This is a genomic window from Kribbella sp. NPDC050281, from assembly GCF_040655855.1.
Taxonomy (GTDB): Bacteria; Actinomycetota; Actinomycetes; order Propionibacteriales; family Kribbellaceae; genus Kribbella.
The window spans coordinates 425465-480773 of the sequence record NZ_JBFAKS010000001.1; the positions used below are offsets into that span (position 1 = coordinate 425465).

The window sequence follows — 55309 nt, forward strand, 5'->3', positions numbered from 1 at the left end:
CCTGCTGTACGTTTCCACCGAGCGGGCCGGCTGGCTGATCATCGGCGGCCTGCTGTTCGCGGCCGGTGCGTTCTTCGCCTACCAGATGTTCGGACACGTCCACAAACGAATCCAGGACTGGCTCGACCCGTTCTCGATCGACGGCGGTCAGGTCGCGACCGGGCTGATGGGCCAGGCCTGGGGTGGCGTCCTCGGCCGCGGCCTCGGTCAGGGCCGCCCGGAGATCACGCTGTACGGCCAGAGCGACATGATCATCTCCTCGTTCGCCGAGGAGCTCGGCCTGACCGGGCTGATCGCGATCATCCTGGTCTACACGCTGATCATCGAGCGGGGCCTGCGAACCGCGCTCGGCTGCCGCGACATCTTCGGCAAGCTGATCGCGACCGGTCTGGCGATGTCGTTCGCCCTGCAGATCTTCGTGATCGTCGGCGGCGTCACCGGGCTGATCCCGCTGACCGGTCTGGCCACGCCGTTCATGGCGCTGGGCGGTACGTCGCTGGTCGCGAACTGGGCCATCATCGCGCTGCTGCTGCGGATCAGTGACCAAGCACGCCGGCCGCAGACGCCGGCCGCTCCCGTGTCCGACGAAACGATCGCCATGGCGGTGCAGAAGCAGTGAATTCAGCGATCCGACGACTGGCCGTGGCAGCGATCATCCTGATGCTCGCGCTGATGGCGAACTCGACGTACCTGCAGGCGTTCCGGGCCGGTGAGCTCAACGGCCGCAACGACAACCGCCGGGTGCGCGACTCGCAGTTCTCGGTGAACCGCGGTCCGATCCTGATCGGCAGTACGCCGATCGCCAAGAGCGAGCAGTCGAACGACCGGTTCAAGTTCCAGCGCACCTATCCGGCCGGACCGACGTACGCACCGCTCACCGGGTTCTACTCCTACCTGTACGGCCGTGGCGGGATCGAGCTGACGATGAACTCCGAGCTGAACGGCTCGGACCCGTCGATGGCGTTCCGCCGGATCATCGACGTGATCAGCAACCGCCCGCAGCAGGGCGGCAGCGTGACACTGACCCTGAACGCCGCGGCCCAGCAGGCGGCGTACGCCGGACTGGCCGGCAAGACCGGCGCGGTCGTCGCGCTGGAGCCGAAGACGGGCAAGGTGCTGGCGATGGTGAGCCGGCCGTCGTACGACCCGAACCAGCTGGCCTCGCACGACCTGGACAAGGTCAGCGACGCGTGGAAGAGGCTGAACGCGGACCCGAACAAGCCGCTGTCGAACCGGGCGGCGAAGGAGCTCTACCCGCCGGGCTCGACGTTCAAGCTGGTGACCGCGGCGGCCGCGCTGTCGAGCGGGAAGTACACGCCGGAGACGAAGGTCAACTCGCCGGCAGAGCTGCCGTTGCCGCAGACCACGCAGCCGCTGGTGAACGAGGACCGCCGCAACTGCGGCGGCAGCGACAACGCGACCCTCACGGTGGCGCTGCGCTTGTCGTGCAACACCGCGTTCGGCAGTGTCGGCCTGGACCTCGGTCCGGACGTCCTCCGTGACCAGGCGGCGAAGTTCGGCTTCGGCGAGAAGCAGTTGCCGGAGCTCGGCGCCGTGGCCAGCCAGTTCCCCGGCGACCCGAACCCGCCGCAGACGGCGCAGTCGGCGATCGGCCAGTTCGACGTCCGGGCCACCCCGCTGCAGATGGCGATGGTGTCGGCCGGGATCGCGAACAAGGGCGAGGTGATGAAGCCCTACCTGGTCCAGAACGTGAAGACGGCGGACCTGAAGACGGTGTCGGAGACCAAGCCGGAGTCGCTGCACCAGGCGGTCACGCCGGAGGTCGCCTCCCAGCTGACCACGATGATGATCGATGTCGTGAACAACGGCACCGGCAAGCCGGGCCGGATCAGCGGGGTCCAGGTGGCCGGCAAGACCGGTACGGCGCAGACCTCGCCGGACCGGCCGCCGTTCGCCTGGTTCACCGCGTTCGCGCCGGCCGACGACCCGAAGGTCGCGGTCGCCGTGCTGATCGAGAAGGCGAACATCTCCCGTGACGACATCGCCGGCGGCAAGCTCGCCGCGCCGATCGCGAAGAGCGTCATGGAGGCGGTGCTGAACCAATGAGCACCATACGGAATGATGCCGTGACAGTGCGTCTTTCCCACGGGGATCCACGCGTGGCGGCCGCTACGGTGGGCAAGTCTAGTGAGTGTTTCCGGACGGGTTGGAAGGCTGAGTCATGACATCGCAGGCACGTCTCGTCGGCGGCCGGTACGAAGAGGGCGAACCGCTCGGCCGCGGCGGCATGGCCGATGTGCGCAGGGGCGTCGACAACCGGCTCGGCCGGGCGGTCGCGATCAAGCGGCTCCGGGTCGACCTGGCGAGTGACGCGACCTTCCAGGCCAGGTTCCGGCGTGAGGCGCAGTCGGCGGCCTCGCTGAACCACCCGACCATCGTGTCGGTGTACGACACCGGTGAGGAGCCCGACCCGAACGGCTCTGGCGTCACGATCCCGTACATCGTGATGGAACTGGTGACCGGCAAGACGCTGCGCGACCTGATCCGCGAGGGCCGCAAGATCATGCCGGAGCGGGCGCTGGAGATCACCTCCGGCGTCCTCGAGGCACTGGACTACAGCCACCGGGCCGGCATCGTGCACCGCGACATCAAGCCCGGGAACGTGATGCTGACCCCGCAGGGCCAGGTCAAGGTGATGGACTTCGGCATCGCCCGGGCGGTCGCGGACACCTCGTCCACGATGACCCAGACAGCGGCCGTGATCGGCACCGCGCAGTACCTGTCACCGGAGCAGGCGCGCGGCGAGACCGTGGACGCCCGGTCCGACCTGTACTCGACCGGCTGCCTGCTGTACGAACTGCTCACCGGCCGGCCGCCGTTCGTCGGTGAGTCGCCGGTGTCGGTGGCCTACCAGCATGTCCGGGAGCAGCCGCTGCCGCCTTCGTCGTTCGACCCGGACATCCCGCCGGAGGTCGACGCCGTCGTACTGAAGGCGCTGGCGAAGAGCCGCGAGGAGCGGTACCAGAGCGCGTCTGAGATGCGGCAGGACATCCACCGGGTGCTGGCCGGACAGCAGGTGACCGCGCCGATGGCGTCGGTCGCCGAGACCCGGGCGATCCCGGCGACCGTGGCCGCGACCGCGGCGACGCAGGCGTACCGGCAGGGTCCGGCCGACGACCTGCTGCCGCCCGGCGGCGACCCGGACGACCTCGAGGACTCCCGGTCGCGGCGCAACCGCGGCCTCGCCTACTTCCTCCTCGGCCTGGCCATCGTCGCGATCGCGGTCGGCGCCTACGCGCTGTTCACCAACCTCGGCAAGGACAACGGCGGTACGGCGAACACTCCGCCGGCGAAGGTCCAGGTGCCGGACGTGAGCGGCATGACGGCGACGCAGGCGACCGCGGCGCTGACCGAGAAGGGCCTGAAGTTCGCGCAGGGCCCGAACCAGACGAGTGACACGGTCGGCCGCGGCTTCGCGCTCAGCCAAACGCCGGAGCCGGCCACCCAGGCCGACCCGGGCTCGACCGTCACCGTGGTCTTCTCGTCCGGCCGGGCTGCGTTCCCGGTGCCGGACGTGATCGGCAAGTCCGAGTCGCAGGCCCGCAAGGCGCTGGAGGGCTCGCCCGGGAACTTCAAGGTCAAGGAAGACACGGTCAAGCAGGACAGCGGCGAGAAGGCCGGCACCGTTCTCGCGGTCAGCCCGGATCCGAACGGCACGTACCCGTCCGGCGCCGAGTTCACCCTGACCGTGTCCAGCGGCAAGGAGTTGGTCGAGGTCCCGAACGTCGTCAGCGTGCCGCAGGACGACGCGACCAAGCAGCTGAAGGATCTCGGCTTCCAGGTCGGCTACAAGAACGGCACCGACCCGAACTACGGTCCGGACGCCGTGATCGCGCAGAGCGAGAAGGCCGGCACCAAGATCGCGAAGGGCTCGACGATCACACTGACCGTCAACACGGAGCCCGAGCCGACGGACCCTCCGAGCACCACCCCGTCCACTCCGGAGAGCCCGGGCACGCCGGGGATCACGATCGGCGGCTGACCGCCGTACAACGCACAAAGGCCCCCGCCTCGGCGGGGGCCTTTCGCGTTGGTGTCAGCTGACGACGGGGGCCAAGCCGACCGAGCGGGCGACAGCGTCGGGGTCGCCGCAGATCGCGAGCCAGTTGGCCAGCATCCGGTGGCCGCCTTCGGTGAGCACGGACTCCGGGTGGAACTGGACGCCTTCGACCGGGAGGTCGCGGTGCCGGGCCGCCATGATCACACCGGCGTCGGTCCGGGCCGTCACCTGCAGCTCGTCCGGCACGGTGTCCTCGGCGATCGCGAGCGAGTGGTACCGGGTCGCGGTGAACGGCGACGGCAGTCCGGCGAGCACACCGGCGCCCTCGTGGAACACCTGGCTCGTCTTCCCGTGCAGCAACTCGTCCGCGCGTCCGACCACGCCGCCGTACGCGACTCCGATGGCCTGCAGGCCGAGGCAGACGCCGAAGATCGGCACCTCGCCACCCTTGTCCCGCACGATGTCCACGCAGGCGCCGGCTTCCTCCGGCGTACCGGGGCCGGGCGAGAGCAGGACTCCGTCGTACTCGGTGACCTGGTCAGGGGTGACCTCGTCGTTGCGCAGCACAATGGTCTCGGCCTGCAACTGCTGGAGGTACTGCACCAGGTTGTAGACGAAGGAGTCGTAGTTGTCGACGACAAGGATCCGCGGCATGCGGACCATTGTGACAGCTAGCGGCCGCTGGCCGTCGGGCTGACCGACGGGGTGTGCTCGAACCCGGGCACGGTCGCGCTCTGCAGGTCGAGGGTGCCCTCGTACGCCGGCATCGCGATCGACGACTCGTTCTTCACCTCGTAGCCGAGCTGGAACTTCACCACGTAGTCCTGCAGGTTCTCGATGTACTGCGAGTCGTCGAGCGCCTTCTGCAGCTTCCGCCGATCACCGATCGCCGTGATCTTGTACGGCGGCAGGTAGGGCACACCGTGCAGTACGACGGAGTTCCCGACGCACTTGATCCCGGTGGTGGAGATGACCCGGTGGTTCTGGATCGAGAGCGCGTCGGCACCACCGGCCCACAGCGCGTTCACCACCGCCTGGATGTCCTGCTGGTGGATCACCAACCAGTCAGCGTCGACGTCCGGGTTCTCCTTGACCACCTCGGACGGCGCGTCCTTCAGCGTCACCGTCAGACCTGGACCGGTGACCGGCGTGGTCCCGACCTCCTCGGACAGGTCCTGGAGCTTCGTGGCCAGCGCCGGATCGATCGAACCCTGCTGCTCCTGCAGCTTCTCGATGTCCTGGGTCAGCGCCGCGTGCTGGCGGACCAGACTCGCGCTGCGCCGGCTCTGTTCCTCCACGAGCCCGGCGAGCGTAGTGTTGCGGGAAGGACGCAGGTCGGTGCCTCGGGCGTTGGTGGCGCTGGTCGCGAACAGCAGACCGGCGCACAGCAGCGCCAGGGGTGCCCCCACGCGCCAAAGCGAAATCCGCTTGAACCTACGCACCTGTGATCTCCATGTTGCTGTCTGCACTACGCTAACCCCGGACCGGACCCGACAGGTCCGGGCCTCCTGGCCTCAGAGGTCAGCTTATGCGTCCTTACAAGGAGTTCAGCCGTGCCCGAGTCGAGCAGTCGCAACAAGAAGAAGACCGAGAAGGTCAAGGTCGAGAAGACGCCGAAGAAGCCGCGCACCACCAGCCGCGTGTGGGTCGCGCCGGTGATGCTCGCCTGCTGGCTGCTCGGGCTCGCCTGGCTGGTCGTCTTCTATGTGGCCGGCCAGAGCATTCCGCTGATGGACGACCTGGGCAACTGGAACCTGCTGATCGGCATGGGCCTGATCGCCGTCGGCTTCGTCGTCTCCACCCAGTGGGTCTGACGCACTGATCCCACCGGGTGAACCGGACTTGTCCGGAATCACAGCAGTGGAGTTATCCACATCCATATCCCCAGTTGTGCACACCGTTTTGGCAACGTTGTCCCCAGCTCACCGTCGACTTCTCCACCGAATCCGGCCGAAACTCGGCAAAATCTGTGGATAAGTCAGGTTTGAGTGGATGAGTTTCCACACCGTTCACGTCGGCAGCGGGCGGTTGTCCACCACCTTCTTCATCACGATCGTCGAGGTCAGCCGCTGGACTCCGGGCAGCCGGGCCAGCCGCTCGTCGCGCAGCCGCTGGAACGCGCCGATGTCGGCCGTCGCCACCCGGACGAAGTAGTCCGGCTCCCCGAACAGCCGCTCGGCATGCACCACCTCGGGGATCTCGGCCAGCCCGGACTCGAACCCGGCCACCGACTCCTCCCGGTCCATCGTGACCGCGAGCAGCACCTCGAACCCGCGCCCGACCGCACCCGGATCGATGACGGCCCGGTATCCACTGATCACTCCGGACCGCTCCAGCTCCCGCAGCCGCCGGTGACAGGGCGCCGCGCTCAGCCCGATCCGTTGGGCGAGCTCGGTGACGGTCAGCCGGCCCTCCGCCTGAAGCACCGCAAGGATCTTGCGATCGATCGCGTCCATGGCACAGATCCTAACCGCTGTCCCGCGATGCGAGCATGAATTCGCACGATATCGTCGCCGATTCAGCAGTAATCTTGCGCCATGCTGGATTTCCTGCCCATCCTCGCGGCCTGCTTCGGGATTCCGCAGTACCTGCCGCAACTCCTCAAGCTCCGCGGCACGGGTGACACGGCCGGCGTCTCCTGGTCCTGGGCGACGCTGACGAGTGTGAACAACGCGGCCTGGTTCGCGTACTTCATGGCCTCGGGCTACTGGACCGCGAGCCTGCCGTCCACAGGGGCGGCCATCCTGGCCGGCACCCTCTCGGTGATGCTGGTACGGCGTGGCGCGGTGAACCGCCGCGCGATCGTGTGGATCTGCGGCTGGGTGGGACTGCTCGTGCTCGCGGCGGCCGTCGGTGGACGGATCGGCCTGGGCACCTTGCTCGCCGCCGCCTCGATCGTCCAGGTCACGCCGTCAGTGTGGACGGCGTACCGGACCGCACGCCCGACCGGCATCTCCCAAGGCACGTGGGCCCTGGTGTTCGGCGAACTGTCCTGCTGGTTCGCCTTCGGCCTGTGGAAAACGGACCCTCGCCTGATCACCCTGGGCGCCACCGGCATCCTCGCCAGCCTCCTCATGCTGGCCCGCATTCGCCGCGCCACCCGCGTCCCCTCCGCACCCATCGACCGAATCAAGTCACCGGCGTAGCTTCGACAGTGCGACCTGGGGCGAGACAGGGGAGGTCGCACGATGTTCGTTCAGGTCATTCAGGGGCAGATCACCGATGCCGAGCAGGCGCACACAGCGTTCGACCGGTGGATGGAAGAGCTGGCGCCCGAGGCGACCGGCTGGCTGGGGAGCACCGCCGGGGTCACCGCGGACGGGCGGTTCATCGTGCTGGCCCGGTTCGACTCCGCCGATGCGGCACGGCGGAACAGCGAGTCGCCCGCGCAGGACAAGTGGTGGCACGAGTTCTCGACGCTGCTCACCGGCGGCGCCGTCTTCCACGAGTCCGAGGATGTGACGGTCGACCAGGCCGGCGATCCGAATGCGGCAGGTTTCGTCCAGGTGATCCAGGGACGAGCATCCAACCCCAAGCGAGCCCGGGCGCTGATGGCCGAGCATCCGGAGGAATGGGCTGCCTTCCGGCCGGACATCATCGGCAGTCTGCTCGCGATCCACGACGACGGTGCCTTCACGACCGCGCTGTACTTCACCTCCGAGGCGGAGGCCCGGGAGGGCGAGCGGAAGGAGCCGCCGGCCAGCCTGAAGGCGACGATGGACGAACTGAACTCGCTCGACGCGGAGCAGCCGGTGTTCTTCGATCTCGACCAGCCCTGGCTGTTCTCACCCCGCTGAGCCGGCCGGCTCCACCTCTACGTAGAGATATATGTAGACACGGTCCACCCTCGTACGTATAGTTCTACGTAGGAGGAGTGAGAAGCATGCCCAACAAGACGATCTACGTGTCGGACGACGACCTGCCGCTGTACAAGAAGGCGCAGGAGCTCGCCGGGAACCTGTCCTCGGCGATCTCGATCGCACTGCGCAAGTACGTCGAACTGGAGGAAGGCCGGCTCGAGGGGTACGACGAGATCACCGTGCGGGTCGGCCGGGGGACCGGCCGCAAGCAGCGGTTCTCCGGCGTCCTGCTCGCCGAAGGCGGCCGATCCAGCAAGCACGGCTACGAGGCCTTCAAGGTGTACCGGAGCCGGACCGGCAAGTACGTGCTGCACGCGGACCGCAGCAACCTCTTCACCGTGGGCGCCGACGACGAGCAGTACCTGAGCGGCTGGCGCTCCTGGATCGGCAACTGGAGTACCGACCAGTCCTGGAGCGTGGCCCAGGGCGAGGCCACCCTCGATGTCGTCGACACCATCGAGGAGCTCCGCGAGCTGATCCCCGAGGACCTCTACGAACTGGTCGAGGAAGCCTCGAACCACCCGACGGTGGAGGACCTCGACATCTAGTCCTCATCCCTCTGCGCTGATCCGGCGCCTTCGACGAAGGCCGGCCGGCTGGATCAGCACGCCCTGAATCTCCTCCCACAGACCCTTTCAGCCACTGGGTCAGGTTCACCCTGCCCACTTCACCCGAGGAAGACCCATGTCATCAGCCATCGACGTCCGCGGACTGCGCAAGTCCTACGGCGACAAGCTCGTGCTGGACGGCATCGACCTGAACGTTGCCGAAGGCACCATCTTTGCCCTGCTCGGCCCGAACGGCGCCGGCAAGACCACCGCGGTGCAGATCCTGTCCACCCTGATCGCGGCCGACGCCGGCGAGATCCGGGTCGCCGGGTTCGACCTGCACCAAAAGCCCGAGGACGTCCGGTCCGCGATCGGCGTCACCGGCCAGTTCTCCGCGGTCGACGGCCTGCTCACCGGCCGCGAGAACCTGATCATGATGGCCGACCTGCATCACCTCGGCCGAAGCGAGGGCCGCCTCCGGGCGGACGAACTACTGGAGCGGTTCGACCTCGTCGACGCCGGCTCGAAGATGGCCTCGACGTACTCCGGCGGGATGAAGCGCCGGCTCGACCTGGCGATGACGCTGGTCGGGGATCCACGGATCATCTTCCTGGACGAGCCGACCACCGGCCTTGACCCGCGCAGCCGGCACAGCATGTGGCAACTGATCCGCGAGCTGGTCGCCGGAGGTGTCACCGTCCTCCTCACCACGCAGTACCTGGACGAGGCCGATGAGCTCGCCGACCGGATCGCCGTACTCGATCATGGGCGGCTGGTCGCGCAGGGCACCCCCGAGCAGCTGAAGCGGCTGGTACCGGGCGGGCATGTCCGGCTCCGGTTCACCGCGCCCGACGTGTTCGCCCTTGCGTCCCAGGTCCTGCCGGAGGCGGCGCGGGACGAGGAGGCACTCGTCCTGCAGGTGCCGAACGACGGCAGCGTGCACTCGCTGCGCGCCCTGCTGGCCCGGATCGACGACGCCTCACTCGAGCTCGACGACCTGACCGTCCACACCCCCGACCTGGACGACGTGTTCTTCGCCGTCACCGGTCAGCCCACTGTTGAGACTTCGCACGAGAAGGTGACGACGAAATGAGTTACGCACTGCAGGACACCGCCACCATGCTGCGCCGCAACCTACGGCACGCCCAGCGCTACCCCGGTTTGTCCCTCGGCGCCCTCGCGATGCCGGTGATCATGATCCTGCTGTTCGGCCTCGTCTTCGGCGACACGTTCTCAGCAGGTCTCGGCGGCAGCGGCGGCTTCGACTACATCGACTTCCTCACCCCGGGCATCCTGCTGATGTCGATCGCGTCCGGGACGATGTCTCCCGCGGTGGCCGTCTGCATGGACATGACCGAGGGCATCGTCGCGCGGTTCCGGACGATGGCGATCTTCCGGCCCGCCGTACTGACCGGACATGTGCTGGGCAACGTGCTCGTGACGATCGTCAGCCTGGCGTTGGTGGTCGGCTTCGCCGTCCTGATCGGGTTCCGTCCGAACGCGTCGCCGGGTGACTGGCTACTGGCAGCCGGCCTGCTGATCGCGCTGACCGTCGCGCTGACCTGGTTCGCGATCGCGCTGGGCCTGACCAGCAAGACACCGGAGGCGGCGAGCAACGTCGTCCTGCCGATCTCCCTGCTGCTGCCGTTCCTGAGCAATACCTTCATCCCGCTGGAGTCGATGCCGAGCGGAATCCGCTGGTTCGCCGAGTACCAGCCGTTCACCCCGACCATCAACACCCTGCGGCACCTGCTGCTGGGTACGCCGATGGACAGCGGCGACGGCTGGCTCGCGCTGGCCTGGTGTGCCGCCATCGCCGTGGTCGGCTACTTCTGGGCCCAGAAGAACTACAACAAGGGGACGGTGGCCTAGGACGGTGCGCCGAGCAGGTTCGCCTTCGTGCGGACGTGGGCGGGCACCAGCAGGTCGCAGTCAGGGTTGTTCTCCGGTTCGCCGGCCACGACGTGGAGCGGGATCACGCCAGTCCAATAGGGCAGGTCGAGGTCCTGCTCCTCGTCGTTGGCAGGCCCGGAGCGGGTCTTCACCGAGGCTTCGGTCAGTGAGAGTGCGAGGACCGAGGTCTTCGCGAGTTCCTTGCGGTTCGGCGGGCGGACCGCGGTGGAGCGGCCGGGGACGAGGTGGTCGACAATGCGGTTGAGGGCGCGCAATTTCTCCTCCGGATCGGTCACCAGCCTCGGTACGCCGAAGATCACCGCCGACCGGTAGTTGACCGAGTGGTGGAACGCGGAGCGGGCAAGCACCAGGCCGTCCGCGTGCGTGATGGTCACGCAGATTGTCTGTTGCGGCGCGGCGACCACACTGCGGGCGGCGACCGACCCATGCAGGTACAGCGTCCCGTCGGGTCCCTCATCCAGATCCACGCCGTACGCCGTCGGCAGCACCAGCGGTGCACCGTCGACGACGACACCGAGGTGGCAGAACATGCCGTCGAGGAGTACGTCGTACAGCGCCTGCCGGTCGGTGGCCGCGCGCTCCTTCGAGCGGCGGAGGGCGGTCCGGTCGGTCGGCTGCATCGGCGTGGTGGTCATGTCACCAGAGTCCCGTCCGGAGTGGCATGCTGGCACGGTCCATTCCCGCGCGAATCAGGTAGTCCATTCGTGGAAAGCTCCCTGCCGCTGACCATCGATCGCCGTACCGGTCTGCCGCTGCACCTGCAGTTGGCCGAGCAGTTCCGGGCCGCGATCCTGGACGGCCGACTCCGGTCCGGCCACCGGCTCCCGTCCACCCGCGATCTCGCCCGCGACCTGTCCGTGTCCCGGTCGGTGACTCAGGCGGCGTACGACCAACTCCACGCTGAGGGGTGGATCGAGGGTCGCACGGGTGCCGGGACGTACGTGACGGACGTCGTACCGCTGCAGCCCGCCGTACGGCACCGGGCCGCACCCCAGCCGGATCCGGCGGCCGAGCTGCTCAGCCTGCGCCCCGGCATCCCGTACATCGCACCGACGCCGGACCCTGGCTGGCGACGTGCCTGGCGGGAGGTGTCGACGCAGTCGCCGCCACATGGGTACGACGATGCTGCCGGGCTACCGGAGCTCCGCGCTGCGCTGGCTGACCACGTCGGCCGGGTCCGCGGGATCGCCTGCGGGCCGGAGAACATCCTGATCACCAACGGCACCGTGCACGGCCTTCGGTTGCTGCTCACGGTGACCCGGCGGCCGGGCGACCGGATCGCGATCGAGGACCCCGGCTACCTGAACGCGGTCGTCGCGGCCCGGGACCACCACCTCGACATCGTCGACGTACCGGTGGACGCCGACGGGCTGCAGGTCTCCGCCCTGACCGAGGTGCCGGCCGTCTACGTCACCCCGTCGCACCAGTACCCACTCGGCGGCCGGCTACCCGTTGCCCGACGCAACGAGTTGGTCCGGTGGGCACGCCGCAACGATGCGATGCTGATCGAGGACGACTACGACAGCGAGTTCCGGTACGACGTCGCGCCACTGCCCGCGCTCGCCCAGCTGGACCTGGATCGGGTGGTCCATCTCGGCACGCTCTCCAAGACCATCAGTCCAGCGCTCCGGCTCGGCTGGCTGGTCGCGTCCGACACGATGGTCGATCGCCTGGCCGGCTTCCGCGCCGAGTCCGGCGACTGGCCCGGCTGGCCGATGCAGGCCGCCCTCCTCGCCATGCTCCGCGACGGCTACCTCGACCAGACCGTCCGCAAAGGCCGGCGCCTGTACGCCGAACGCCGCCTCCACACCTGCACAGTCCTCTCGCCGTACGGCGAAATCATCGGCCAGGAGGCGGGCCTCCACATCACCCTGCTCGTCCCCAACTCCCTCAACGACCACCAAATCACCGCCGAAGCCCGCCAAGCCGGCGTAGTAGTAGCCCCCTTGTCGGAGTACCGCCGCTCCACCCCCGGCCCACCCGGCCTAGTCATCGGCTACGCAACCCCCACAACCCCCGACCTCCACCGAGCCCTCGACATCCTGGTAGGCGTACTCGACGGAGCCGGCGTCAGTCCCCGTTGAGTTGGTCCCATTCACGCCCCAGCGGAAGTTGACGGGGGTCGGGGAAGGTGGCGTTGACCACGCTCCCCGCGTCGTCACCCGTAGCCGTCACGGCCTCAGTCATGAGACGGCACGCAGCGGCCGTTCCCTCCGCGGCCGCTACACCCGCCTGCGCCGGCAAGTACCTCCATACACTTGATGCGGGAACGGCTCGAAAGGTTGCGGCCGGTCTCAATCGCCGTTCAACGGGTCGCGAACGAGGGGCGGGCCTGCTACGGGGTGAGTGGGTTGAGTCGGAGTGGTGGTTGTACGACGGGGGTGTCCGCGGGCCACGTGAGTTCGGAGAGCCACATCGTGCGGCCTTTGGGGTCGGTGCCTACCTGGGTTCGGTTCCAGGCGTGGTAGACGAACCAGTCGCGGTTGTCCTTGTGGATGACCATGTTGTGACCTGGTCCGGCGGCGTCGGGGGAGGACGAGAGGATGGGGTCGTCGGACTTCGTGCAGGGGCCGATGGGGGATGAGCAGCGGGCATGGCCGACGGCGTACGCCGCCTTGTCGAAGGCGTTGGCCGAGTAGAAGAGATGGAAGACGCCAGATCGTTCGACCATGTACGGCGCTTCGACCAACGCACCCTCCCACGGGAGGTCCTGCTTGATCAGCCGGTGCACCGGACCGGTCAAACTCAGACCGTCGGCCGACAGCTCCGACGCGTAGATCCACGTGTCGACACCGATCGCGTTGCCGTCGTTCTTCCAGTACAGCCAGCGCCTCCCGGTCGAGTCCTGGAACGGCGACGCGTCGATCGAACCGCCCTCGTCTGCCTGACAGATCAACGGCTCAGACGATTTGTCGACATATGGACCTGTCGCCTCGGACGCGACTGCGACCCCGATGCACTGCCGGCCGGAGGCAGTCCCGCGCGTCGTGTAGTACATGACGTACCGATCGGGCCCGTGCACCGAAACCTCCGGCGCCCAGACCCGACCCGGCGACGACCAATCCGGCAACGACGGCAGAGCATCGCCGACCTGCTCCCACGCCACCAGGTCGGCAGACTTCAGCGTCTGCACGTTCCCCAACGGCCCATTGGTCGCGAAGGCGTAGAAGCCGTTGCCCACCGCAATGATGGCGGGGTCGGCGAAGCTGCCGTCGTAGACCGGATTGGTGAATCCCACGTGTCTCCTTACTTGCTCTCGTAGAAACGCAGGTAGTCGAACGTCGCCACCGGCGCCGGGTTCGCACCGGTGAACTCACCATGCGCATACAGCCCGAGCTTCGGCGTCTGCCCCGCGGGCAGTACCCACGACGCGCCCCACGTCCAGCTCTTCCCATCGACGGAAGTCCCGGCACGGTAGACGTTCTCACCCGCAGCGTTCTTGCTGTACGCGATCCGCAGCCACAGTGTCGACGCCGACCGCCCGATCGCCGCCGCACCGTACGTCGTCGCACCGTCCGACGGTCGCGCCACCAACTCGCGCCCGTACTCCGTCTGCCGTGTCTTCCAGATCGAGACGGAGCCCAGCCGCGCGAAGTCGTTGTCGTTCAGGTAGACGATCATCCCGGCCTGCTGATAGTTGCGTACGTCGTTCGCACCGAGATCGAGATGCAGCTTGGTCTCGGCGATCCAACTGTCCCCGGCCGGCGTCCTGTGGAACAGCAACCCGGCGTTGTTCCCACTGCCGACCATGTCCGCGTTCTCCAACGGCCACGACAGCTTGCCATCAGCAACAACCGCGTTGGCGTCCTCACGCAGCCACGACCAGTCGTCACCCAGGTCCGCGGAGAAGTCGTCTCCGGACAACAGCTTCCCGGTCCGCGGTACGTCGGCCATCCGTCGTACCGGCTCTGCCACCGGACGGACGGTCAGGTTGTCCACCTCGGCCGACCCGAGCCACCGCACCGGAGCAGCGCGAAGCTGCAGACCGGGTACGGCGAGTTGTGCCTCGGCGTACACGTCACCGAGGCCGGCGTCGTTCACGCGAGCGGTGACAGTCGTACCGGAGACCTGCACGCTCAGCTTGTTCCACTGCGACCGGTCGAAGTCGGCCGGCAGTGCGGCCGACGCGCTCTGGTGACCTGCCACAAGGGTCACCTTGCCACCCGACACAGTGGCGACGACCTCGTTGCCGAGCACGGTGGTGAACGAGTTCCCCAGCCGTACGTCGACCTCCACACGGAGCGAACCACCCGGCGCCGACTGGCGGGTCTGCGCGGCACCGGAGACCGACGCCGTCGGTCCGCCCAAAGCGTCACCGGGCTGTCGACTGGAACCGAGCACACCACCAGCCGGGTCGGTCGAGTCGATCCCGAGTCCGGACCCGGTCGTCGGCGCGGGCACCGGGCCCTCGGACGGCCCGAGCCCCGCGCGGGTCCGCGGCCAACCGTCGATCCAGTCGATCCGGTCGATGAGCATCGGCCGCCGGTTGACCCCGAGCGGGTTGGTCAGCCACGGCGTACCGCGGTCGATCGCGTGGTAGACGATGTGGTCCTGGCCGGCCGCGTCGGTGATGAACGCGTGGTGGCCGGGTCCGATCCACCGGTTCCCGTTCTGCGTGATGACCGTCGTACCGCCGACGTGTGAGTCGGTCAGTGCGACACCGTCCTTGTCGAGGAACGGGCCGCGCGGTGAGCGGGACCGGCCGGCGAAGACCGAGTAGCCCGTGGTCGGGCCGGCGCAGCAGTTCATCGACGAGCCCATGAAGTAGTACCAGCCGTCGCGGTAGACGACGTACGAACCCTCGTAGCGGTCGCCGATGGTCACCTGGGTCGGCGCACCGACCGAGTGCAGGCCGTCCGGCGACAGTTCGGTGACGGAGATGCCGCCGTTGAAGCCGCCGTAGTACAGGTATCGCTTGCCGTCTGCGGCGGTCAGCAGAGCCGGGTCGATCGTGCCGAGGAAGCCGCCGTTGCCATCCGGTCTCGGCGCGACGACCGGTCCGTCGGTAGCGGTCCACGGTCCGGCCGGGGTCGGGGCGGTGGCCACGCCGATCGCGGGATCGCCGCCGGCATTGGCCGTGGTGTCGGTGACGGTGAAGTACATGACGTACCGGCCGCCGAAGTAGCGGATGTCCGGCGCCCAGAAGAACGATCCGGGCGCGGCCCAGGCCGGCTTGGTCGCGTCGGTGAAGACGGTGCCCAGGTACTCCCAGGAACCGAAGTCCTTGGTGCGGGCCATGTGCATCAGGCCGAACGGGCCACCTCCGACCAGCGGGTCGGAGGTGGCGTAGGCGTACCAGTAGCCGTCCCGGCCCTGGATGATCGACGGATCGGCGAACGTGTCGGCGAAGCTGGACGTGATCGGGTTGGTCGTCTTCACCGCGGGGTCGGGTGCGGCGGTGGCGGCCGTCGTACCGGCGGCCAGGGCAGCCACAGCGCAGACTGCGGCGAGGAATCTTCTCGGAGGCACGGGCGGGTTCCTCTCTGTTTGGTGCATCAGCCTTCGTCGGTGCGGAGGCGGATCAGGTGCCACGACGCGGGCGGCAGCGTGGCGGTGCAGTTCCCGTCGACGACCTCGGTGCCGTCGACGGACCGGGGCACCACCCGGTCCGGGTCGTCCGCGGTGTTCGCCGCGGCCCGGTCGTCGTCGTACAGGGCCAGGTGCTCGACCACACGCAGACCGCGGCCGAACGGGATCTCCAGGTCGACCTTGTCGGTCTCACTCCGGTTCACCACGAAGATCGCGGTCTCGCCGGTGTTCTCGTCGTACGTCGCTGTGCTCCACAGTGCCGGGATGCGGCCGAACGCGGCGGTGTCGATGTCTGGCCCGTCGCCGATCGCGGTCTGCAGAACGGTCGGACCGGCGTACCGGGCCGTGAGCGCGAACGGGTGGAAGATGGTCTGCCGCCACGCCCGGCCGTCCGGCTCGGTCCGGATCGGCGCGATCACGTTGACCAGTTGCGCAAGGCAAGCGATCTTCACCCGGTCGGCATGCCGCAGCAGCGTGATCAGCAGGCTGCCGACCACCACCGCGTCGTCGACGGTGTAGGTGTCCTCGATCAGCGGGCTCACCTCGCGGATGCCGAGGCCGAGCTCGCCGGGGAAGTGCCGCTGGTTCCAGACGTTCCACTCGTCGAACGACAAGGTGATCTCCTTCTCGCTGCGCTTCAGCGCCCTCACGTGGTCGGCGGTCGCGACCACCGCGGAGATCATCCGGTCCATCTCCTCGGCCGCCGCGAGGAAACTGCCCTGATCACCATCGTGCGGTTCGTAGTACGCGTGCAGGCTGATGTGGTCGACCAGGTCGTACGTGCGTTCCAGCACGACCCGCTCCCACTCGCCGAACGTCGGCATCCCGGCGTTGCTCGAACCGCAGGCGACCAGTTCGAGACCGGGCTCGACCCGGCGCATCGCGTTCGCGGTCTCCTCGGCCAGCCGGGCGTACTCCTCGGCGGTCTTGTGGCCGATCTGCCAGGGGCCGTCCATCTCGTTGCCCAGGCACCACACCTTGATGCCGTACGGCGCCTCGTGGCCGTTGGCGAACCGGCGATCGGGCAGCTCCGTGCCGGCCGGGAGGTTGCAGTACTCCAGCAGCTCGACCGCTTCCTTGATCCCGCGGGTGCCGAGGTTGACCGCCCAGATCGGCTCGACGTCCGCCTTGCCGGCCCAGGCGACGAACTCGTCGGTGCCGAACTGGTTCGGCTCGATCGCCCGCCAGGCCAGGTCGAGCCGGCGCGGCCGCTGGTCCTTCGGCCCGACGCCGTCCTCCCAGTCGTAGTTCGAGACGAAGTTGCCACCGGGGTAGCGGATCGTGGTGACACCGAGCTCGCGGACCAGCTCCAGCACGTCCTGGCGGAAGCCGTCCGGGTCGGCGGTCGGGTGGCCGGGCTCGTAGATCCCGGTGTAGACGCAGCGGCCCATGTGCTCGACGAACGAGCCGAACAGGCGCCGGTCGAGCGCACCGACCACGAACGCACGATCCACGACAAGACGTGCCACGAGGCCTCCCGGCGAACGTTTACAACGTTTAACGTGGATGTCTACAACGATTGATATCCGGTGTAAAGGGTTCACCCCCCGCGGGCATGGCACACTCAGGCGACAGGCGGTGACAGGAGGTGCGGATGGCGACCAGGCTGAGCGATGTGGCGGCACGGGCCGGCGTGTCGGTGAAGACCGTGTCGAACGTCATCAACGACTACCCGCACATCACCGCGCACACCCGGGCCAAGGTCGAGGCCGCGATCGCCGCGCTGGACTACAAGCCGAACGTCAGTGCCCGCTCGCTGCGCAAGGGCCGGTCGGACTTCATCGCCCTGGCCATCCCGGAGATGGCCTCGCCGTACTTCGCCGAACTCGGCGCGGCGATCAGCCGGGCGGCGAAGCGGCGGGGCATCACCGTGCTGATCGATCAGACCGAGGGCGAGGCCGCGGCCGAGAAGCTGGTCCTGGACGGGATGCGCGGGCAACTGATCGACGGCATCGTGTTCTCGCCGATCACCACCGCTCCGGCGAAGATCGGCGCGGCCGGTACGGCGAAACCCCTTGTCCTGCTGGGCGAACGGCCCGCCGGTGGAACCTTCGACCATGTCGCGGTCGACTCGGTCCAGGCGTCGTACGACGCGACGACGCACCTGATCTCGATCGGCCGGCGGCGGATCGCGGCGATCGGGGTCGGTGGGGGAGCCGGCACCGGAGCGGTCCGGCGGAAGGGATACCGGAAGGCGTTGAAGGCGGCGGGATTGCCGCATGACCCGGCGCTCGAGCTGGCCGGGACCGGCTATCACCGCGACGACGGCGCGGCCTCGATGCGTGAACTGCTGGCGTTGCCCGAGCGACCGGATGCCGTGTTCTGTTTCAACGACCTGCTCGCGCTCGGCGCGCTGCGGACGCTCGCCGACGCGGGGCTGTCGGTGCCCGACGACGTCGCAGTGGTGGGCTTCGACGACATCGAGGACGGCCGGTACCACTCACCGTCGCTGACCACGATCTCGCCGGACAAGGAGTGGCTGGCGCGCAACGCGGTCGATCTGCTGCTGGAGCGGATCTCCGGCAGCGGTGAGGCCGCGCGCCGCGACCTCACCGTTCCGTACACATTGGAGATCCGCGAGTCGACCGCCGGCTGATCAGCGGCCGGGAAAGCCGGCGAGCTGCTTCGCGAAGGCGACCTGGACCTTCTCGCGGCGGCCGGCCAGGCCGAGGATGGCCTTGCGGACCGGGCGCAGCGGGCGCGGGAGGTTGGCCAGCCGGGTCAGCCGGTGGGCCAGCCCGATCACCCGAACGGCCTCGGCGCGCGAGTTGGTGGCATAGGCGTCGAGCTCCGACTCGTCGTCGCGGGTCAGCGCGACCGAGAGCGCATCGGCCAGCACCATCGCGTCGCGCAGACCGAGGTTCATGCCCTGACCTCCCGCCGGGCTGTGGGTGTGCGCCGCGTCGCCGGCCAGCAGTACCCGCCCGGCGCGGTACTCGTCGGCCACCCGCTCGTGGATCCGGAACCGGGAACCCCAGATCACCTCGGTGACCTTCGGTGCGCTCTTGCGCGGACCACGGCCGACCAGCAACTGCTGCGCGTACGCCGCGTCCGGGTGTTCCGGTGCGTCACCCACCTCCGCAACCAGTCGGAAGCTGCCGTCCGGCAGTGGCGCGACCACGAGCAGTCCGGCGTGGGAGAAGTACAGCGCGACCTCGTCGACCGGCAACCCGCCGTCGACGCGGACGTCGATCAGGCTGCAGGACAACTGCAGCGTGTTGCCCGGCATCCGCAGTCCGGCCAGCTCGCGGACGGTGCTGTTCATGCCGTCGGCGGCAACGACGTACCGCGCCTTGATCACGTCGCCGCTGTCCAGCGTCACCTCGGCGCCGTCCGCGGTCTGGGTCAGGCCGGTGGCCGCGTACGGGCGCAGTACGGAACCTCCGAGCTCCTCGAGCCGCTCCAGCAGGATCCGCTCGGTGAGGTACTGCGGGAGCATCACGATGAACGGGTAGTCGGTCGGCAGGTCGCCGAAGCCGACCGGCACGAGCCGCCGGTCACCATCGCGTACGGCGAAGTCCTCCAGCTCCAGGCCGAGCTCGACCAGGCGCTTGGTGACGCCGATCTGATCCAGCATCTCCAGCGTCCGCGGGTGGATCACGCAGGCCCGGGAGGTGTTCGCCCCCTCGGCCTGCCGATCGACCACCACGACCGAGTGCCCCTGCAGCCGCAAGCCGGCCGCCACCGCGAGCCCGACCGGACCCGCACCCACCACCACGACATCCGCACGCTCCGGAGTCATCGTTGCTCCTTCCGAGGTTTATCAACGCTTGTTGACTTTTACTGTAGGAGTGCCGGGAAGAAAAGTCAACAAGTGTTGGCATATGCTGGGGGCATGGCGGAACGGAAGTCGGATCGGACCCGGGCGGCGATCCTCGCGGCAGCCCGGGAGCGCTTCGGCGCGGACGGGTACGAGCGGGCCACGATCCGGGCGATCGCGGCGGACGCGGCGATCGACCCGGCGATGGTGATGCGGTACTTCGGCACCAAGGAGAAGCTGTTCGCGGCGGCGGCCGAGTTCGATCTCCGCCTACCCGACCTGCGCGACCTGCCACCGGACGAACTGGGTGACGCGCTGGTGCGGCACTTCGTCACCCGGTGGGAGGGCGACGACACGCTTCGGGCGCTCCTGAGGTCATCGGTCACCAACGAGGCCGCGGCCGACCGGATGCGGGACATCTTCGCCGCGCAGCTCGCGCCGACGCTGCGCGCGCTCGCGGTCGAGGAGCCGGGCGTCCGGGCCGGCCTGGTCGCGAGCCAGACCCTCGGCTTCGCGCTCTGCCGCTACATCCTGGAGATCGCGCCGATCGCCACGATGTCCCACGACGAGGTGGTCGCGTGGCTCGGCCCGACCATCACGCGTTACCTGACCTCGTCGCCCTGATCGAGCCAGGCCTGCGTGGCCGGAAGGGCCTCCTCCAGCGGCGGGAGGTGCGGGTGCCACTTGAGTTCCCATTCGAGGGACAGCGGGTAGTCCGTGCCGTCGAGGACCTGCAGTAGGTCCCGGATCGGGTAGTCACCGGCGCCCATCGCGACCGGGCGGTAGTCCTGGCTCGAGTCGCTGTCCTTGATCTGCACGAACTCGATCCACGGCTTCAGCAGTTCGAACGCCTCGGCCGGGGACTCACCGTGCGACCAGGTGTGCGCGCTGTCCCAGATCACCTTGACGTTGTGGCCGGGGACGTCGGTGTCGAGCAGCGTGCACAACGCGGCCATCTTCCGTCCGGCCGAGTGCGAGTCGTGGGTTTCCAGCAGGATCTGCGAGTCCCTGGGAGCGGAGGTCACCCGGTCGAGCGCCCGGATCTCGCCGGCGCTGGGGCCGTCCGTCGTACCGCTGTCGTCATCGCCGGGGAAGACCCGCACGCCGCGAGCGCCGAGGTCGGCCGCGAGTTCCAGGTGGGCCTCGAGCGGCTGGTCCTCGACCGCGCACAGCTTGACGTAGCTGCTGACGGCGAGAATCTCCAGGCCCGCGTCCTCGATCCGGGTCCGCAGTTCACGGCGCTGCGACGTACTCAGACCGGTGTTGGTGAACTCGTCCGGCGCGGTCCGCAGCTCCAGGCCGGAATTATCGTTGCCTTTGGCAAGTTCCAGGACGTGGTCGAGTGGTGCTCCGGGGCAGCCGAGCGTGGAGAAGGCGAATCTCATACCGCTATCAGATCAGACCCAGCGCCGCCGCGGGTGAGTGCGTGGCGTGGTGGGCTGCTCAGGCTCCTGCTCCGGCTGCTGGTGCTGCTCGGGGGTGTAGTACGCCTGCTGCTGGTACTCCGACGGCTGCTGCTCGGCCTGCGAGTAGTCCGGGGTGTACGGCGCCCCGTAGGACTCCGTCGCGTAGTTCGGGCTGTAGGTCTCGTAGGACTCGCTGCTGCCGCTGTACTCCGTGCTGTACTCCGAGCCGCTGTACGACGTCGGGCTGTAGGACTCGTACGACGGCGTCTCGTAGTTGTTGCTCGAGTAGTCCGAGGTCGGGCTGCTGTAGCCGTAGTCGGTCGACTCGTAGTTGCTGGTGCTCGTGTACTCCGAGCTGTACGACGAGTAGTCCGAGGTCGGCTCGTACGACGTCTGGTAGCTCGAGGACGAGTCGTCGTACGACGAGTTGTAGTCCGAGGTGTAGCTGGTCTGCTCCGGCGTGTACGTCGGCTCCGGGCTGTAGGACGGCTCGGGCGTGTACGTCGGCTCCGGCGTGTAGGACGGCTCAGGACCGTACGACGGGACCGGCGGGAGCGGCTTGGACGGGGTCAGGAAGTCGTCCTGTTGCTGCTGCCCCAGGGCGGGTGCCGACGGCTCGTAGTAGCCGGAGGAAGCCGACACATGCGACGACGGCATCGTGTGCGAGGACGGCGCCTGCACCGAGTGCGAGGCGACCGTCGGCTGCTCGATCGCCGACGGGCTGTCCACCGCGACCCGAGCGGCCCGGCGGCCGGCGCGCGCAACTGGCGCGGGCTCAGGCTCGGGTGCGGGTTCGGCCTCCACCGGGGAGGTCGTCTGGGTGAGGTAGTCCGGAGTGCTGTCGTACGTGTAGGGCTCGGAGTAGCTGGCGGCCCAGGACGGCTCCGGCTGGGCCGGCTGCTGCGGCTGGTAGCGGTACGGCTCGGGCTCCACGACGGTCATCGGCGGGGTCTCGTCGCGCCAACTGCTCGGCTGCGAGCCGCTCGACAGCGTGCTGCTCGACAGCGAGTCCTCGCTGCCGGCGCCCAGGTAGTCGTTCCAGCTCGTCCGCGGGGCCGGCTCCGGCTCGTAGCTGGTCTGCTGGGCCTGCTGCTCGTCCCGCCAGGTCTCCACCGGGTTGAACTGCTCGGTCGCCGGGCCGCTGTCGACGTCCTCGTTCTGCCAGCTCTCCACGACCGGGGCGAACGGGCTCCACTTCGGAGCCTCCTCGACGGGCGCGTCACCACCGAACGCGGCGGGCGCTGCCGGACCTGCGGCGAACGGGTTGCCGCCGACCGGGAAGTCGGCCGCGGCCACACCGTCGCCCGGGAAGCCTGCCGGGGGCGCCGGCGGCGCCGCGAACGGGTTGGCGGCCGGCGCGCCGCCGGCCATCTGCAGCTCCCGTCGCCGCGCCGGAGGGAGGGCCGAGGCCGCGATCGGCTCGGAGATGGCGGGCTGCTCGTCGGTGTCGTCGTTCGCGTACGTCGGCACCGCCATCAGCTTCGGCTCGCGCTGGTCCCACCACGGCACCCACTCGCGGGTGGTCTGCATCGTGTTGATCCGGCGAATCACCATCGTCGCCGCGACCGCCGACACCGCGGTCAGCACCAGCGACGCCGTACCGGCCAGGGCGATACCGCGCAGCGACCCGACGGTTGCTTCCATCCACATCAGGAACCGGCGGACGACCACGTCGAACGCGAGTGCGCCGATCCAGGCCACCCACCACACGGACGTGAGAGCGGGAGTCCTGAACCGGCGCAGGTCATCGGCGTACACCGGGGTCTTCGGATCGCTCGCCAGCCAGACGTCGTCGACGATCTGCTTGGGATACCAGAGGTTCGGTCCGGGACAGAACCAACTGGCCAGCACCCAGCCGTGGCTCCGGCGGTGATCGGCCTGGCAGAAGACCTCGGAGTTGACCCGGGCTCGCCACAGCCAGATGACGAAGACGACCGCGGCGGCGACGGAGATGATCACGTTCGGGACCGCGGTGACCTTGGCGATCGCGTCGGCGCGGTTCAGGTCGGCGTCATCGACGTTCGGCATCCCGCCGAGGTAGCGGTGGACGACACCGTAGGTGTTCCAGTCCGACCAGGTGGAGAGCAGGTGGGTGATCGTGGATGCACCGAGCAACCCGATGGCGAGCTTGCCGACCGTCCCTACGTGCTGGAACTCCTCGGCTGCGTGCGGCTGCCAATCTTCCTGATCTGGGGAGGACAAGACAAGGACTGCTGGCTGCGGGTGGCTCACGTCGTGCGTCCCTCGCGTTGCTGGAACTCCGTCTGTTCGGCGTCTCGGCCAAATCCTGCCCCCGCATGACCGAGCCACATTGATACCACGAAGTAGGTACGCGTGTGCAGTCGGTCCCAGCACAGAGGGTATCGACTTAACCTGTTCTTTTCGTGCGCCCATCACCTCTTGTAACGAGGCATTCGACCCTGCGTGACGGTTTGGTTTACCGCGCAGGAGGTTGGAAGCCGGTCTGCTGCTGGCCGGCCGCCCACCACGGCACCCACGGCCGCCGCGTCTGCAGCTCGTCGATCCGCTGGATCAGGACCACCCCGAGAACGGCGGCCGCGGTCGTGAACAGGGCAGAGATGCTGGACAGGATCACGTTCGTCCGCAACTGCCCGACCTCGGTCGCGCCGCCGAGGACGCCGCGCTGCACCACGTTGCCGGTCACCAGTCCGGCCACCCAGGTCAGCCACCAGGCCCACACCAACCGGGTGCCGGGAATCGTCTTCAGCGACACCGTCTGCGGCGGGGTCCGCGGATCGCTGGCGGCGACGATGTCGTCGACCACCTGCTTGGGGTACCAGAGGTTCACCACCGGGCAGATCCAGCTCCCGAGCACCCACCCCCGGGTGAACCGGTGCTCGCCGCGGCAGAACATCTCCGCGTTCCACCGGACCCGCCACAGCCAGACGATGAACACCACCGCGGCCGCCAGCAGCGCCAGCGCCGCGACGATGCCGAGCGAACCGGAGATCAGGTCCGCCTCGGCCAGCTGATCGGGGTCCTCGCCGTACTTCTTCAGCGTCTGGAACGAGTACCAGTCGGACCAGGCGGTGGCCCAGGTGGTCGCCGTGACCACACCGATCAGGATCGACGCGGCCAGCCCCATCGCGCGCTCGGAGCTGAACCAGCGGTCCAGCGGCGGCTGCTGCGCCTGGCTCGGCATGGATCAGAAATAGCACAACACCGCGTGACCGGGCGAGGACATCACGTCGCGGACCCGCTGGTGTCGGTATCCGTCGTAATTCCGCCGGAAACTGTCGGTGCCGGGCGCGAGGATGGTCGGTATGCGCTGGTCCGTGGTCGACTCACCCATCGGCGACCTGTCCCTGGCCGTCGACGAGACCGGGCTGTGCCGGCTGCACTTCGGTCGCGCCGACCGGCCCCTCGCAACCGATCCGCTGCTGACCGAGACCCAGGAGCAGTTGAAGGCGTACTTCGCCGGTGAGCTGCAGGAGTTCACCGTGCCACTCTCGGTCCGCGGCGGCTCCGAGTTCGAGCGCGCCGTCTGGGCGCAGCTCCGCCGGATCCCGTACGGCGAGATGCAGACGTACGGCGAGGTCGCCAAGATCGTCGGGGACGCGGGTGCCGCCCGGGCCGTCGGCACCGCCTGCAACCGGAACCCGATCGCCGTCGTGATGCCCTGCCACCGGGTCGTCGGTGCCGGCGGCAAGATGGTCGGCTTCGGCGGCGGGATCCCGCTGAAACGCCACCTGCTCGAGCTCGAGGCACGGATCACTCTCGAGACGCTGTGGACCTGACGATCAGGCACACACCCGGCACGCTGCGAAACCTGACGAAGATCTGACACCGGGCGACGCGTGCGAAAGCGCGGTGAGGGCTACTGGAGGACTACCGTTGCTAACAGCGATCGGATCGTCACGTTTGAAGCGAGCGATTCAGTCGCCACCAACCCTGCCCCGGAAGACGCATAGATGACCAAAACCCGCTCCACCGCACACCTCCACCCCGACCTGAGCGCACTGATGGACAAGAGTGCCGAGGAGTGGTCCGCGCCTGAGATCCAGAACGCGGCCCGCTCGGCCCTGCAACTGCACGCCCCCGACCGCGAACCACTGACCTGGGTCAAGCGCTTCGGCATCCTGCCCTGGCTGCACCGCAACGATGCCGTCTGCCTGCACTGCGGCGGCACCTACCCGTGCATCACGCACCGCTATGCCACCCAACTCCTGTCGGCCGGCCGCTACACCATGACCAAGCCGGACCACGACGACGAGTACGACGAGCAGGGTGACCAGCACGACCACGACCAGGATCCGCGACCGAACTGACGCCGTACGCGCAAGGCGCCGTCAGCAAACGAAGGCCGCGAACCCCAGCCGGGGATCGCGGCCTTCGCCGTTGCGGTGTGTCGGGTCAGGAGTCGGACGGCTTCGGGCTGCTCGTCTTCCGCGGAGTGGCCGCCTTCTTCGTGGTGCCGTTGGCCGCTGCGTTCACCTCGGTGTCATCGGTCTTCGCCTCAGCCGGCTTGGCGGGCTCCGGCTTCGACTCGACCTTCGGACCGTCGGTCTTGGGCGACTCGGTCTTCGGCGCCTCGGTCTTCGCCGTGTCCGTCTTGGCGGTGTCCGTCCTGGCCGTGTCGGTCTTGGCCGTGTCCGTCTTGCCGTTCGAGGACGCGGCGGTGTCCGGACGGGACGTCGTACCGGCCGGGGCGGAGCTGTAGTCGCGGCCGCTCGTCGGGGTCGACTGCCAGGCCGGCTCCGGCGGGGTCAGCAGCTTCTTCACGGCCGCCGCCGCCAGGGCCCCGAAGCCCAGGAACAGCACGACCTTGCGGAGCCTGTGGCTCTTCTTCTTCGGCGCGTCGATCTCACCGTTGAGCGCGGCCTTGGTGGCCCTGCCCCGGCGTGAGGTCTCCTGCACGACCGGCTCGGCCGCGGCCGCCAGCGACGCCAGCGCGGCGGTCACCTTCGGCAGCACGTCGTCGTTGAACCGCTCGCGTGCCTTCTCGGCGGCCTGCTCGGTGGCCGGGCCGACCTTGGCCAGCGCGTCGTCGATCACCGGGCTCGCCTTCTCCACCGCGACTCCGGCGTAGTGGGCGCCGCGCTCGACGGCCTTCTCGGCGTACGGCGACACCTTCTCCCGTGCGGTGCCCACGGCCGGCCCGAGGTGCTCGCGGACCTGGCCGACAGCCGGCCCGATCTTCTCCGATGCTGACTCGGCGAATGGCTTGACCCGGTCCTTCGCAGTCTCCACCCTGCCCTTGGTCTTCCTCGAACCCACGATTCCCTCCTCGGTGCCGTCCGTCCCGGACGGCGTTCCGGCCCATCGGCGACATGGACGCTGTGCTGGTACGGATCTGGACATTTCCGCTCTGGTTTGCATCGTACGACGTACTCAGCCGACAAACCGGCCTACCAGTACCCACTACCGGCCGGTTCGATCACACTCCGGCCAGCCGCTCCGCCTCCGGTTGGACTCACATGACAGGATCGAGGGGTAAGCCGTTTCTGATGAGGAGTGAACACCCGTGGCCGAAGAGCTGTACGCGACCCTGCAGACGACGAAGGGTGACGTCGTCATCAGGCTGTTCCCCAACCAGGCGCCGAAGACGGTCAGCAACTTCGTCGGTCTGGCCGAGGGCACCAAGGAATGGACCGACCCGCAGACCGGCGCGCCGAGCACCGCGCGGTTCTACGACGGCCTGACCTTCCACCGGGTGATCGACGGATTCATGATCCAGGGCGGCTGCCCGCTCGGCACCGGCACCGGCTCCCCGGGGTACTCGTTCGACGACGAGATCCACCCGGAGCTGCAGTTCGACCGGCCGTACCTGCTCGCGATGGCGAACGCCGGTATCCAGTTCGGCCGCGGCACCAACGGCTCGCAGTTCTTCGTGACCGTCGTCCCGACGCCGCACCTGAACCGCAAGCACACGATCTTCGGTGAGGTCGCCGACGACGAGTCGAAGAAAGTCGTCGACGCGATCGCGACCGCGAAGACGGCCCCCGGCGACCGGCCGATCGAGCCGATCGTGATCAACAGCGTCACCATCGAACGCAAGAACGCCTGATTTCCGCGTGGGGCCGGGCTCGGTGCCCGGCCCACGCGCCTCTTGGGAGGAACCACCCGCGTGACCGAGACCGTTTGCTACCGGCACCCGGATCGGCCCGCCGGGGTCCGGTGCCAGCGCTGTGACCGGCCGATCTGCCCGGACTGCATGAACAGCGCCTCCGTCGGCTTCCAGTGCCCGAGTTGCTTCAACGAAGGCGTGAAGTCGGTTCCGCGCACCCGGACGTCGCTCGGCGGCGTTGCCCGCGTCAACGGGCAGATCGTCACGATCGTGATCGTGGTGCTCAACGTGCTGGTCTTTATCGCCGTGCGCACCGGCAGCAGCCGGGTCGTCAACGACCTGGTGCTGGTCCCGTTCCTGGTGGATTCCGAGCCGTGGCGGCTGCTCACGTCGGCCTTCACCCACGTGCAGATCTTCCACATCTTCTCGAACCTGTTCATGCTCTACCAGCTCGGTCCGCCGCTGGAGCAGATGCTCGGCCGGCTCCGGTTCTCGATCCTCTACCTGCTGTCCGCCCTCGGCGGCAGCGTGGCGGTGTGGATCCTGGCCTCCCCGGTCTCGGCGACGCTCGGCGCGTCCGGCGCCGTACTGGGTCTGGTCGGCGCGCTGCTGGTGGTCAGCCGGGCCCGCGGCCTGGACGTCACCTGGATCATCGCCTATGTGGCGATCACCGCGGTCATCTCGTTCACCATCCCGAACATCTCCTGGGAAGGCCACCTCGGCGGGTTCCTCACCGGCGCGGCCATCGGGTGGATCTTCGTCCAGATCACCAAACACCGCCGCAGCAAAGCCCGCACCTAGTCGGCCGTGTGCTCGGTCCGGCGCGGGCCGAACTCCTCCTGGTCGTGGTCGACCGGGCGGCCGTCGAGGTGCCAGCTCCAGGTGGTCGTCGGCGTGATCCGCAGGTACGTGCCGTCGCCGAAGCGGCCGTCGCGGGTGACGACCTCGGCCGTGCCGTAGACGCGGAGGAAGCGCGGCGACCACGGGTTGGTCGAGACCAGGTCGTCGATGACCAGCGCCACCTGTGCGTGGCCGGCTTCGACGTTGCGGACCTTGCGCGTCTTCGCCGGGTCGACCCCGCCGACGTAGAAGTAGTGGCCGTCGTACTCGAAGCCGACCGGAACGACGTCCGGCTGGCCGTCGGGGCCGACGGTGGCGAGCCGGGCCAGCGGCTGGGACCTCAGGTACGCCAGTTCCTCTGTCGTGAATGCCATACCTGCTAAAGTACAACGATCGTTGTAACTAAGCCAGGAGACGCCATGGCACGGGCCGGGAAGCGGCAGGAGGTGCTGGCCGGCGCGTTGACCGTGTTCGCGCGGGACGGGTACGCGCGGGCGAGCATCGACGTCATCGCGGCCGAGGCGTGCGTCTCGAGCCGCACGCTCTACAACCACTTCGGCGACAAGGCCGGGCTGTTCCGGGCGGTCATCCAGGAGAGCGCGACGCGGGTCGCCGCCGCCCAGCTCGAGATCATCGAGCAGCACCTCGGTCACGTCACCGACCTCGAGGCCGACCTGGTTGCCTTCGGCATCCACTGGCGTACGCCGATGCCGGACTACGCCGAGCACTCGGCGCTGGTCCGCCAGGTCAACGCCGAGGCCGGCCACATCCCCCAGGAGGCCGTCGACGCCTGGCAGGAAGCCGGACCTCTCGCCGTACGACGTGCGCTCGCCGAGCGACTGGCCGGCTTCGCAGCCGATGGACTACTGCGGATCGACGATCCGATGCGGGCGGCTCTGCACTTCTCCCTCCTCGTCTCCGGCGCCAACCCGTCGTACCGCGGCGGACCGATGACGCCGGACGAGATCACCGAGGCCGTCACCACCGGCGTCCACGCCTTCCTGCACGGGTACACCGGCTGACCCGTTCAATCCGCAACTAAATGGCCTAGGCCACAACTTTCCTTCGGTTCGATGAATCCGGATGACAGGCGGGCCCGGATGCTCGTCTAATCAGGTGACGTCCCGACGGGGGACCACATCGGTAAGGACATCCACATGAGCCCACGCGCAGTGGACAAACGGGCCCGCCCGGGCAACGAGCGGTATCTGCCGCCGCCGTCAACGCAGCAGCAGGCAAGCGTCGCCGAACTCGTGCCAGAGGTAGTGCTCGTTCAGGGCGGCGGAGTAGGCACGCTGGACGGCGTCGGGGCCGGCGACCGACTCCAGCAGGAGGAGATGCGAGGCCTCCGGGGCGTGCATCCCCGTGATCAGGCCGTCGACGACGCGGGACGGGTGATCCGGGCCGAGGACAAGATCCGTCCAGCCGTTTGACCGGGTGACCGTGCCGTCGGAGGTGACGGCTGACTCGATGGCTCGGACTGCGGTCGTGCCGACGGCGATCACGCGACCGCCGTTGGCCCTGACCCAGTTGACGAGACGGGCGGTGTGCTCGGGTACGTCGTACCGCTCGGGCAGCGGAGGTTCGTGGCTCTCCAGGGACGAGACACCACAGTGCAACAGGATCGGTGCGATCAGTACGCCCTGCGCTGCCAGGTGACTCACCAGCTCGAAGCTGAACGGCCTTGCGGCGCTGGGTATCTCCGCACTACCGGGCTCACGGGCGAAGACGGTCTGGTACGACGCCAGTGGCCAACGCCGCCCGACGTAGCTGTAACTGATCGGCCTGCCGTGACGAGCCAGATAGCCGAGCACATCGGGCACCGGCGGCTTGGCACGCCATAGACGGTTGGACTCCGATTGGTACGGCGCCAGCAGCGTCAGCACACCCTCGGGCATCTCCACCTGGTCGCCCGCCGTACCTCCGAGCATCGGTGAGCGGGCGGCGCGCAGTTCGACGACCCAGGTGCCGTCGTCGAGCGCGGTGGAGAAGTGCACGACGACAGGGGCCACACCGGCGCCGGTGATCCACGAGCCATCCACAGCTGCGGGCAGCGTGCCGGAAGTGTTGACCAGCAGCAGGTCACCCGGCCGCAGATGCTCGCCGATCCGGTCGAATCGGGTGTGCGTGATGGTCGACCCCTCCGCGACCAGCAGCCTCACCTGATCCCGCGAGAGCCCTCTGGCCTCGGGTGGTTCGGAAGCGTTCAGCGAATCGGGCAGGACGAATCGGGTCTGTGGATGGACCGTCACGGCGCCACCGCCGCGGCGAAGTCGGCTGCTCGGTAGCGACCACTCGCCGGCCGGCTGTCCAGCAGTCGCAAGAACGCCGGTACGACGGTCGCCGGCTCAGGTCGGTCCGAGATGTCCTCACCGGGGAACGCGGCCTGATGCATCGCCGTCCGGAGGTCGCCCGGATCGACGGCGTAAACAGCAAGCGAGGGGTGCTCGGCGGCCAGCACTCGGCTGGCGTGGTCGAGTGCAGCCTTGGCCGAGCCATAGCCGCCCCAGCCTTCGTACGCCTCGACCGCGGCGTCGGAGCTGATGTTGAGCAGCACACCGGATGCTGTCGTGAGTGCGGGCAGCAGTGCCTGGGCCAGCGCGATCGGCGCGACCACGTCGACCTCATAGACACGGCGCAGTTCGTCGAGGTCTGCGGCACCCAACTGCTGCAGGGGACTCGGGCCGAGATAGCTGGCGTTGTTGACCAGTAGGTCGAGCCGGCCGAGCTCGGTGACGGCATCGACCAGGTCGGCACGGTGTTCGGGATCGGTGACGTCGCCCGCGAGCGGGACCACGTCGGTGCGGCCGGCCAGCGCGTCGGCCGCGTCCTTGAGGGCGTCGGCGCCGCGGGCGTCGATCACCAGCGCCCAGCCGCGGTCGGCCAGGCCGTGCGCCAGCGCGAGTCCGAGGCCGGCGGATGCGCCGGTGACGAGAGCGACAGGACGGTTGGCGGATTCAGGTGTCATGTCCGTCACTGTCATACTTCAAGTCGACTTCAGGTCAAGAGGATCCCTGGGTTGAGGACGTGGTCGGGGTCGAGCACGTGCTTGACGGCCTGGAGCGCTTCGACTGCCAGCGGTCCGATCTCGTCCGTGTACGCCTCTCGATGGTCGGTGCCCACACCGTGGTGGTGGCTGATCGTGCCACCGGCCACCGCGATCGCCCGGCTTGCTGCGGCTTTCGCCGTACGCCATTGGCCGACGGGATCGCCGGTCTGCGCGGAGATGACGGTGAAGTAGAGAGAGGCCCCTGTTTCGTAGACATGCGAGACATGGCACAGCACGAGCGGCGGAGCGCCTTGGTCAGTCAGTGACCTCACGAGTGCGTCCGTCACGGCGGCCTTCAGTGCGGGCACCTTCGACCAGAAGGCGGCGGTCTCGAGCGTCTCGACCAACGCACCTTCGTCCAGCAAGGGATCCCGCAGGTACGGCGCCCGGTAGCGGCCGACCCGCCAGGTCTCGCCGGGCCCTTCGCCGAGGTTCTGCCCGCCGGCTGCGGTCAGCACATCTGCCGTCGCCTGTTGGTACGGACCGTCGAACCCGACGATCGCCAGTACGCCGCCCGTCCCACCGCCGAGCACGTCCGGATCCGCCAGGTTCACCGCGGTCTCCGCTTCGTCGGACAACCGCAGTACGGTCGGCAACGGCCCGTCCTGCGCCAGCCGCCTGATCGCGGTCAACCCCGCCTCGAAGTTCTCGAACCGCCAGCCCTCGAAGTGCCGCTCGGTGGGCCGCGGCCGGATCCGTACGACGACCGACGTGATGATCCCGAACGCGCCTTCGGACCCGAGCACCAACTGACGCAGATCCGGACCGGCCGCGGACATCGGCGCCCGGCCGAGCTCCACGGTCCCGCGCGGAGTCGCCAGCGTCAGCCCGACAACCATCTGATCGAACCGCCCGTACCCGGCCGAGGACTGCCCACTCGACCGCGCGGCCGCATAGCCGCCGATGCTCGCGCCCTCGTAGGACTGTGGAAAGTGGCCCAGGGTGTAGCCGCGGGCAGCGAGCAGCGCCTCCGCCGCCGGACCCCGTACACCGGCCTGCAGCGTGGCGGTCCGCGACACCTCGTCGATCTCGACCAGTTGGTCCAGCCGCCGCAGGTCCACGGTGACGAAGCGCCGCGAGGCCGCCAGTCCTCCCACCACCGACGTACCGCCGGAGTACGGCACCACCGCCAGGTCGTGGTCCGAGCAAGCCGCCAGCACTGCCAGCACCTCGTCGTGGCTCCCTGGGTACACCACCGCGTCCGGCATGTCCGACGTGTCGCCGGCGCGGTGCCGCAGCAGGTCCGGAGTCGAATAGCCACGCGTGTGCGCCCACCGGGAGTCCAGGTCGGTCGTTACGTGCTCCGCTCCCACTACTCCGGCCAGGAAGCTCAGCTGTGTGGCCGTCAGCCCGGGCCGGTCCACCGGCTCCACGGGACCTGTGGCGGGCCGTCGTACGCCGAGATGCTTCAACGCATCCACCGCCGCGGCGGGCAGGTCGACGGGGTGGGCCGGATCGCCCCAGCGTCCCGGCGTGAGTTGCACAACAGGGAGGTCCGATTCGGTCAAGGTGGGCTCCCTTTCGGTGCACCTGCGAGGTAGCGTCCGTGGGAGGTGGAACCCCCTGGCTCCCACCTCCCACGGACAGTTCCGGGACGGCAGCGTCGCTGATACACTCTGACGTGTGATGTCTCAGCGTAGCAGCGACTCGGTGTCAGACCCAGGGCCGGAGACCAGCGCGCGTCCGGCGCCCGCGAACGCGATCGGCGAGGAACGGATCCTGGACGCGGCCTACGAGCTGCTGCTGGCGATCGGGATGCGCCGGATGACGATGGCCGACATCGCCCGGCACGCCGAGGTTTCCCGCGCCACGCTCTACCGCCGCTGGCCGAACGTGCAGGCTGTGGTCGCGGCCCTGATGACCCGGGAGTGGACCACCGCGCTGATGTCGGCGTTCCAGCCGGACGCGGCCGACGGCCGGTCCCGGCTCGTCGAGGGCGTGGTCGAGGTGGTCGCGAAGACCCGGGTGCACCCGCTGATGCGCAAGATCATCGAGCTCGACCCGGAGTTCCTCACGCCGTACCTGCTCGAGCGCCGTGGCAGCAGCACGGTCGCGCACCTGGCGCTGGTCGAGGAGGGCATCAAGGCCGGGCAGGCGGACGGCTCGATCCGGACCGGCGACCCGATGTGGCTCGCCCGGCAGATCATCCTCGTCTCGCTGGCCTCGGCGGTGTCCGGGCCGGTGATGGCCGCGAAGGACGAGTACCCAATGCTCGACGAGCAGCTCCGGGAGATGCTCACCAGGTACCTGGCGCCATGATCGACCGGGGCGGCGGGGCGGGGAAGGCCTTCAATACCGTCGGCAACGCCAGCTTGAACGCGACTCGCCGTACCCGCGAACTGGACTGGCTGGACACGACCGGCAAGGTCGACGTGCTGGTCATCGGCGGCGGGGTGACCGGTGCCGGCGTCGCTCTGGACGCCGCCGCCCGCGGACTGTCCGTCGCTCTGGTGGAGAAGCATGATCTGGCGTTCGGCACCAGCCGGTGGAGCTCGAAGCTGGTGCATGGAGGCCTGCGCTACCTGGTGTCGGGCCATGTCGGCATCGCGTACGAGAGCGCGGTCGAGCGCGGCATCCTGATGAAGACGACCGCGCCGCATCTGGTCCATCCGGTCCCGCAGGTCGCACCATGGTTGCCGCAGGCAAAGTTCGCGCAGGCGGCGCTACTGCGCGGCGCGTTCCTCGGCGGCGACATCCTGCGCACGTTCGCGCGGACCAGCGACGACTACCTGCCGCACTCGCGCCGGGTCAGCTCGGCGGAGATCCTGCGATACGCGCCGACGCTGCGTCCGGACGGCATGCGCGGCGGCTTCCTGACCTGGGACGGGCAATTGTACGACGACGCGCGGTTGGTGATCGCGATCGCGCGGACCGCGGCGCAGTACGGCGCTCGCGTGCTCACCCGGGTCGCGGCGACAGAGGTGACCGGGCGAGGCGCCGTACTGGTCGACCAGTTGACCGGGCACCGGCTGCAGGTGGACGCGTCGGCGGTGATCAACGCAACCGGGATCTGGGCCGATCAGGTTGCCTCTGGCATCAAACTGCGTCCGAGCCGGGGGACGCATCTGGTCTTCCCCCAGTCCGCGTTCGGCGGGCTGTCCGCCGTCCTGACCGTGCCGGTGCCGGGTCAGTTGCGCCGGGTCGTGATGGCGATCCCGGCGCCGGACGACCGGGTGTACGTCGGGCTGACTGACGAGGACGCGCCCGGTCCGGTGAGCGACGTACCGCGGGCAACCGAGGCGGAGATCGACTTCCTGCTGGACACGATCAGCTATGCGGTGCGGACGCCGCTGACCCGGGCCGATCTGCTCGGGACATACGCCGGACTCCGGCCGCTGCTCGACACCGGGCACCACAACGGTGAGCACAAGACCGCGGACATCTCCCGCCGGCACGCGGTGATCACCGGTTCGGACGGGCTGGTGACGATCGTCGGCGGGAAGCTCACGACGTACCGGCGGATGGCGCAGGATGCGCTCGACACGGCGCTCGACCAGTCCGATCTCGCGGTACGACGGCCGTGCCTGACGCACCGGATCCCGCTGGTGGGGGCTGCCGACCGGGTCCGGTTGGCCGCCGTACGAGCACCGTCGCGGTTCGTCCAGCGGTACGGCGTGGAGGCGCCGGAGGTGATCGCGGGGGCGCCGACCATGCTGGAGCCGATCGCGCCCGGGCTGCGGACGACGTACGCCGAGTTGCTGTTCGCGGTTCGCCATGAAGGGGCGCTGACGGAGGACGACGTACTGGACCGGCGGACGCGGATCGGGCTGTCCGCGGCGGACCGGGAGCTGGCGCTGCCTGCGGTCCGGGAGGCGTTCGCGGCGGTCTGACGTTGTCTCTGGACGCGACAGGTTGAACGCTCCCACCGCTGGGTTAGCTTGGCTGGGGGAGGTGAGCACATGTCGCAGCCGTGGCCGTACGCATATCCGCATCAACCGGGGCCTTACACCCCGCCGCCGGCGCCGCCGAAGTACCGGCCGCTGCGGCGGATCGCGCAGGTCAGCATCGTGCTGATGGGGCTGACCGCGGTCGCCGCGGTGATCCAGTCGGTCCTGCTCTGGCGCTCGTACGACGACGTGAAGCGGTTCGTGTACGGCTTGCTCTCCGAGGAGGAGATCGACCGGGGTGCTCGATCGGTCGCCGGCAGCGGCCCACTGCTCGACCTGGTCGGCTACCTGCTGATCGGCACGGCCATCACCTTCATCCTGTGGCTCTGGCAGGCCCGTGAGAACACCGACTTCATCACCTCGCCGTTCGGTCCGAAGCCGTCGGCCCTGCGCCCGCACCGGCTCGTGCAGGGCTGGGTGATCGGCTCGTGGTTCTGCCCGATCGTGCAGTTCTGGTACCCGCTGCGGATCGTCGAGGACGTCGCCGCCGCGAGCGAGCCGCGGGACCAGCCGGGTGCGTCCCGAACCGGCGAGGTGCGCGGGCTGCTGTACGGCTGGTGGGCGGCGTGGACCGGGTTCTGGGTGATCCTGATCGGCGGCGGCGGGATCGCGCTGATCGGCTTCATCGTGTGGATCGTCCGCCTGGTCGACGCCGCCGATGCCGCCGACGCGACCGGTGAGTACGTCGATATCTACGACCTGCAGGACTTCATGGTCCGGGTCGCGCTGGGCGTCACCATCGGCTTCACCGTGGCGACGGTCCTGCTCATTGCGGCGGGGGTGGCCTCATCACTGCTGCTGCTCCGCGTCAGCCGGTGGCAGCACGACCAGGTCGCCGTACCGCCGGTTGCCGTGGCGCCACCGCCCCCTCCGCAGTACGCGCCGCGGTACACCAACCCGGGTCCGACGTTCCCTTCCTACCGACCGCCGTCCTAGAGCCCGACTCTAGAGTCGACACAGTACGGCGGTGGCGTCGTCGTACCGCTTGCCGCGGAACGTGTCCGGGTGCGCTGCCTCGTCGTACTTCCAGACGCGGTCGACCAGCGTTGCCGGTCCTTCCGTCTCGAGCACCTCGAGGAGGTCCTCCCACGAGCGCCCGTAGCGCTCGACGTACCGCGCCGCTCCGTCACTCAGTACGGCGATCAGCTCGACGTCGGCGCGATCCGTCGTACCGGTGAGTGCCTCGTACGCCGCCTTCGGCTCGGTGCTCGCGGCCCAGAACCCACCGGGCTGGTTGCGGAGCCGGCGGACGGCCTCGAACGTGTACTCGGGCAGGAGATCGACGCGGTTGTCGCTGTGGACGGTGATCGCTCCGTCCGGGGCCCGCACGACCAGAGGTGAATCGGCGAGGACCAGGTGTTCGACGTGGTCCGACCCGGCGCGGAACATCGCGACTGTCGAGGACGGACTGTCCGGGTTCGTGAGGTCACAGGTGCCGGCGTGCACGGCACAGACCGCCGCGATCGCGTCGGCCAGCAGCTCGGGCAGCGGCGCGGACGATTGCGAGAGGAGCGGTACGGCGAGCTGGCGGGCCAGCTGCGCGACCAGCCAGGCGACCGTGTGCCGGCAGCCGGAGTCGATGCCTTGCCCGGCAGTCGCACCATCGAGCACGACGGCGAAGTCAGGTCCGGTCAGCACGAGGTCCTCGTTCATTGCGGGCGGTCGCCGATCCGGCGCGGGCAGACTGATCGAGCGGATCTCCACCCAGCCATTCTCCCTTCCCATCCGGCCGACCCCGGGCTAGGTCTGGGCGGCCCAGCTGTCGGTGAGCGACTGGTCGAGGGAGATCTTCGGCGACCAGCCGAGGTGCTTGCCGATCAGGGCGGTGTCGGCCTGCTGCCAGGCGACCGCCGGCGTCCCGTCGTGGATGTCCTCGACGATCCGGGCCGGCTGACCGCTCAGCTCGAACAACTGACCGGCGACGTCCCGCGCCAGCACCGCCCGCCCGGTCCCGACGTTCAGCACCGGCGGCACCTTGACGTCGGTGAGCGCGACCGCGACCACCGCCTCAGCCACATCCCGCACATCGACGAAGTCCCGCCAGACGTCCAGCGACCCGACCTCGATCAACTGCCGGCCGCGGAGATCCCGGATGACCCGGCCCGTGAGCGTGCTCTCCGGCGCACCAGGCCCGATCACGTCGAAGATCCGGAGTACGACGGCATCCGCGCCGTTGCGCTGGGCGCGAAGGACCAGTTCTCAGGCCGTACGGGCCGGCCGGGCGGGGCTCGCCCTGTTCGTCCTGGCTGGTCCCGTGCGATGCGCCGCCGTACTCGGCGGCCGAGCCGAGCTGGACGAAGCGGGCGTGGCTGGCGTTGTCCCGGACCGAGGCGAGCAGGGCCTCGACGGCCGTCACGTTCGCGCGGACCAGGGTGGCCGGCTCACCCAGCGTGGCGCCGGCTGCGTTGATGACCACAGTGGGCTTGTACATGCCGATCTGCGTGTCCAGCGCATAGGAGTGCATCGTGGCCAGGTCGCACAGCCGGTGTGGCTCACCCCGGCTCCGGCTCAGACCGCGGTGCTCCACCCCACGGTCGGCGAGCAGTGCGCAGATCCTGGCGCCGAGGAAACCTCCCGCGCCGAACACCATCACCCGCTCAGCTCCGGTCACGCTTCCATCGTGCGGCCCGTATTTGTCGGTGGGCTGAACGTTGGCCCTCGTCACCATCACAACTACGTCGTGGATATCTCGGCGTACACGGGTGTCGGTATGGCGTGGCAGGGTGGGGGGCTCCGGCGAGCGGGTGGAGGGTGAGCGATGGCAGACCGAGGGCACGTGGCGGTGCCGACGGAGTCGACGATCCGGGACTGGGACGACGCCGATCCGTCCGGGCAGACGTACGAGCGGGTGCTGTTCATCGACAGCGACTTCACCGAGATGGAGAACCGGGGCGGGACCTTCCAGGAGTGCACGTTCCGCGGCGTCAGGTTCAACGCCTCCACCCACACGGACGCGGCGTTCGTGAACTGCACCTTCGTCCGGTGCTCGCTGTTCGACGCCACGTTCACCGGGTGCAAGCTGCTCGGCAGCTTCTTCGACGACTGCACCTACAACCTGCTGAAGGTGTCGGGTGGGGACTGGTCGTTCGCCGGGCTGCCGGGTGAGGATCTGCGCGGGACCGAGTTCACCGGAGCGAAGTTCCGTGAGGCGGACCTGACCGGCGTACGGGCCGCGAAGGCGGCGCTGCGGGATCTCGACCTGTCGGGGGCGTCGCTGCATCGGGCCGACTTCACCGGGGCCGACCTGCGCGGATCGGACCTGTCCACGCTGGATCCGCTCACGGTCGAGCTAAGGGACGCGCGGGTGGACATCACCCAGGCGATGGTCATCGCGACCTCCCTTGGGCTGGACGTACGCCCCTGAGCCTGTGGATATCTCCGCGTAGTTGCGCAGTTATCCCCCGTTTTCATCCACAGCCTGTGGATAAGTATCCGGAGTATCGTCACCGGGCCCGAGCCGCCGCCCGGAAGCCGTTGGGTGGTTTCGCCACCGGGATCGGCCGCGGGACGAGCCGGCCGCGGCGGTGGCGGGCCGGTTGGCGCCCGCGGACGTCATCGCGGCATGCTCGACGACGTACGGACCGGTGACGAGGCGGCTCGGGCGGGTCAGCGTCCGCAGGCCGGCGACCAGACCGACACCGGCGAAGGTGCCGAGCGTGTTCGCGATCAGGTCATGCACTTGGCAGGAGCGCCCGAGCTGCGGGATCAGCGCCTGAACCGCCTCCACCGACGCGGACAGCCCGATACCGGCCGCGATTCCGTCGACCGGACGTCCGCTGGCGAGCGCCAGCATTCCGGCTGCCGGCACGAACAGCAGGACGTTGAGCAGGCCCTGGAGCGAGGTGAGGCCGCCGGTGGTGGCCAGCTGTGTTCCGCACTGGCCCAGGCTCGCCAGCCGGTGCGCGGTCGGGCTGAGCGTCGCCGCCGGGACCAGAGCGAGCGCCGCCTGCAGGCAGAAGGCGGCCAGCCGAGGGACCAGATCCCCCGGCCGCCGCAACGACGAGAGCGCGACCGGCAGTGCCATGCCGGTCAGCACGAGCCAGGTGTCCAGTAGGTGTGGGATGCCGCGATAAGTCTCGAGCACTCGTCGGACCCTCCGTGGTCGACCGGCTGACTCGAACGCTTTCTCGTCGATCTCTTCCACATCAGACGATCTGTCGTCCGATCCCACGCTCGCCAGAGGGGTTCGGACATCTGCACGCACCCGCAAACAGTCCGTGACAATCCGAGCACAAACTGTCACGGAAGGAAGGTGCTCTAGGCAACGATCATTTGCTCCACGCCCGTCGGCGGCCCGCTCGCGGTGGAGCGGGGATCAACCGATCGCTGAGTGAGCGCGGTGAACGACGCGGCGTACAACCGCGGTCTCCTGAAGCCTCCGGGTCAACGGCGGTGTTGGGCGACGGCGGTGGCCGTCGCTTCTTCACCGTCGGCGGTGAGGCCGGTGATCACCCCGTCGACGTCCGCCTCCGGCCGGTTCTGGCTGAGCTTGAACTTCGCCTCGATCCGCTTGATCGCGATCTCCACGCCGACGATCGCCCGCAACTGCCCGCTCACGAACTTCTCCGGGGCATCGTCCACCGACCACGGCTCCGCCCGGCCCGCCTCGTGCAGATCGGACAGCCGCCGTACGACGTTCTCGACCCAGGCCGGATCGTCGTACACGGTCATCGTCCCGTGCACGTGGGCGGTGATGTAGTTCCAGGTCGGGACCACTCGGCCGTGTTCGCGTTTGGAGGCGTACCAGGCCGGCGAGACATACGCGTCCGGCCCGCGCACGATCACCAGCGCGTCTCCGAGCACGGGCTGCTGCCAGTGGTCGTTGTTGCGGGCGAAGTGGCCGAGCAGGACGTTCCTCGAGCGGTCGTAGATGAACGGCAGCATGGTCGCCACCAGTCCGTCCGGGGTCATGGTCACCAGGTCGGCGGCTCGGTGGCGGGCGAGCAGTTCGTGCACCGCCTCGTCGTCGGCGGCGAAGTGCGCGGGAACGTACATGCAGGGATCCTTGTCGATGGCGAACAGCCCCAGTCTCCCTGGCGCCGGCCGCCCGGCGACAGGTCCATTCCGGTCAGGCTTCGCCCAGGCCACTCAGTGCAGGACTTCGTGTGTCCATTCGGCTCGCGGTTGGATGTGCAGTCGCCAGTACTGCTCGGCGATGCCGTCCGGGTCCCACGCCCCACCGGGTGCAACCCCTCCGGCGACCGTGACGGTGGCCGCGTGCACCCCCAAGGCGCCGTACTGCTGGTCGAGCAGGGTCACCAGCGTGCGTACGCCGGCCTTGCCCAGAGACAGGCTGGCGTAGTCCGGCTTCGGCTCGGGCATCCCGCCGGTGATGATGAACGTGCCGCTGCCCCGCTCCGCCATCGCCGGAATGACATGCGCCGCGGTGGTGATCGCTCCGCCCACGTTGACCGCCCATGCGTCCAGGTGTTCGCGGGCGGTCAGCTCGCCGACCGCGTCCGACCGGATGATCGCGGCGTTGTAGACGACCACGTCCGGTACGCCGTACTCCTCGGTCGCTCGATCGAGCGCGGCCCGCAGGCCGGCCTCGTCCGTGCTGTCAGCCGTCGCCGTGAACACCTCGGCACCGGCGAGCGCATCGGCCGCGACCTTGAGCGTCTGCTCGGACCGCGCGATCAGCGCGGCGCTCATTCCCTCCCGGACGAACCGCTTCGCCACCGCGAGGCCGATCCCCGGCCCGACTCCGACAATCAGTACTCCTGCCATGCCTGGACCGTACGACCTGACATCAATGTCAGAGTCAAATCAGGACCGCAGTTTGGCGGCGTACTCGTAGTCGCGGCGCCAGTCGCCGGAGGGAGCGAAGATCACGCGTTCGGTGCCCGCCGCCGCGTAGGCCTGCAGTTGGTCGGCCGCGCGCGACGGGTCGGCGTCGAGCTGCGGCGCGACGACGGTCGCCTTCAGCGGCGGACGGTCGTGGTCCGCGGCGAGCTTGTTGATCTGGGCAAGGTTCGTCCGGATCTCTGCCGGTGACATCGCGATGGTCGCCCATCCGTCGCCGTACCGGGCTGCCCGTCGTACCGCCGGCTTACCGTTGCCCGCGACAACTATTGGCGGGACGACGGAGCCGGGTGCGAGCTTGGCCTCGAGCCCGTCCGCGAGTACCGCGGACCGGCCCGCGATCAGATCCGGCAGCACCTTCAACGCCTCGTCGGTGCGCCGGCCGCGATCCGCGAACTCCACGCCCGCCGCCCGCCAGCCGATGTCACCATGCGCCGGATTCCCTGTGCCCACACCGAGAACGAGCCGGTTGCCGGACACCAGTTGCAGCGTGTTGACCTGCTTGGCCGCCCACGCGACCGGCCGCAGGGCCAGCAGCATCACGTTGAAGCCCACCGTGATCCGCTCGGTCGCGGCGGCCGCGGTCGCCAGCACGACCGAGCTGTCCAGCATCGGCCCACTTGCGATCAGATGATCCGTGGACCACACGGAATCCAGCCCGATCTCCTCCGCGAACCGGGCGCTCTCCCGTACGTCGCCCAGAATCGGCCGCGACGGATCCGGCGTCGACGTTGGCAGGATCACTCCGATCTCAAGTCCCATACCAGCCGCAACTCGTCCCTTTCCGCTGCTATTCCAGTGCCGTGGGATGCTGGGGCATGACCTCGCTGTTCGCCGACGCAAACCGCGTCCAGAAGGCGCTGCGCACCTTCGCCGCGAGCAGCACGGGGGCGTGGTTCTTCAGCCGCACGGCGCACCACCTCGATCGCGCATTGGCCAGGGCTACCAAGGGCCGCAGGACAGTGGCCGGTGTCCTCTTCGGCGTACCAACGGTGCTGCTGACCACAACCGGCGCCAAGACCGGGCAGCCGCGGTGCGTGCCTGTGCTCGGCGTACCCTACGGCGCCTTCCTGGGCCTGATCGCCTCGAACTGGGGCCAGGCGAAGCACCCCGCTTGGTACTACAACCTGAAGGCCGACCCCGAGGCCGAGATCTCTGTCGACGGCGACAACCATGCGGTCCGCGCCCGGCTGGCCACCCCCGCCGAACGCGACGAGATCTGGACCGCCGGCCTGGCCTACTACCCGGGCTGGCGCAACTACGAGGTCCGAGCCGGCACCCGCCACATCGAAGCCTTCGTCCTCGACCGCCGCGTACCGTGACGGGATGGACGCTGCACCACGGATCCGCCTCGGCGCACTGACCATCACCTGCGGCGCCACCCCGGCCCCCGTCCAGCCCGACCCTTCCGCCCACCGCGTCGTACTCGACCCAGAAGGCCACCCAATCTGCCTCTGCCTCCCTTAGCTCACCACGGGCCGGGAGCAAGACAACCAAGATATTCATTGACAAGAATATTCTTGCTGGTGAATACTTCGAGGCATGGACCAGATCGCATCAGCTCTTGGCGATGGGGCGCGGTGGCGCCTCGTCGAGCTGCTCGCCGAGCGGCCGCGGTCCGTCGGAGAATTGGCCGAGCTGACCGGACTGCGCCAGCCGCAGACCACCAAGCACCTCCAGACCCTGGGTCGGGCCGGCCTGGTCACGGTCACACCGCTCGGGCAACGGCGTGTCTACGCCCTCGAGGCCGCGCCCCTGCGGTCCCTCGAACGCCGACTCGCTGAACTGGTCGGAGCGATCGAGGCGCAGGCGGGCGATCGAGCCGTGATCGCGCGCCACCGGGCCTCCATCGACGCCGAGTCCGCGATCGCGGACCGGGAACGCTGGGCGGACGGACGGACCTTCTCGTTCGAGCGCATCCTGGCCGCGGCCCCGGACGTCGTCTGGCAGCACTGGGTCGATCCGGACCTGCTCGCAACCTGGTGGGCGCCGCCGTCCGTCACGATCGCCGACTGCATCCTCGAGCCGAGGGCCGGTGGTCGCGCCGTCCTCGACTACCGCGACGGCGAGCAGCTCTACCGCTCGCGCGGACACGTCCACATCGCTGACGAAGCCTCACGCCTCGGGTTCGATCTGAGGTTGCTGGACGACTCCGACGCGGTCTCCTTTCACAGCGACCACGACGTGACGTTCGCGGCAGTCCCCGAAGGCACCCGGCTGCAGGTCGACATCCGCATCAACGAGACGACCGTCGAGGCCGTCCCGTACATCGCCGGCATCGCCGCCGGCTGGGGCCAGGTCCTCGACAACCTCACCACCCAACTCAACGACAAGGAAGTACAGCGATGACACGCACAGTCAAAGCCAACATCAGCCTCACCCTCGACGGCCGGTACAACGGTCCCGGTGGCCCCGGTGATCTCGGCGCGATCGTCCCGTACGCCGTCACCGACGTCGCCCGCGACCACCTCACCCGCATCTGGGAAGGCGCAACGACGGCACTGCTCGGTCGAGTGAACGCCGAGGGTTTCCTGGGCTTCTGGCCCCCGCTCGCCGACGACGAGACGGCCGACCCGCGCGATCGCGGCTACGCGAAGTGGCTCCGCGATACCGAGAAGGTGGTCCTCTCGTCCACACTGACCGAGGCTCCCTGGGAGCGCACCCGCATCGTGAACGCACCCGCCGCCGACGTCGTCACCGAACTCAAGGCCACCGGCGAAGGCGACATCCTCGTCAACAACAGCACCACCGTGATCAAGGCTCTCCTGGCAGCCGACCTCCTCGACCGCCTGTACCTGATGATCACCCCCGAAATCGCCGGCAACGGCGACCGCCTCTTCGACGACAACCTCCCCGCCTCCAAGTGGACCCTCACCCGCCAAGACACCGGCAACCTCGGCGAATTGGCCCTCATCTACGACCGCACCCGCTGACTCGAGCCGGGCTTGGTTGCTTGGAGGGAGTAGGTGACTGGCAGGTCCTGGCCGCCGACGGGTAGCCGGTACCACCCGTCGGCGTCGCGGACCAGCACGCCCGAACGGTGTTCCTGTTCGTCGCGGAGGTACTCGGTCAGGTCGTCGACGGCGAAGCCCGCCCGGGCCGCTGCCGTGACGACCTCGCCCAGTCCATGCGGATAGCCGACCGACGGTTGCGAGATGGGCACGTCTCCGCCGGCGTACGTTCCCTCCCACTGATCGACCTGGGCGGCGCCGCCCAGGTACGCCGTACCGAACACCACCGGTGCCACCGAGTCGACCATCAGCATCAACGGGTGCACCTCGACCACGACGAGCCTGCCGCCGGGTCGCAGTACGCGAGCCGCTCCGCCGAACCACGCGTCCAGCGAGGCGATCCAGCAGAGCGAGCCGTACGACGCGAACACCACATCGGACCGGCCGTCCAACTCCTCCGGCAACTGCTGGACGTCCGCCTGGACGAACGTCGCCGCTAGGCCCGCCCGGGTCGCCAGCCCGCGCGCGTACTCGACCGCGGCCGGCGAGAAGTCCACGCCGGTCACCCGCGCGCCTTCTCTCGCGAACGACAGTGTGTCGAGCCCGAAGTGGCACTGCATATGCAGCAGATCCAGACCGCCGACGGGCCCGACCGCTGACCGCACGATCGAGGTCAGCGACGACCGGCCCGCGAGAAGTCCGTCGATGTCGTAGTACGTCGACCCTCCGGTCGTGTGGACCTCGGTCAGCCGATCCCACAACTGCCGGTTCACCTCGAGGTCCGGGTTCTCGTCCGTCATGCAGCCCACCATGACGACCTCAGGCCCCGGTGTCACCCGTTGACGCCCCGAGGTTGTCAGGCTTAACCTGACAGGCGTGTCAGGGGAGCCCTGACAGGATGGGAGAGTGCCATGCCGGACAACGTGATGCGTTGCTCGTTCTGCGGGAAGGCCAAGGACGAGGTGAGCCGGCTGATCGCCGGGCCCGGGGCGTTCATCTGCAACGAGTGCGTGGTCCTGTGCGAACAACTGATCAGCGGCCAGCCCATGACGACGTTCCCGCCACTCGACGGCAAGACCGACGACGAACTCCTCGCCGAGATGGTCCAACTCGACGCCTCCCGCGGCCAGGTCGAGGCCGCCGTCCACGATCGCGTGCAGGTACTCCGCGCCCGCTCCGTCACCTGGGCCAAGATCGGCGAAACCCTGGGCACCACCCGCCAATCAGCCTGGGAACGCTTCTCCAACGAGGAATAACCCAGCGCATGAGCAGCGTGGGGGAGACACGCGAAAGGCCGGTCCCCAGTGGAGACCGGCCTTTTCGTGTGGTGGAGACGAGGGGACTTGAACCCCTAACCCCTGCCTTGCAAAGGCAGTGCTCTGCCAGTTGAGCTACGCCCCCGTGGGGGTAGTGGTCAGCGGCCCGGGGTGACCGGGTCGACGGCCTCGGCCCAGAGGTCCTTCTCGGCGCGGGCCTGCTGGGTCTTCTTGTAGGCGAAGTATCCACCGATGCAGGCGACCAGCACCAGCAGGATCTTTCTCAGCACCGGGACTCCTCGGATCGGGGTTCGCCTTGGGGGTGGTGGGCCTAACTGGACTTGAACCAGTGACCTCTGCCTTATCAGGGCAGCGCTCTAACCGTCTGAGCTATAGGCCCGCGTTCTGCGGGATCGAACCCGGGAGAGATTACCGCACCAAGTGCCCCTCTCCCAAACCGGTTCCGGTCGGCGCCGCGCAGAGCCCGAGCAGGGCCCGACCGGAGACTCGGGTACGCCGTCAGTCCTCCGACGCCAGCGTGACTTCGAGGCCGCCGAGCAGCGTGGCGGCGATGTTGTAGAGGAAGGATCCGAGCGTCGCGAGCGCGGTGATGATGAGTACGTCGGCGCACGCCAGGAGCGTGGTGAATCCCATCACCTTTCCGGTGTTGATGTAGTTCTCGATCCGGAACGGTTCGGCGGTCGGCGTACCCAGGACTTCCTGGACGGTGTTGTTGATGTTGTCGAACACACCGGCCGCGCCGATCGCGGACCAGACGATGAACACCGCGACCCAGGTGACAATGCCGAACGCGATCGACAGCAGGAACGCCGTCTTCATCACCGACCACGGATCGATCCGGGACATCCGCAGCCGGGCCTTGCGGGTCTGCGGCCGGTGCGATGCCTTCGGCGCCTTCTCGGCCTTCGCCGACAGCCTGGTCTCGGTCTTCTCCGGCTTGGTGGTCGTCACCGACGATGCCTTGTCGAGCACCGCCTGACGCGCCGCGCTGAGCCGGTCACCCAACGTCTCGGTCTTGGCCGGCTCCTCAGTCAGCCCGTACGACGCTGCCGCCGGCCCAGTGGCTCGCGGCGCACCCGTCGCGCCGGGGGACCAGGGCTCGGGGCGACCAGGCGTGCTCGGGCCGGGCGCCACCTGCCCCGGACGCTGCTGCTGCGGGCGGACCGGCTGCTGCTGAGGCGGCCGAGCGGTCTGGCCAGGAAGAGGCGCGCCACCCGGCGCGGAGCCGGGCCGCTGCTGCGGCCGGTACTCACTGGCACGCTGGCCGTTCGGAGCACCTGGTCTCGGCTGGCCGTTGGAACGACCGTTGGAGGCCGGGTCGGCCGGTGGCGTGGACTGCTCCCGGCCCTGCGCTGGTCGCTGGGCCTTGGAGCTGTCCGCCGCACCGTCTGGCCATGTCGGCCTCGCGCGGTTGGTCATCAGTCACCCTCCTGGCCGGCATCGTCCTCTTCGACGGTAGCCGCGCCGTCGACGTCCGTCGAACGCTGGTCATCATTGTTGACGCCCTCAGGGGTGGATTCGGTTGTCGATCCGTCCACATCCTGGGCACCTTCGGAGGGTGTACCCGCTTCGGCCGCTCCGGATTCCTCGCCGTCGAGATCCCCGTCGAGTTCGCCGTTCACGGTCAGATCGGTGTTCCGGGCGATCGCGACCACCGCGTCGGACTCGCCGACGCCGGCGAACCGGACGCCCATCGTGTCGCGGCCCTTGACCGGCACGCTGTCGACCCGGCTGCGGACGACCTGGCCGCTGGCCTTGATCGCCAGCACCTGGTCCTCGGCGACCACGATGATCGCGCCGACCAGCGAACCACGCTCGTCGTTCAGCTTGACCGCCTTGATGCCGAGGCCGCCGCGGCCCTGCTGGCGGTACTCCGAGACCCGGCTGCGCTTGGCGTACCCGGCGTCGGTGACGGTGAAGACGTACTGCGTCTCCTCGTCGGCGCCGGCCCGGATCACCGACATCGACAGCAGTTCGTCGCCGGAGCGGAACTTCATCCCGGTCACACCCGAGGTGGCGCGGCCCATCGGGCGGAGCTGCTCGTCGTTCGCGGTGAAGCGGATCGACTGGCCCTTGCGGGACACCAGCAGCAGGTCGTCCTCGGCGGTGGCCAGGTCGGCGCCGATCAGCTCGTCGTCCTCCTCGCGGAAGTTCACCGCGATGATGCCGCTCTGCCGGGCCGAGTCGTAGTCGGTCAGTGCCGTCTTCTTGACCAGGCCCCTCTTGGTCGCGAGCACCAGGTAGTCGGACTGCTCGTAGTCGCGCAACGTCAGTACCTGTGCGATGTCCTCGTCCGGCTGGAACGAGAGCAGGCCGGCCACATGCGAGCCCTTCGCGTCACGGGCCGACTCGGGCAGCTGCCACACCTTGGCGCGGTAGACCCGGCCCTTGGTGGTGAAGAACAGCATCCAGTGGTGGTTCGTGGTGGCGAAGAAGTGGCTGATCTCGTCCTCGGCCCGCAACTGCGCGCCACGGACGCCCTTGCCGCCCCGGTTCTGGGTCCGGTACAGGTCGGTCTTGGTCCGCTTCGCGTATCCGCCGCGGGTGATGGTGACGACGACGTCCTCGTCCGGCACCAGGTCCTGCACCGACAGGTCGCCGTCGGCCGCGATGATCTCGGTCCGCCGCTCGTCGCCGTACTTGTCGACGATCTCAGCGAGCTCGTCCTTGACGATCGACCGCTGCCGCTCCGGGCTGGCCAGGATGTCCTCGAGGTCGGCGATGATCGCCTCGAGCTCCTGCAACCGCTCGATGATCTTCTGCCGCTCCAGTGCGGCCAGCCGGCGCAGCTGCATGTCCAGGATCGCCTGGGCCTGGATCTCGTCGATCTCCAGCAGCTCGATCAGGCCGGTGCGGGCCTCGTCGACGTCGGGGCTGCGCCGGATCAGCGCGATCACCTCGTCGAGGGCGTCCAGCGCCTTCACGTAGCCGCGGTAGATGTGCGCGTTCTTCTCCGCCTCACGCAGGCGGAACCGGGTCCGCCGCTGGATGACCTCGATCTGGTGGTCGATCCAGTGGCTGATGAACAGGTTCACGCTGAGCGTGCGCGGTACGCCGTCGACCAGCGCGAGCATGTTGCAGCCGAAGGTGTCCTGCAGCTGCGTGTGCTTGTACAGGTTGTTCAGTACGACGCGCGGCTGAGCATCCCGCTTCAGCACGACGACCAGCCGCTGCCCGGTCCGCGACGAGCTGTCGTCGCGGATGTCGGCGATCCCGCTCATCTTGCCGGTGTTGACCAGCTCGGCGATCTTCAAGGCCAGGTTGTCCGGGTTGACCATGTACGGCAGCTCGGTGACGACCAGGCTGGTCCGGCCCTTGGCGTCTTCCTCGATGTCGACCACCGCGCGCATCGTGACCGACCCACGGCCGGTGCGATAGGCGTCGTCGATGCCCTTGTAGCCGACGATCAGTGCACCGTTCGGGAAGTCCGGGCCCTTGATGTACTGCAGGCAGGCGTCGAGCAGCTCCTCCTGCGTCGCGTCCGGGTGCTCCAGCGCCCAGTTGACCGCGGCGGCGACCTCGCGCAGGTTGTGCGGCGGGATGTTCGTCGCCATGCCGACCGCGATGCCGGACGAGCCGTTCACCAGCAGGTTCGGGAAGCGGGCCGGCAGGATCACCGGCTCCTGCGACTTGCCGTCGTAGTTGGCCCGGAAGTCGACCGTGTCCTGGTCGATGTCGCGGACCATCTCCATCGCCAGCGGCGCCATCCGGCACTCGGTGTACCGCATCGCGGCCGCCGGGTCGTTGCCCGGGGAACCGAAGTTGCCCTGGCCCTGGATCAGCGGGGCCCGCATCACCCACGGCTGCGCCAGCCGGACCAGGGTGTCGTAGATCGCCGAGTCGCCGTGCGGGTGGTACTGACCCATCACGTCACCGACGACACGAGAGCACTTGTTGAAACCACGGTCCGGCCGGTAGCCGCCGTCGTACATCGCGTAGAGGATGCGGCGGTGCACCGGCTTGAGGCCGTCGCGGACCTCGGGCAGTGCGCGGCCGACGATGACTGCCATCGCATAGTCGAGGTACGACTGCTGCATCTCGGTCTGCAGGTCGAGTGGCTCGACCCGGTCGTGGCCCGGAGTGGTGGGGGTCTCGGTCATGAAAAGCTCGTCCCGTTCAGGTCAGTACGTCGGTCGATGGCGCCAGCGGATCGTGGCCCGGGGCAACGGACCACCCATCCATCAGATGTCGAGGAAGCGGACGTCCTTGGCGTTGCGCTGGATGAAACTGCGCCGCGCCTCGATGTCGTCGCCCATCAGCGTCTGGAACGTCTCGTCGGCGCGGATCGCGTCGTCCAGGGTGATCTGCAGCAGCACCCGGTTGGCCGGATCCATCGTGGTGTCCCACAGTTCGTTCGCGTTCATCTCGCCCAGACCCTTGTAGCGCTGGATCGGGTTCTCCTTCGGCAGCTTCCGGCCCGCCTCGGCGCCGGCCTCGAGCAGACCGTCGCGCTCCCGGTCGGTGTACGCGAGCTCGTCGGCGTGGTTGCTCCAGCGGATCTTGTACAGCGGCGGCTGCGCGGCGTACACGTGCCCGCGCTCGATCAGCGGGCGCATGAACCGGAACAGCAGCGTGAGCAGCAGGGTCCGGATGTGCTGGCCGTCGACATCGGCGTCGGCCATGATCACGATCTTGTGGTACCGGAGCTTGTCCTCGTCGAAGTCCTCGTGGATACCGGTACCGAGCGCGGAGATGATCGCCTGGACCTCGTTGTTCTGCAGGACCTTGTCGATCCGGGCCTTCTCGACATTCAGGATCTTGCCGCGGATCGGCAGGATGGCCTGGAACTTCGGGTCCCGGCCGCCCTTCGCGGAGCCACCGGCCGAGTCACCCTCGACGATGTAGACCTCGCACTCCTCCGGGTTGGTCGACTGGCAGTCGGCCAACTTGCCCGGCAGGCCGCCGCCACCCAGCAGGCCCTTGCGGTTGCGGGCCAGGTCGCGCGCCTTGCGGGCCGCGATCCGGGCGCTCGCCGCGGCGGTCGCCTTGCGGATGATCTCGCGGCCCTCGGCCGGGTTCTGCTCGAACCAGGCGCCGAGCTTGTCGTTCACGACCCGCTGGACGAAGCCCTTGACCTCGGTGTTGCCGAGCTTGGTCTTGGTCTGGCCCTCGAACTGCGGCTCGGCGAGCTTGACCGAGATGATCGCGGTCAGACCCTCCCGGATGTCGTCACCGGTGAGCCTGTCCTCCTTCTTCTTGATCATGCCCTGGTCCTCGCCGAACGAGTTGACCAGTGAGGTCAGCGCGGCCCGGAAGCCTTCCTCGTGCGTACCACCCTCGTGGGTGTTGATCGCGTTCGCGAAGGTGTGCACGGACTCCTGGAACGAGCCGCTCCACTGCAGCGCCACCTCGAGACTCATGCTGTTCTCGCCGTTGGACGCCGCCTCGAACGAGATCACGTCGCGGTGCACGGTCTCGCGGATGCCGGTCAGGTACTTCACGTAGTCGACCAGGCCGTTCTCGGCCTTGAACGCCTGCTCGACCGGGTGGCCGTCCTCGGTGTGGTCCGGCCGCTCGTCCCGGATCACGATCTCCAGGCCCTTGTTCAGGAAGGCCATCTCCCGGAAGCGGGTGGTCAGCGTCTCGTAGGAGTACGTCGTGGTCTCGAAGACATCCGGGTCAGCCCAGAACGTCACGGTGGTCCCGTTCGACTCCGACGTACCGATCTCGGCGAGGTCGGCGTCCGGGACGCCGTGCGTGAAGGACTGCGTGTACAGCTTGCCCTTCAACTTCACGTCGACCTTGAGCCGGCTGGACAGCGCGTTCACGACGGACACACCGACCCCGTGCAGACCACCGGACACCTTGTAGCCGCCGCCGCCGAACTTGCCGCCGGCGTGCAGGACGGTCAGGACGACGGTGACCGCCGGCTTGCCCTCGGACTCGACGATGTCGACCGGGATGCCGCGGCCGTTGTCCTCGACGCTGACCGCGCCGTCGGGCAGCAGGGTGACGACGATCCGGTCGCCGTACCCGGCCATCGCCTCGTCGACAGCGTTGTCGACCACCTCGGTGACGAGGTGGTGCAGACCACGCTCACCGGTGGACCCGATGTACATGCCCGGTCGCTTCCGGACCGCGTCCAGACCCTCCAGGACCTGGATCGCACTCGCGTCGTACTCGCGCTCGACGATGTTCGACGGGATCTCGTCGAGCATCGCGGGAAGTTCCACGCTGTCGGGTGCGGCGGTGCCGATGGGGTCGGCGGACTGGTTGGCGTCGATCTCGGTCGGCTCGTCGGTCACCGGCTGTTGTCCTCCTCGGCCCCGCGTTCGCGAGGCATCGCTGCACAGTGGAAACCGCCCCCTACAGTGTTGTCAGAGGCGCGGTTCGCTCTACAGCCTCCATCTTACCTGTCGACCGAAGCAGAACCTGCCACCAGGCGCCTGAAACTCGGGCCAGGGCGTCTTTTCTCCCTCATCTCCATGTCCCCTCTCGCGGGTGGGGGGCCGGAAAGCGCTCAAGGCCGCTCAGTGGCCTCCGGCCGGTTCACCACTGACCATCCGGGAACCGAGACGAAGTCAACCGGTACAGACCGGTTGAACAGACCGAGGCAGGCGTGGACGAGGCGGTCCGTCGCGCACCCCATCGCCCTTAGGATCGCTGCCGTGGAAAGTCTCGACGACGTCATCGACGCCATGATCGCGGAGCGGGTGATCCACCGGCATCGGCGCAAGTGGCTGATCGCGATCGCCCTCGTCGTCGTCCTGGCCCTGATCGTCCTCGCCACCGGTGGGTGGAAGGAGAAGACCGGCCGGACCGTGCCCACGCTGACCGCGCCGGTGACGGTGACGTCCGGCAAGTGGGAGTACAACTTCACCAAGGCCGAGATCGTCCAGCACCCGAAGAAGGAGTACTCGCCGGCCGAGGCTGAGCTGCTGGTGTACTTCGACCTGAAGAACATGGACGACGAAGAGGACACGAGCGACTCCCTGGACGGCCGGCTGCTCCGCCTGGTCCCCGGCGACGGCAAGGATCTGATCGAGTCCAACGGAGCGACCTGCCGTGGACAGCTGGGTTGGGTCGTCGTCTTCGGTCTGCCGCCGGTCAGTTGCGTCACCAAGTTCGACATCCCGCCGGACTTCACCGCCGACTTGGTCGAGATCGGTGTCCTCGGCGAGCGCTTCGAGTCCGACCAAGGCTTCCTCGGCGCGAACGAGGACCCGTACTGGCAGCAGCCGGAGGCGGATGCGGTGGTCCAGCTCAAGCCGGCCATCGTCGTCGACAACGGGGAGAAGAAGTGAAGCTGTATCGCCCCGCCACCGTCCTGGTCGGTGTCCTGTTCATCCTGCTCGGCGGACTGACCCGGCTCGCCACCCCGGACCACGTGTACGAGAAGCAGAACGTGGAGGTCGTGCACGGCACGATCGGCGAGAAACTCCCGTACGGCGACTCGTCCGTGACGATCACCCGGATGAAGTTCGCCAAGACGGTGGTGGAGAGCAGCGCGGGTGAGGACGACGAGCCGATGGAGACGGACGGCGTGTTCGTCGCGCTCGAGTGGGACGCCGTCCGCGGGGTCACCGAGCCGCTGGCGGGCAACCCGACCCTGCGCGCCGACGGCGGCACCATCTACCGGCCCCTGGGCATCACCGAGTCCGGCGTCGACTTCCCGGACCCCGGCTTCGCCCAGATCGGCGCCGTCGTCTTCGAGGTCAACCCGTCGGATCTGAAGGGTCTGACGCTCCGGCTCGATCCCGCGCCGCTGTACAACGTCCTGTACGTCGCCATCGACGTCGACCTCGGCATCCCGAGTGAAGAGGTGGCTCAGCGGCTCGTCGACGGAGCCGCGCCCCAGTACGTGTTCGGGAACCGCGAGGTGAGGGTGGCGTGAAGATGACCAGGCACCGTGCGGTCCGGTGGGGAGTACAGCTCGCCCTGATGCTCGCGCTGCTGTCGACGAGTTGCTTCCTGATGCTGCGGGACTACATCGACAACGACGAGGAGTTGTTCGACGAGGGCCGGGTCACCGAGGTGGTCAAGCAGGGACCGGTGACGATCGGCGACGTCGAGTGGAAGCTGGATTCGCTGGAGACCTACACCACCCTCGTCGACGACGAGGGTGAGGAGATCTCGCTCGACGACAAGCCGGCCGGCTCGGTCATCGTGGTCGCGAAGATGACGGTGAAGCCGCTCGACGGCCTGTACATGAAGGAGAACGGCTTCAGCTGCACGGCCAGCCTGCGCGACGACCGCGGCAACCTCTGGCAGACCAAGCAGCCGTACAAGTTCGAGCTGCCGACGTACTGCACGAACGAGGACCAGCCGTTCTACCGGAACAAGCCGGGGGATCTCGCCGGGGTGTACGTCGTCCCCGAGTCGGCCGTCCCGCATCTGACCGGCGTCGTCGTTCAGAACCTGGCCGAGCGCCGGCGCGTCATCCTGACTCCCTGAGGGCGGCCGCCAACAGTCAGGCGTTGACCGGCTGCTTGTCCGCCTCGCTCGTCTCCGCCTCGGCCGCTTCCGCCTCGGCGGCCTCGGCACGGCGCTGCGCTCCGACCGAGATACACAGGTCGAACGCAGCCGCCAGCAAAGCGATCCGTAGCGGCTCGAAGATGAGGCTCTGGCCCAGGTCTGCGATCTCGTGGACCATCAGTCCCCAGTGCATGGTCTCCGGTCCGATCGCCCGCTGGATCAGGACGAACGCCCAGTCGCTGCCGAGCAGCCAGAACGTGTAGACCATGCAGACGACGCCGAGGAACACCGGGCCGACCCGGACCAGCAGCCGGAACGCGTTCAGCGTCGGGTAGAACTTCTCCCGCAGTCCGCCGAGCAGCAGGTTCGGCGCTTTGTTGGTGAGGGCAACGATCCGGTTCTGCTGCGGTGCCTCCTGCTCGAGCTGACCGCCGAGGCGGCGCTCCACCCGGGTGCCCTTGAAGACGCCGCCACTGGTCAGCACCCGGTGGCCGAAGACGACGGTCGTGATCGCGAGCCAGGTCAGCGGCTCGGCGACGCCGAGCTTGAACAGCGGCCAGAGGCTCTCCCAGAAGAAGCCCCAGAGGAACTCGATCCCGGCCGGGATCGGGATGTGGATCCCCGCGAAGAAGTCCTTCAGCCCGCCCCACCAGTCCAGCGACCAGTACCAGAAGGTCCGCTCGCTGATCCAGTCCTTGGCGTCGGCGACCGCGAACGGGGTGACGACGACCGTGATCAGCAGGAAGAACGCCTCCGCCCAGACCTGGACGAACTTCGCCGGCCGGCTCGGCCAGCGGTCGTCGACCGCCTCGATCACCCGGCGCAGGACCAGCAGGATGACGATCGCGGGGAGGTACTTGTGCCACTGGCCGCCGCCGAGTTCGAAGAAGGCGGCACCCGACTGCAGACCACGCTGGACGTTGTTCGTCGACGTCAGGGATCCGATCTGGTCCTCGAGGAATCCCCAGGCCGACCACACCGCGACCAGCGGCAGCAGGGTGACGGCCAGCAACTCCATCACACCTTGCTGCGTCGGGTCGGAGGTCTCCTCACTCTTGTTGGACGCTGCGTCGCGCCAGCGGTAGAGCGAGGTCGCGCAGGTCCGGATCATGCCGACGGCGGCGGCGATCTGGAGCAGCACACCGATCGAGAACACGCCGGTGCCGAGGCTCGAGTGCGCATGCTCGTCCAGCCAGATCGCGGCCTCGACGCAGGCCTTGAAGCCGAGGAAGCCGGCCAGCCACCAGGTCGTCAGGGGCAGGAGGTTCCGCCACCAGAGCCGGAAGGTGTCTCCGATCAGCTGGACCATCTCGCGGAAACCATCGACGATCGTGCGCATCGCGCCCGATCCTAGGGGAGTCGCGGGTCGCTGGAGCAACTTGCTCGGCAGTTGGTTCAGCCGTAGGTGTCGCGGGGGCCGCGGCCGCCGCGGATGGTGCGGGGGCCCTTGCGCCAACTGGGGGTGTGGGGGCCCTGGACGTTGACCTGGGTGACCGTGCCGTCGCCCAGTTCGGTGTTGAGGCGGCGGACCAGGTCGGGGGCGAGGAGCTTCAGCTGGGTGGCCCACGCAGTGGACGACGTACGCACGGTGAGCACGGTGTTCTCGTAGGACTCCGGCGTACAGTGCTCGGCCATCTCCGGACCGACGATCGACGGCCAGCGCGCCATCACGCCGTGTACGGCGACGTCCACCTCCCAGCCCTGGTCGCGCATCAGCCGGCCGAGCGTGTTGGTCAGTTTCTGTGGATCCCGGTCGTCCGGACGTGCGCTGCTGATCTGGGCGCCGTCGATCCGTGGCCGTCGGCGCGTCCGCTTGACCGGCTTGATCGGGCCGTTCGCGGCCTGCTGCTTCAGCCGCCCGGCGAGCGATTTCGCCAGGTCCAGCCCCTGCTTGTCGTGGTCAGGTTCGTCCGGACGCTCCGGAGCCGCCTCGCTCTCGAAGCCGCTCTCAGAGGAATTCCGGGGTTCAGGCACGCCGCACGGATCCTTCACCGACATCGAACCGGACGCCGCTGAGCTCAG

58 protein-coding genes, 2 tRNA genes and 1 pseudogene (2 of these 61 cut by a window edge) are annotated in these 55309 nt (G+C 68.6%); 28 read left to right on the forward strand and 33 right to left on the reverse strand.

Annotated features, from left to right (window positions below; genetic code table 11):
• The 3 genes from AB0I34_RS02140 to pknB form a co-directional block, all read left to right on the forward strand.
• A protein-coding gene (locus tag AB0I34_RS02140; RefSeq protein ID WP_360437900.1) for an FtsW/RodA/SpoVE family cell cycle protein crosses the window boundary here: on the forward strand, window positions 1-619 show its final stretch. It extends 779 nt beyond the left edge of the window; 619 of the gene's 1398 nt are visible here — the last part of the coding sequence; its start codon lies beyond the left edge, outside the window; its stop codon occupies window positions 617-619.
• Window positions 616-2067, forward strand: a complete 1452-nt coding sequence (locus AB0I34_RS02145) for a penicillin-binding transpeptidase domain-containing protein (RefSeq protein ID WP_360437903.1) — start codon at window positions 616-618, stop codon at window positions 2065-2067. Before AB0I34_RS02140 ends, AB0I34_RS02145 begins: the two co-directional genes overlap by 4 nt.
• A gap of 115 nt (window positions 2068-2182) precedes the next feature.
• Window positions 2183-4003, forward strand: coding sequence for a Stk1 family PASTA domain-containing Ser/Thr kinase (gene pknB / locus AB0I34_RS02150; protein ID WP_360437906.1), 1821 nt, complete (start codon window positions 2183-2185; stop codon window positions 4001-4003).
• Between the two features lie 54 nt (window positions 4004-4057).
• Here the strand turns inward: pknB and AB0I34_RS02155 are convergent, their stop codons facing one another.
• Both AB0I34_RS02155 and AB0I34_RS02160 read right to left on the reverse strand, forming a co-directional pair.
• On the reverse strand, window positions 4058-4675 hold the full coding sequence (locus AB0I34_RS02155; RefSeq protein WP_360437909.1) for an aminodeoxychorismate/anthranilate synthase component II: 618 nt from the start codon (window positions 4673-4675) through the stop codon (window positions 4058-4060).
• A gap of 17 nt (window positions 4676-4692) precedes the next feature.
• On the reverse strand, window positions 4693-5430 hold the full coding sequence (locus AB0I34_RS02160) for a DUF881 domain-containing protein (RefSeq protein WP_360437912.1): 738 nt from the start codon (window positions 5428-5430) through the stop codon (window positions 4693-4695).
• A gap of 144 nt (window positions 5431-5574) precedes the next feature.
• Here AB0I34_RS02160 and AB0I34_RS02165 point away from each other — a divergent pair, with 144 nt between their 5' ends.
• Entirely contained in the window at window positions 5575-5835 is a 261-nt protein-coding gene (locus AB0I34_RS02165; protein WP_360437914.1) for a cell division protein CrgA, read from the forward strand.
• 195 nt (window positions 5836-6030) lie between these two features.
• On the opposite strand, the gene AB0I34_RS02170 is transcribed toward AB0I34_RS02165, so the two are convergent.
• Entirely contained in the window at window positions 6031-6477 is a 447-nt protein-coding gene (locus tag AB0I34_RS02170; protein WP_131362217.1) for an Lrp/AsnC family transcriptional regulator, read from the reverse strand.
• A gap of 81 nt (window positions 6478-6558) precedes the next feature.
• Between AB0I34_RS02170 and AB0I34_RS02175 the strand changes: the two genes are divergently transcribed.
• The 5 genes from AB0I34_RS02175 to AB0I34_RS02195 all read left to right on the forward strand — a co-directional run bounded on the left by AB0I34_RS02175 (window position 6559) and on the right by AB0I34_RS02195 (window position 10301).
• A complete protein-coding gene (locus AB0I34_RS02175; RefSeq protein WP_360437918.1) occupies window positions 6559-7167 on the forward strand; it encodes a hypothetical protein in 609 nt (202 codons plus the stop codon).
• A 42-nt stretch (window positions 7168-7209) separates the two neighbouring features.
• On the forward strand, window positions 7210-7818 hold the full coding sequence (locus AB0I34_RS02180; protein ID WP_360437921.1) for a hypothetical protein: 609 nt from the start codon (window positions 7210-7212) through the stop codon (window positions 7816-7818).
• 86 nt (window positions 7819-7904) lie between these two features.
• Window positions 7905-8429, forward strand: coding sequence for an EXLDI protein (locus AB0I34_RS02185; protein ID WP_360437924.1), 525 nt, complete (start codon window positions 7905-7907; stop codon window positions 8427-8429).
• A 136-nt stretch (window positions 8430-8565) separates the two neighbouring features.
• Window positions 8566-9522 (forward strand): ATP-binding cassette domain-containing protein, encoded by a 957-nt coding sequence (locus AB0I34_RS02190; protein ID WP_360437927.1) that lies wholly within the window; start codon window positions 8566-8568, stop codon window positions 9520-9522.
• Window positions 9519-10301 carry an ABC transporter permease gene (locus tag AB0I34_RS02195; protein WP_360437929.1) on the forward strand — a complete coding sequence of 261 codons (783 nt, stop codon included), beginning with the start codon at window positions 9519-9521 and terminating at the stop codon, window positions 10299-10301. Before AB0I34_RS02190 ends, AB0I34_RS02195 begins: the two co-directional genes overlap by 4 nt.
• On the opposite strand, the gene AB0I34_RS02200 is transcribed toward AB0I34_RS02195, so the two are convergent.
• Entirely contained in the window at window positions 10298-10978 is a 681-nt protein-coding gene (locus tag AB0I34_RS02200; protein WP_360437932.1) for a pyridoxamine 5'-phosphate oxidase family protein, read from the reverse strand. The genes AB0I34_RS02195 and AB0I34_RS02200 overlap by 4 nt on opposite strands.
• A 69-nt stretch (window positions 10979-11047) precedes the next feature.
• On the opposite strand from AB0I34_RS02200, the gene AB0I34_RS02205 reads away from it, so the two are divergent.
• Window positions 11048-12427 (forward strand): PLP-dependent aminotransferase family protein, encoded by a 1380-nt coding sequence (locus AB0I34_RS02205; protein ID WP_360437935.1) that lies wholly within the window; start codon window positions 11048-11050, stop codon window positions 12425-12427.
• Between the two features lie 251 nt (window positions 12428-12678).
• On the opposite strand, the gene AB0I34_RS02210 is transcribed toward AB0I34_RS02205, so the two are convergent.
• The 3 genes from AB0I34_RS02210 to AB0I34_RS02220 are packed head-to-tail and all read right to left on the reverse strand — an operon-like array spanning window position 12679 to window position 17341.
• The gene (locus tag AB0I34_RS02210) at window positions 12679-13581 is read right to left on the reverse strand and encodes a glycoside hydrolase family 43 protein (RefSeq protein ID WP_360437938.1); all 903 of its coding nucleotides are present in this window, start codon (window positions 13579-13581) and stop codon (window positions 12679-12681) included.
• A gap of 8 nt (window positions 13582-13589) precedes the next feature.
• On the reverse strand, window positions 13590-15812 hold the full coding sequence (locus AB0I34_RS02215; protein ID WP_360437941.1) for a family 43 glycosylhydrolase: 2223 nt from the start codon (window positions 15810-15812) through the stop codon (window positions 13590-13592).
• A 26-nt stretch (window positions 15813-15838) separates the two neighbouring features.
• Window positions 15839-17341 (reverse strand): alpha-N-arabinofuranosidase, encoded by a 1503-nt coding sequence (locus tag AB0I34_RS02220; protein ID WP_360437944.1) that lies wholly within the window; start codon window positions 17339-17341, stop codon window positions 15839-15841.
• Between the two features lie 125 nt (window positions 17342-17466).
• Here AB0I34_RS02220 and AB0I34_RS02225 point away from each other — a divergent pair, with 125 nt between their 5' ends.
• Window positions 17467-18468: a LacI family DNA-binding transcriptional regulator gene (locus AB0I34_RS02225; RefSeq protein WP_360437947.1), complete on the forward strand. Its 1002-nt coding sequence runs from the start codon at window positions 17467-17469 to the stop codon at window positions 18466-18468.
• Here the strand turns inward: AB0I34_RS02225 and AB0I34_RS02230 are convergent, their stop codons facing one another.
• The gene (locus AB0I34_RS02230) at window positions 18469-19614 is read right to left on the reverse strand and encodes an NAD(P)/FAD-dependent oxidoreductase (RefSeq protein WP_360437950.1); all 1146 of its coding nucleotides are present in this window, start codon (window positions 19612-19614) and stop codon (window positions 18469-18471) included.
• 93 nt (window positions 19615-19707) lie between these two features.
• On the opposite strand from AB0I34_RS02230, the gene AB0I34_RS02235 reads away from it, so the two are divergent.
• Complete coding sequence (locus tag AB0I34_RS02235) at window positions 19708-20256, forward strand: TetR family transcriptional regulator (protein WP_360437953.1); 549 nt, start codon at window positions 19708-19710, stop codon at window positions 20254-20256.
• Here the strand turns inward: AB0I34_RS02235 and AB0I34_RS02240 are convergent.
• The 3 genes from AB0I34_RS02240 to AB0I34_RS02250 form a co-directional block, all read right to left on the reverse strand.
• Entirely contained in the window at window positions 20235-21017 is a 783-nt protein-coding gene (locus AB0I34_RS02240; RefSeq protein WP_360437956.1) for a sugar phosphate isomerase/epimerase, read from the reverse strand. The genes AB0I34_RS02235 and AB0I34_RS02240 overlap by 22 nt on opposite strands.
• Window positions 21018-21029: 12 nt before the next feature.
• Window positions 21030-23240, reverse strand: coding sequence for a DUF4328 domain-containing protein (locus tag AB0I34_RS02245; RefSeq protein ID WP_360437959.1), 2211 nt, complete (start codon window positions 23238-23240; stop codon window positions 21030-21032).
• Between the two features lie 235 nt (window positions 23241-23475).
• On the reverse strand, window positions 23476-24201 hold the full coding sequence (locus AB0I34_RS02250) for a DUF4328 domain-containing protein (protein WP_360437962.1): 726 nt from the start codon (window positions 24199-24201) through the stop codon (window positions 23476-23478).
• Window positions 24202-24322: 121 nt separating this feature from the next.
• On the opposite strand from AB0I34_RS02250, the gene AB0I34_RS02255 reads away from it, so the two are divergent.
• Together AB0I34_RS02255 and AB0I34_RS02260 are read left to right on the forward strand one after the other, a co-directional pair.
• Entirely contained in the window at window positions 24323-24796 is a 474-nt protein-coding gene (locus tag AB0I34_RS02255) for a methylated-DNA--[protein]-cysteine S-methyltransferase (protein WP_360437965.1), read from the forward strand.
• Window positions 24797-24970: 174 nt separating this feature from the next.
• Window positions 24971-25327 (forward strand): hypothetical protein, encoded by a 357-nt coding sequence (locus AB0I34_RS02260; RefSeq protein WP_360437968.1) that lies wholly within the window; start codon window positions 24971-24973, stop codon window positions 25325-25327.
• A gap of 85 nt (window positions 25328-25412) precedes the next feature.
• Here the strand turns inward: AB0I34_RS02260 and AB0I34_RS02265 are convergent, their stop codons facing one another.
• Window positions 25413-26276, reverse strand: coding sequence for a hypothetical protein (locus AB0I34_RS02265; protein WP_360437971.1), 864 nt, complete (start codon window positions 26274-26276; stop codon window positions 25413-25415).
• 259 nt (window positions 26277-26535) lie between these two features.
• Here AB0I34_RS02265 and AB0I34_RS02270 point away from each other — a divergent pair, with 259 nt between their 5' ends.
• On the forward strand, window positions 26536-27066 hold the full coding sequence (locus AB0I34_RS02270; RefSeq protein ID WP_165553567.1) for a peptidylprolyl isomerase: 531 nt from the start codon (window positions 26536-26538) through the stop codon (window positions 27064-27066).
• 60 nt (window positions 27067-27126) lie between these two features.
• Window positions 27127-27867 carry a rhomboid family intramembrane serine protease gene (locus AB0I34_RS02275; RefSeq protein WP_360437974.1) on the forward strand — a complete coding sequence of 247 codons (741 nt, stop codon included), beginning with the start codon at window positions 27127-27129 and terminating at the stop codon, window positions 27865-27867.
• On the opposite strand, the gene AB0I34_RS02280 is transcribed toward AB0I34_RS02275, so the two are convergent.
• Complete coding sequence (locus AB0I34_RS02280; protein WP_360437977.1) at window positions 27864-28280, reverse strand: PPOX class F420-dependent oxidoreductase; 417 nt, start codon at window positions 28278-28280, stop codon at window positions 27864-27866. The genes AB0I34_RS02275 and AB0I34_RS02280 overlap by 4 nt on opposite strands.
• Before the next feature lie 45 nt (window positions 28281-28325).
• Here AB0I34_RS02280 and AB0I34_RS02285 point away from each other — a divergent pair, with 45 nt between their 5' ends.
• Window positions 28326-28928, forward strand: a complete 603-nt coding sequence (locus AB0I34_RS02285; protein WP_360437980.1) for a TetR/AcrR family transcriptional regulator — start codon at window positions 28326-28328, stop codon at window positions 28926-28928.
• 198 nt (window positions 28929-29126) lie between these two features.
• Here AB0I34_RS02285 and AB0I34_RS02290 read toward each other — a convergent pair whose 3' ends face one another.
• Genes AB0I34_RS02290 through AB0I34_RS02300 form a run of 3 tightly spaced genes read right to left on the reverse strand, consistent with a single transcriptional unit; the run spans window position 29127 to window position 32463 of the window.
• On the reverse strand, window positions 29127-30158 hold the full coding sequence (locus tag AB0I34_RS02290; RefSeq protein WP_360437983.1) for an S-adenosylmethionine:tRNA ribosyltransferase-isomerase: 1032 nt from the start codon (window positions 30156-30158) through the stop codon (window positions 29127-29129).
• The gene (locus AB0I34_RS02295; RefSeq protein ID WP_360437986.1) at window positions 30155-30874 is read right to left on the reverse strand and encodes an SDR family oxidoreductase; all 720 of its coding nucleotides are present in this window, start codon (window positions 30872-30874) and stop codon (window positions 30155-30157) included. The genes AB0I34_RS02290 and AB0I34_RS02295 overlap by 4 nt, the downstream gene beginning before the upstream one ends.
• A gap of 29 nt (window positions 30875-30903) precedes the next feature.
• Entirely contained in the window at window positions 30904-32463 is a 1560-nt protein-coding gene (locus tag AB0I34_RS02300) for an FAD-binding oxidoreductase (protein ID WP_360437989.1), read from the reverse strand.
• Between the two features lie 118 nt (window positions 32464-32581).
• Here AB0I34_RS02300 and AB0I34_RS02305 point away from each other — a divergent pair, with 118 nt between their 5' ends.
• The 3 genes from AB0I34_RS02305 (at window position 32582) to AB0I34_RS02315 (ending at window position 35778) form a co-directional block, all read left to right on the forward strand.
• A complete protein-coding gene (locus AB0I34_RS02305) occupies window positions 32582-33214 on the forward strand; it encodes a helix-turn-helix domain-containing protein (protein ID WP_360437991.1) in 633 nt (210 codons plus the stop codon).
• Entirely contained in the window at window positions 33211-34785 is a 1575-nt protein-coding gene (locus AB0I34_RS02310) for a glycerol-3-phosphate dehydrogenase/oxidase (protein WP_360437994.1), read from the forward strand. The genes AB0I34_RS02305 and AB0I34_RS02310 overlap by 4 nt, the downstream gene beginning before the upstream one ends.
• Window positions 34786-34854: 69 nt before the next feature.
• Window positions 34855-35778, forward strand: coding sequence for a DUF4328 domain-containing protein (locus AB0I34_RS02315; RefSeq protein ID WP_360437997.1), 924 nt, complete (start codon window positions 34855-34857; stop codon window positions 35776-35778).
• A gap of 9 nt (window positions 35779-35787) precedes the next feature.
• On the opposite strand, the gene AB0I34_RS02320 is transcribed toward AB0I34_RS02315, so the two are convergent.
• From AB0I34_RS02320 to AB0I34_RS02330, 3 genes and pseudogenes are all read right to left on the reverse strand, one after another.
• The gene (locus AB0I34_RS02320; protein WP_360438000.1) at window positions 35788-36567 is read right to left on the reverse strand and encodes a protein phosphatase 2C domain-containing protein; all 780 of its coding nucleotides are present in this window, start codon (window positions 36565-36567) and stop codon (window positions 35788-35790) included.
• Between the two features lie 15 nt (window positions 36568-36582).
• Complete coding sequence (locus AB0I34_RS02325; protein ID WP_360438003.1) at window positions 36583-36981, reverse strand: NAD-dependent epimerase/dehydratase family protein; 399 nt, start codon at window positions 36979-36981, stop codon at window positions 36583-36585.
• Window positions 36982-37102: 121 nt separating this feature from the next.
• Window positions 37103-37510: pseudogene (locus AB0I34_RS02330) on the reverse strand (NAD-dependent epimerase/dehydratase family protein); the annotation flags it as partial.
• Between the two features lie 90 nt (window positions 37511-37600).
• Between AB0I34_RS02330 and AB0I34_RS02335 the strand changes: the two are divergent.
• Window positions 37601-38206 (forward strand): pentapeptide repeat-containing protein, encoded by a 606-nt coding sequence (locus AB0I34_RS02335; protein WP_360438006.1) that lies wholly within the window; start codon window positions 37601-37603, stop codon window positions 38204-38206.
• Window positions 38207-38236: 30 nt separating this feature from the next.
• Here AB0I34_RS02335 and AB0I34_RS02340 read toward each other — a convergent pair whose 3' ends face one another.
• The 4 genes from AB0I34_RS02340 to AB0I34_RS02355 form a co-directional block, all read right to left on the reverse strand.
• Window positions 38237-38926 (reverse strand): VanZ family protein, encoded by a 690-nt coding sequence (locus AB0I34_RS02340; protein WP_360438008.1) that lies wholly within the window; start codon window positions 38924-38926, stop codon window positions 38237-38239.
• Between the two features lie 299 nt (window positions 38927-39225).
• Window positions 39226-39837, reverse strand: a complete 612-nt coding sequence (locus AB0I34_RS02345; RefSeq protein WP_360438011.1) for an FMN-binding negative transcriptional regulator — start codon at window positions 39835-39837, stop codon at window positions 39226-39228.
• 93 nt (window positions 39838-39930) lie between these two features.
• Window positions 39931-40569 (reverse strand): SDR family NAD(P)-dependent oxidoreductase, encoded by a 639-nt coding sequence (locus tag AB0I34_RS02350; RefSeq protein ID WP_360438014.1) that lies wholly within the window; start codon window positions 40567-40569, stop codon window positions 39931-39933.
• A 39-nt stretch (window positions 40570-40608) separates the two neighbouring features.
• Window positions 40609-41406 carry an LLM class flavin-dependent oxidoreductase gene (locus AB0I34_RS02355; protein ID WP_360438017.1) on the reverse strand — a complete coding sequence of 266 codons (798 nt, stop codon included), beginning with the start codon at window positions 41404-41406 and terminating at the stop codon, window positions 40609-40611.
• A gap of 56 nt (window positions 41407-41462) precedes the next feature.
• Here AB0I34_RS02355 and AB0I34_RS02360 point away from each other — a divergent pair, with 56 nt between their 5' ends.
• The 3 genes from AB0I34_RS02360 (at window position 41463) to AB0I34_RS02370 (ending at window position 43577) form a co-directional block, all read left to right on the forward strand.
• Window positions 41463-41966 carry a nitroreductase family deazaflavin-dependent oxidoreductase gene (locus AB0I34_RS02360; protein WP_360438020.1) on the forward strand — a complete coding sequence of 168 codons (504 nt, stop codon included), beginning with the start codon at window positions 41463-41465 and terminating at the stop codon, window positions 41964-41966.
• A gap of 220 nt (window positions 41967-42186) precedes the next feature.
• Window positions 42187-42993, forward strand: coding sequence for a metalloregulator ArsR/SmtB family transcription factor (locus AB0I34_RS02365; RefSeq protein WP_360438023.1), 807 nt, complete (start codon window positions 42187-42189; stop codon window positions 42991-42993).
• The gene (locus AB0I34_RS02370) at window positions 42990-43577 is read left to right on the forward strand and encodes a dihydrofolate reductase family protein (protein WP_360438026.1); all 588 of its coding nucleotides are present in this window, start codon (window positions 42990-42992) and stop codon (window positions 43575-43577) included. The genes AB0I34_RS02365 and AB0I34_RS02370 overlap by 4 nt, the downstream gene beginning before the upstream one ends.
• Here the strand turns inward: AB0I34_RS02370 and AB0I34_RS02375 are convergent.
• Entirely contained in the window at window positions 43559-44395 is an 837-nt protein-coding gene (locus tag AB0I34_RS02375) for a methyltransferase domain-containing protein (RefSeq protein ID WP_360438029.1), read from the reverse strand. The two genes, AB0I34_RS02370 and AB0I34_RS02375, sit on opposite strands and share 19 nt — an antisense overlap.
• A gap of 111 nt (window positions 44396-44506) precedes the next feature.
• Between AB0I34_RS02375 and AB0I34_RS02380 the strand changes: the two genes are divergently transcribed.
• The gene (locus tag AB0I34_RS02380) at window positions 44507-44851 is read left to right on the forward strand and encodes a ClpX C4-type zinc finger protein (RefSeq protein ID WP_360438032.1); all 345 of its coding nucleotides are present in this window, start codon (window positions 44507-44509) and stop codon (window positions 44849-44851) included.
• 69 nt (window positions 44852-44920) lie between these two features.
• On the opposite strand, the gene AB0I34_RS02385 is transcribed toward AB0I34_RS02380, so the two are convergent.
• The 6 genes from AB0I34_RS02385 to gyrB all read right to left on the reverse strand — a co-directional run bounded on the left by AB0I34_RS02385 (window position 44921) and on the right by gyrB (window position 51030).
• Window positions 44921-44996 (reverse strand) — tRNA-Ala (locus tag AB0I34_RS02385).
• 13 nt (window positions 44997-45009) lie between these two features.
• Entirely contained in the window at window positions 45010-45138 is a 129-nt protein-coding gene (locus AB0I34_RS02390) for a DLW-39 family protein (RefSeq protein WP_360438138.1), read from the reverse strand.
• 36 nt (window positions 45139-45174) lie between these two features.
• A tRNA-Ile gene (locus AB0I34_RS02395) sits at window positions 45175-45251 on the reverse strand.
• A 119-nt stretch (window positions 45252-45370) separates the two neighbouring features.
• Window positions 45371-46291, reverse strand: coding sequence for a DUF3566 domain-containing protein (locus tag AB0I34_RS02400; RefSeq protein ID WP_360438035.1), 921 nt, complete (start codon window positions 46289-46291; stop codon window positions 45371-45373).
• Complete coding sequence (gyrA, locus tag AB0I34_RS02405; RefSeq protein ID WP_360438038.1) at window positions 46291-48972, reverse strand: DNA gyrase subunit A; 2682 nt, start codon at window positions 48970-48972, stop codon at window positions 46291-46293. Before gyrA ends, AB0I34_RS02400 begins: the two co-directional genes overlap by 1 nt.
• A gap of 81 nt (window positions 48973-49053) precedes the next feature.
• Window positions 49054-51030, reverse strand: coding sequence for a DNA topoisomerase (ATP-hydrolyzing) subunit B (gene gyrB / locus AB0I34_RS02410; protein WP_360438141.1), 1977 nt, complete (start codon window positions 51028-51030; stop codon window positions 49054-49056).
• A 450-nt stretch (window positions 51031-51480) separates the two neighbouring features.
• Between gyrB and AB0I34_RS02415 the strand changes: the two genes are divergently transcribed.
• The 3 genes from AB0I34_RS02415 to AB0I34_RS02425 are packed head-to-tail and all read left to right on the forward strand — an operon-like array spanning window position 51481 to window position 53266.
• A complete protein-coding gene (locus AB0I34_RS02415) occupies window positions 51481-52116 on the forward strand; it encodes a hypothetical protein (RefSeq protein ID WP_360438041.1) in 636 nt (211 codons plus the stop codon).
• Window positions 52113-52706: a hypothetical protein gene (locus AB0I34_RS02420; protein WP_360438044.1), complete on the forward strand. Its 594-nt coding sequence runs from the start codon at window positions 52113-52115 to the stop codon at window positions 52704-52706. Before AB0I34_RS02415 ends, AB0I34_RS02420 begins: the two co-directional genes overlap by 4 nt.
• A 2-nt stretch (window positions 52707-52708) precedes the next feature.
• A complete protein-coding gene (locus AB0I34_RS02425) occupies window positions 52709-53266 on the forward strand; it encodes a hypothetical protein (protein ID WP_360438047.1) in 558 nt (185 codons plus the stop codon).
• A gap of 16 nt (window positions 53267-53282) precedes the next feature.
• On the opposite strand, the gene AB0I34_RS02430 is transcribed toward AB0I34_RS02425, so the two are convergent.
• The 3 genes in view from AB0I34_RS02430 to recF are tightly spaced (at most 56 nt apart) and all read right to left on the reverse strand, a layout consistent with a single transcriptional unit that may run on beyond the window.
• Complete coding sequence (locus AB0I34_RS02430) at window positions 53283-54626, reverse strand: hypothetical protein (RefSeq protein ID WP_360438050.1); 1344 nt, start codon at window positions 54624-54626, stop codon at window positions 53283-53285.
• A 56-nt stretch (window positions 54627-54682) separates the two neighbouring features.
• On the reverse strand, window positions 54683-55261 hold the full coding sequence (locus tag AB0I34_RS02435; protein ID WP_360438053.1) for a DciA family protein: 579 nt from the start codon (window positions 55259-55261) through the stop codon (window positions 54683-54685).
• Window positions 55254-55309, reverse strand: partial view of a DNA replication/repair protein RecF gene (recF, locus tag AB0I34_RS02440; RefSeq protein ID WP_360438055.1) — the 3' portion only. The gene runs 1084 nt beyond the window's last position; only the last 56 of its 1140 coding nucleotides appear in the window; the start codon falls outside the window, past its right edge; its stop codon occupies window positions 55254-55256. Before recF ends, AB0I34_RS02435 begins: the two co-directional genes overlap by 8 nt.

Coding starts and splice junctions, on each gene's coding strand:
- AB0I34_RS02360 (WP_360438020.1), top strand. CDS start 41,463: ATGACCTCGCTGTTCGCCGACGCAAACCGCGTCCAGAAGGCGCTGCGC.
- AB0I34_RS02225 (WP_360437947.1), top strand. CDS start 17,467: ATGGCGACCAGGCTGAGCGATGTGGCGGCACGGGCCGGCGTGTCGGTG.
- AB0I34_RS02335 (WP_360438006.1), top strand. CDS start 37,601: ATGGCAGACCGAGGGCACGTGGCGGTGCCGACGGAGTCGACGATCCGG.
- AB0I34_RS02200 (WP_360437932.1), bottom strand. CDS start 10,978: ATGACCACCACGCCGATGCAGCCGACCGACCGGACCGCCCTCCGCCGC.
- pknB (WP_360437906.1), top strand. CDS start 2,183: ATGACATCGCAGGCACGTCTCGTCGGCGGCCGGTACGAAGAGGGCGAA.
- AB0I34_RS02370 (WP_360438026.1), top strand. CDS start 42,990: ATGACACGCACAGTCAAAGCCAACATCAGCCTCACCCTCGACGGCCGG.
- AB0I34_RS02235 (WP_360437953.1), top strand. CDS start 19,708: ATGGCGGAACGGAAGTCGGATCGGACCCGGGCGGCGATCCTCGCGGCA.
- AB0I34_RS02430 (WP_360438050.1), bottom strand. CDS start 54,626: ATGCGCACGATCGTCGATGGTTTCCGCGAGATGGTCCAGCTGATCGGA.
- AB0I34_RS02425 (WP_360438047.1), top strand. CDS start 52,709: ATGACCAGGCACCGTGCGGTCCGGTGGGGAGTACAGCTCGCCCTGATG.
- AB0I34_RS02400 (WP_360438035.1), bottom strand. CDS start 46,291: ATGACCAACCGCGCGAGGCCGACATGGCCAGACGGTGCGGCGGACAGC.
- AB0I34_RS02260 (WP_360437968.1), top strand. CDS start 24,971: ATGACCAAAACCCGCTCCACCGCACACCTCCACCCCGACCTGAGCGCA.
- AB0I34_RS02310 (WP_360437994.1), top strand. CDS start 33,211: ATGATCGACCGGGGCGGCGGGGCGGGGAAGGCCTTCAATACCGTCGGC.
- AB0I34_RS02170 (WP_131362217.1), bottom strand. CDS start 6,477: ATGGACGCGATCGATCGCAAGATCCTTGCGGTGCTTCAGGCGGAGGGC.
- AB0I34_RS02355 (WP_360438017.1), bottom strand. CDS start 41,406: ATGGGACTTGAGATCGGAGTGATCCTGCCAACGTCGACGCCGGATCCG.
- AB0I34_RS02345 (WP_360438011.1), bottom strand. CDS start 39,837: ATGTACGTTCCCGCGCACTTCGCCGCCGACGACGAGGCGGTGCACGAA.
- AB0I34_RS02280 (WP_360437977.1), bottom strand. CDS start 28,280: ATGGCATTCACGACAGAGGAACTGGCGTACCTGAGGTCCCAGCCGCTG.
- gyrB (WP_360438141.1), bottom strand. CDS start 51,030: ATGCTCGACGAGATCCCGTCGAACATCGTCGAGCGCGAGTACGACGCG.
- AB0I34_RS02155 (WP_360437909.1), bottom strand. CDS start 4,675: ATGCCGCGGATCCTTGTCGTCGACAACTACGACTCCTTCGTCTACAAC.
- AB0I34_RS02240 (WP_360437956.1), bottom strand. CDS start 21,017: ATGAGATTCGCCTTCTCCACGCTCGGCTGCCCCGGAGCACCACTCGAC.
- AB0I34_RS02365 (WP_360438023.1), top strand. CDS start 42,187: ATGGACCAGATCGCATCAGCTCTTGGCGATGGGGCGCGGTGGCGCCTC.
- AB0I34_RS02380 (WP_360438032.1), top strand. CDS start 44,507: ATGCCGGACAACGTGATGCGTTGCTCGTTCTGCGGGAAGGCCAAGGAC.
- AB0I34_RS02285 (WP_360437980.1), top strand. CDS start 28,326: ATGGCACGGGCCGGGAAGCGGCAGGAGGTGCTGGCCGGCGCGTTGACC.
- AB0I34_RS02180 (WP_360437921.1), top strand. CDS start 7,210: ATGTTCGTTCAGGTCATTCAGGGGCAGATCACCGATGCCGAGCAGGCG.
- AB0I34_RS02295 (WP_360437986.1), bottom strand. CDS start 30,874: ATGACACCTGAATCCGCCAACCGTCCTGTCGCTCTCGTCACCGGCGCA.
- AB0I34_RS02175 (WP_360437918.1), top strand. CDS start 6,559: ATGCTGGATTTCCTGCCCATCCTCGCGGCCTGCTTCGGGATTCCGCAG.
- AB0I34_RS02305 (WP_360437991.1), top strand. CDS start 32,582: ATGTCTCAGCGTAGCAGCGACTCGGTGTCAGACCCAGGGCCGGAGACC.
- AB0I34_RS02315 (WP_360437997.1), top strand. CDS start 34,855: ATGTCGCAGCCGTGGCCGTACGCATATCCGCATCAACCGGGGCCTTAC.
- AB0I34_RS02195 (WP_360437929.1), top strand. CDS start 9,519: ATGAGTTACGCACTGCAGGACACCGCCACCATGCTGCGCCGCAACCTA.
- AB0I34_RS02185 (WP_360437924.1), top strand. CDS start 7,905: ATGCCCAACAAGACGATCTACGTGTCGGACGACGACCTGCCGCTGTAC.
- gyrA (WP_360438038.1), bottom strand. CDS start 48,972: ATGACCGAGACCCCCACCACTCCGGGCCACGACCGGGTCGAGCCACTC.
- AB0I34_RS02250 (WP_360437962.1), bottom strand. CDS start 24,201: ATGCCGAGCCAGGCGCAGCAGCCGCCGCTGGACCGCTGGTTCAGCTCC.
- AB0I34_RS02190 (WP_360437927.1), top strand. CDS start 8,566: ATGTCATCAGCCATCGACGTCCGCGGACTGCGCAAGTCCTACGGCGAC.
- AB0I34_RS02375 (WP_360438029.1), bottom strand. CDS start 44,395: ATGACGGACGAGAACCCGGACCTCGAGGTGAACCGGCAGTTGTGGGAT.
- AB0I34_RS02255 (WP_360437965.1), top strand. CDS start 24,323: ATGCGCTGGTCCGTGGTCGACTCACCCATCGGCGACCTGTCCCTGGCC.
- AB0I34_RS02230 (WP_360437950.1), bottom strand. CDS start 19,614: ATGACTCCGGAGCGTGCGGATGTCGTGGTGGTGGGTGCGGGTCCGGTC.
- AB0I34_RS02320 (WP_360438000.1), bottom strand. CDS start 36,567: ATGGGAAGGGAGAATGGCTGGGTGGAGATCCGCTCGATCAGTCTGCCC.
- AB0I34_RS02350 (WP_360438014.1), bottom strand. CDS start 40,569: ATGGCAGGAGTACTGATTGTCGGAGTCGGGCCGGGGATCGGCCTCGCG.